The 57,671-nt window shown below is 60.3% G+C and carries 50 protein-coding genes, 1 tRNA gene and 2 pseudogenes (2 of these 53 cut by a window edge); 44 read left to right on the top strand and 9 right to left on the bottom strand.

Annotation, left to right across the window (positions count from 1 at the left end):
• The 3 genes from LRS06_RS21095 to LRS06_RS21085 form a co-directional block, all read left to right on the top strand.
• Window positions 1-822, top strand: partial view of a DNA topoisomerase IV subunit B gene (locus LRS06_RS21095; protein ID WP_257873331.1) — the 3' end only. 1,098 nt of this gene lie to the left of the window's left edge; the window shows 822 of its 1,920 coding nt (coding positions 1,099-1,920); the start codon falls outside the window, past its left edge; it ends in the stop codon at window positions 820-822.
• A 157-nt stretch (window positions 823-979) separates the two neighbouring features.
• Window positions 980-1,438: a BLUF domain-containing protein gene (locus tag LRS06_RS21090; protein WP_257873330.1), complete on the top strand. Its 459-nt coding sequence runs from the start codon at window positions 980-982 to the stop codon at window positions 1,436-1,438.
• Between the two features lie 101 nt (window positions 1,439-1,539).
• On the top strand, window positions 1,540-3,390 hold the full coding sequence (locus LRS06_RS21085) for a PAS domain-containing sensor histidine kinase (RefSeq protein ID WP_257873329.1): 1,851 nt from the start codon (window positions 1,540-1,542) through the stop codon (window positions 3,388-3,390).
• Between the two features lie 88 nt (window positions 3,391-3,478).
• Here LRS06_RS21085 and LRS06_RS21080 read toward each other — a convergent pair whose 3' ends face one another.
• Window positions 3,479-4,168 carry a hypothetical protein gene (locus LRS06_RS21080; protein ID WP_257873328.1) on the bottom strand — a complete coding sequence of 230 codons (690 nt, stop codon included), beginning with the start codon at window positions 4,166-4,168 and terminating at the stop codon, window positions 3,479-3,481.
• Window positions 4,169-4,577: 409 nt separating this feature from the next.
• On the opposite strand from LRS06_RS21080, the gene LRS06_RS21075 reads away from it, so the two are divergent.
• The 16 genes and pseudogenes from LRS06_RS21075 to rplT all read left to right on the top strand — a co-directional run bounded on the left by LRS06_RS21075 (window position 4,578) and on the right by rplT (window position 23,499).
• Window positions 4,578-5,747 carry an AAA family ATPase gene (locus tag LRS06_RS21075; protein WP_257873327.1) on the top strand — a complete coding sequence of 390 codons (1,170 nt, stop codon included), beginning with the start codon at window positions 4,578-4,580 and terminating at the stop codon, window positions 5,745-5,747.
• Complete coding sequence (locus tag LRS06_RS21070; RefSeq protein ID WP_257873326.1) at window positions 5,740-6,291, top strand: hypothetical protein; 552 nt, start codon at window positions 5,740-5,742, stop codon at window positions 6,289-6,291. Before LRS06_RS21075 ends, LRS06_RS21070 begins: the two co-directional genes overlap by 8 nt.
• 171 nt (window positions 6,292-6,462) lie before the next feature.
• Window positions 6,463-9,459, top strand: coding sequence for a PAS domain-containing sensor histidine kinase (locus tag LRS06_RS21065; protein WP_257873325.1), 2,997 nt, complete (start codon window positions 6,463-6,465; stop codon window positions 9,457-9,459).
• A gap of 63 nt (window positions 9,460-9,522) precedes the next feature.
• Entirely contained in the window at window positions 9,523-9,873 is a 351-nt protein-coding gene (locus LRS06_RS21060; protein ID WP_257873324.1) for a response regulator, read from the top strand.
• Between the two features lie 281 nt (window positions 9,874-10,154).
• The gene (gene kaiC / locus LRS06_RS21055) at window positions 10,155-11,891 is read left to right on the top strand and encodes a circadian clock protein KaiC (protein WP_257873323.1); all 1,737 of its coding nucleotides are present in this window, start codon (window positions 10,155-10,157) and stop codon (window positions 11,889-11,891) included.
• Between the two features lie 8 nt (window positions 11,892-11,899).
• The gene (locus tag LRS06_RS21050; RefSeq protein ID WP_231403107.1) at window positions 11,900-12,223 is read left to right on the top strand and encodes a circadian clock KaiB family protein; all 324 of its coding nucleotides are present in this window, start codon (window positions 11,900-11,902) and stop codon (window positions 12,221-12,223) included.
• A 9-nt stretch (window positions 12,224-12,232) separates the two neighbouring features.
• Window positions 12,233-12,562 carry a circadian clock KaiB family protein gene (locus LRS06_RS21045; RefSeq protein WP_257873322.1) on the top strand — a complete coding sequence of 110 codons (330 nt, stop codon included), beginning with the start codon at window positions 12,233-12,235 and terminating at the stop codon, window positions 12,560-12,562.
• Complete coding sequence (locus tag LRS06_RS21040; protein ID WP_257873321.1) at window positions 12,555-13,427, top strand: PAS domain-containing protein; 873 nt, start codon at window positions 12,555-12,557, stop codon at window positions 13,425-13,427. The genes LRS06_RS21045 and LRS06_RS21040 overlap by 8 nt, the downstream gene beginning before the upstream one ends.
• A 10-nt stretch (window positions 13,428-13,437) precedes the next feature.
• On the top strand, window positions 13,438-14,271 hold the full coding sequence (locus tag LRS06_RS21035) for an ATP-binding protein (protein ID WP_257873320.1): 834 nt from the start codon (window positions 13,438-13,440) through the stop codon (window positions 14,269-14,271).
• A 618-nt stretch (window positions 14,272-14,889) separates the two neighbouring features.
• Window positions 14,890-17,544 (top strand): DNA gyrase/topoisomerase IV subunit A, encoded by a 2,655-nt coding sequence (locus tag LRS06_RS21030; RefSeq protein WP_374679453.1) that lies wholly within the window; start codon window positions 14,890-14,892, stop codon window positions 17,542-17,544.
• A 352-nt stretch (window positions 17,545-17,896) separates the two neighbouring features.
• The gene (locus LRS06_RS21025; RefSeq protein ID WP_257873319.1) at window positions 17,897-18,625 is read left to right on the top strand and encodes a hypothetical protein; all 729 of its coding nucleotides are present in this window, start codon (window positions 17,897-17,899) and stop codon (window positions 18,623-18,625) included.
• A 39-nt stretch (window positions 18,626-18,664) separates the two neighbouring features.
• The gene (locus LRS06_RS21020) at window positions 18,665-19,810 is read left to right on the top strand and encodes a lipopolysaccharide assembly protein LapB (protein WP_257873318.1); all 1,146 of its coding nucleotides are present in this window, start codon (window positions 18,665-18,667) and stop codon (window positions 19,808-19,810) included.
• Between the two features lie 160 nt (window positions 19,811-19,970).
• Entirely contained in the window at window positions 19,971-21,914 is a 1,944-nt protein-coding gene (gene thrS, locus LRS06_RS21015; protein WP_257873317.1) for a threonine--tRNA ligase, read from the top strand.
• A gap of 155 nt (window positions 21,915-22,069) precedes the next feature.
• A pseudogene (infC, locus tag LRS06_RS21010) lies at window positions 22,070-22,627 on the top strand (translation initiation factor IF-3); the annotation flags it as partial.
• Between the two features lie 186 nt (window positions 22,628-22,813).
• Window positions 22,814-23,008 (top strand): 50S ribosomal protein L35, encoded by a 195-nt coding sequence (rpmI, locus tag LRS06_RS21005; RefSeq protein WP_149072518.1) that lies wholly within the window; start codon window positions 22,814-22,816, stop codon window positions 23,006-23,008.
• A gap of 146 nt (window positions 23,009-23,154) precedes the next feature.
• Entirely contained in the window at window positions 23,155-23,499 is a 345-nt protein-coding gene (gene rplT / locus LRS06_RS21000; protein ID WP_257873316.1) for a 50S ribosomal protein L20, read from the top strand.
• A 99-nt stretch (window positions 23,500-23,598) separates the two neighbouring features.
• Here rplT and LRS06_RS20995 read toward each other — a convergent pair whose 3' ends face one another.
• Together LRS06_RS20995 and LRS06_RS20990 are read right to left on the bottom strand one after the other, a co-directional pair.
• Window positions 23,599-24,021 carry a hypothetical protein gene (locus LRS06_RS20995; RefSeq protein WP_257873315.1) on the bottom strand — a complete coding sequence of 141 codons (423 nt, stop codon included), beginning with the start codon at window positions 24,019-24,021 and terminating at the stop codon, window positions 23,599-23,601.
• A gap of 87 nt (window positions 24,022-24,108) precedes the next feature.
• Window positions 24,109-24,182 (bottom strand) — tRNA-Met (locus LRS06_RS20990).
• Between the two features lie 136 nt (window positions 24,183-24,318).
• Here LRS06_RS20990 and LRS06_RS20985 point away from each other — a divergent pair.
• From LRS06_RS20985 to LRS06_RS20935, 11 genes are all read left to right on the top strand, one after another.
• Window positions 24,319-24,732: an START-like domain-containing protein gene (locus LRS06_RS20985; protein ID WP_257873314.1), complete on the top strand. Its 414-nt coding sequence runs from the start codon at window positions 24,319-24,321 to the stop codon at window positions 24,730-24,732.
• A gap of 110 nt (window positions 24,733-24,842) precedes the next feature.
• Window positions 24,843-26,279, top strand: a complete 1,437-nt coding sequence (locus LRS06_RS20980; RefSeq protein ID WP_257873313.1) for an LptF/LptG family permease — start codon at window positions 24,843-24,845, stop codon at window positions 26,277-26,279.
• Window positions 26,280-26,506: 227 nt separating this feature from the next.
• Window positions 26,507-26,782: a 30S ribosomal protein S15 gene (gene rpsO, locus LRS06_RS20975; RefSeq protein ID WP_149072523.1), complete on the top strand. Its 276-nt coding sequence runs from the start codon at window positions 26,507-26,509 to the stop codon at window positions 26,780-26,782.
• A 190-nt stretch (window positions 26,783-26,972) separates the two neighbouring features.
• Window positions 26,973-29,132, top strand: a complete 2,160-nt coding sequence (gene pnp, locus LRS06_RS20970; protein ID WP_257873312.1) for a polyribonucleotide nucleotidyltransferase — start codon at window positions 26,973-26,975, stop codon at window positions 29,130-29,132.
• Between the two features lie 135 nt (window positions 29,133-29,267).
• Window positions 29,268-30,131 (top strand): RNA polymerase sigma factor RpoD/SigA, encoded by an 864-nt coding sequence (locus tag LRS06_RS20965; protein ID WP_044513580.1) that lies wholly within the window; start codon window positions 29,268-29,270, stop codon window positions 30,129-30,131.
• A gap of 166 nt (window positions 30,132-30,297) precedes the next feature.
• A complete protein-coding gene (trxB, locus tag LRS06_RS20960; RefSeq protein ID WP_196955703.1) occupies window positions 30,298-31,245 on the top strand; it encodes a thioredoxin-disulfide reductase in 948 nt (315 codons plus the stop codon).
• 154 nt (window positions 31,246-31,399) lie between these two features.
• A complete protein-coding gene (locus LRS06_RS20955) occupies window positions 31,400-32,509 on the top strand; it encodes a M23 family metallopeptidase (protein ID WP_257873311.1) in 1,110 nt (369 codons plus the stop codon).
• A gap of 154 nt (window positions 32,510-32,663) precedes the next feature.
• Complete coding sequence (gene bshB1, locus LRS06_RS20950) at window positions 32,664-33,383, top strand: bacillithiol biosynthesis deacetylase BshB1 (RefSeq protein ID WP_257873310.1); 720 nt, start codon at window positions 32,664-32,666, stop codon at window positions 33,381-33,383.
• Window positions 33,384-33,836: 453 nt separating this feature from the next.
• On the top strand, window positions 33,837-34,496 hold the full coding sequence (locus LRS06_RS20945; protein WP_257873309.1) for a membrane-associated protein: 660 nt from the start codon (window positions 33,837-33,839) through the stop codon (window positions 34,494-34,496).
• A gap of 77 nt (window positions 34,497-34,573) precedes the next feature.
• Window positions 34,574-35,011 carry a hypothetical protein gene (locus LRS06_RS20940; RefSeq protein WP_257873308.1) on the top strand — a complete coding sequence of 146 codons (438 nt, stop codon included), beginning with the start codon at window positions 34,574-34,576 and terminating at the stop codon, window positions 35,009-35,011.
• An 84-nt stretch (window positions 35,012-35,095) separates the two neighbouring features.
• Window positions 35,096-35,533 carry a hypothetical protein gene (locus tag LRS06_RS20935; RefSeq protein ID WP_257873307.1) on the top strand — a complete coding sequence of 146 codons (438 nt, stop codon included), beginning with the start codon at window positions 35,096-35,098 and terminating at the stop codon, window positions 35,531-35,533.
• A 67-nt stretch (window positions 35,534-35,600) separates the two neighbouring features.
• Here the strand turns inward: LRS06_RS20935 and accC are convergent, their stop codons facing one another.
• Window positions 35,601-37,112, bottom strand: coding sequence for an acetyl-CoA carboxylase biotin carboxylase subunit (gene accC, locus LRS06_RS20930; protein WP_257873306.1), 1,512 nt, complete (start codon window positions 37,110-37,112; stop codon window positions 35,601-35,603).
• Window positions 37,113-37,384: 272 nt separating this feature from the next.
• On the opposite strand from accC, the gene LRS06_RS20925 reads away from it, so the two are divergent.
• Entirely contained in the window at window positions 37,385-38,635 is a 1,251-nt protein-coding gene (locus LRS06_RS20925) for an aminotransferase class I/II-fold pyridoxal phosphate-dependent enzyme (RefSeq protein ID WP_257873305.1), read from the top strand.
• 240 nt (window positions 38,636-38,875) lie between these two features.
• Window positions 38,876-39,046 (top strand): annotated as a pseudogene (locus LRS06_RS25470) (histone H1); the annotation flags it as partial.
• 275 nt (window positions 39,047-39,321) lie between these two features.
• On the opposite strand, the gene tyrS reads toward LRS06_RS25470, so the two are convergent.
• Window positions 39,322-40,620 carry a tyrosine--tRNA ligase gene (gene tyrS, locus LRS06_RS20915; RefSeq protein ID WP_257873304.1) on the bottom strand — a complete coding sequence of 433 codons (1,299 nt, stop codon included), beginning with the start codon at window positions 40,618-40,620 and terminating at the stop codon, window positions 39,322-39,324.
• 178 nt (window positions 40,621-40,798) lie between these two features.
• Between tyrS and holA the strand changes: the two genes are divergently transcribed.
• The 6 genes from holA (at window position 40,799) to LRS06_RS20885 (ending at window position 44,613) form a co-directional block, all read left to right on the top strand.
• A complete protein-coding gene (holA, locus tag LRS06_RS20910) occupies window positions 40,799-41,875 on the top strand; it encodes a DNA polymerase III subunit delta (protein ID WP_257873303.1) in 1,077 nt (358 codons plus the stop codon).
• A 26-nt stretch (window positions 41,876-41,901) separates the two neighbouring features.
• Window positions 41,902-42,408, top strand: a complete 507-nt coding sequence (locus LRS06_RS20905; RefSeq protein WP_257873302.1) for a GyrI-like domain-containing protein — start codon at window positions 41,902-41,904, stop codon at window positions 42,406-42,408.
• A gap of 226 nt (window positions 42,409-42,634) precedes the next feature.
• On the top strand, window positions 42,635-43,093 hold the full coding sequence (locus LRS06_RS20900; RefSeq protein WP_257873301.1) for an MbcA/ParS/Xre antitoxin family protein: 459 nt from the start codon (window positions 42,635-42,637) through the stop codon (window positions 43,091-43,093).
• A 3-nt stretch (window positions 43,094-43,096) separates the two neighbouring features.
• The gene (locus LRS06_RS20895; protein ID WP_257873300.1) at window positions 43,097-43,558 is read left to right on the top strand and encodes an RES family NAD+ phosphorylase; all 462 of its coding nucleotides are present in this window, start codon (window positions 43,097-43,099) and stop codon (window positions 43,556-43,558) included.
• A 57-nt stretch (window positions 43,559-43,615) separates the two neighbouring features.
• Window positions 43,616-44,329: an energy transducer TonB gene (locus tag LRS06_RS20890; protein WP_257873299.1), complete on the top strand. Its 714-nt coding sequence runs from the start codon at window positions 43,616-43,618 to the stop codon at window positions 44,327-44,329.
• Between the two features lie 20 nt (window positions 44,330-44,349).
• Window positions 44,350-44,613 (top strand): hypothetical protein, encoded by a 264-nt coding sequence (locus LRS06_RS20885; RefSeq protein ID WP_257873298.1) that lies wholly within the window; start codon window positions 44,350-44,352, stop codon window positions 44,611-44,613.
• Between the two features lie 13 nt (window positions 44,614-44,626).
• On the opposite strand, the gene LRS06_RS20880 is transcribed toward LRS06_RS20885, so the two are convergent.
• The 4 genes from LRS06_RS20880 to LRS06_RS20865 all read right to left on the bottom strand — a co-directional run bounded on the left by LRS06_RS20880 (window position 44,627) and on the right by LRS06_RS20865 (window position 49,336).
• Complete coding sequence (locus tag LRS06_RS20880) at window positions 44,627-46,339, bottom strand: alpha/beta fold hydrolase (RefSeq protein WP_257873297.1); 1,713 nt, start codon at window positions 46,337-46,339, stop codon at window positions 44,627-44,629.
• Window positions 46,340-46,807: 468 nt separating this feature from the next.
• Window positions 46,808-47,638: an acyl-CoA thioester hydrolase/BAAT C-terminal domain-containing protein gene (locus LRS06_RS20875; RefSeq protein ID WP_257873296.1), complete on the bottom strand. Its 831-nt coding sequence runs from the start codon at window positions 47,636-47,638 to the stop codon at window positions 46,808-46,810.
• A 72-nt stretch (window positions 47,639-47,710) separates the two neighbouring features.
• Entirely contained in the window at window positions 47,711-48,307 is a 597-nt protein-coding gene (locus LRS06_RS20870) for a Crp/Fnr family transcriptional regulator (protein WP_257873295.1), read from the bottom strand.
• A gap of 204 nt (window positions 48,308-48,511) precedes the next feature.
• Window positions 48,512-49,336, bottom strand: coding sequence for a hypothetical protein (locus LRS06_RS20865; RefSeq protein WP_257873294.1), 825 nt, complete (start codon window positions 49,334-49,336; stop codon window positions 48,512-48,514).
• Between the two features lie 958 nt (window positions 49,337-50,294).
• Here LRS06_RS20865 and LRS06_RS20855 point away from each other — a divergent pair.
• The 6 genes from LRS06_RS20855 to LRS06_RS20830 all read left to right on the top strand — a co-directional run.
• Window positions 50,295-52,736, top strand: a complete 2,442-nt coding sequence (locus LRS06_RS20855; RefSeq protein WP_374679437.1) for a tetratricopeptide repeat protein — start codon at window positions 50,295-50,297, stop codon at window positions 52,734-52,736.
• 100 nt (window positions 52,737-52,836) lie between these two features.
• Window positions 52,837-54,546 (top strand): hypothetical protein, encoded by a 1,710-nt coding sequence (locus tag LRS06_RS20850; protein WP_257873292.1) that lies wholly within the window; start codon window positions 52,837-52,839, stop codon window positions 54,544-54,546.
• Between the two features lie 113 nt (window positions 54,547-54,659).
• Entirely contained in the window at window positions 54,660-55,778 is a 1,119-nt protein-coding gene (locus LRS06_RS20845; RefSeq protein WP_257873291.1) for an SPOR domain-containing protein, read from the top strand.
• 1 nt (window position 55,779) lies between these two features.
• Window positions 55,780-56,487, top strand: a complete 708-nt coding sequence (locus LRS06_RS20840) for a MotA/TolQ/ExbB proton channel family protein (RefSeq protein WP_257873290.1) — start codon at window positions 55,780-55,782, stop codon at window positions 56,485-56,487.
• Between the two features lie 106 nt (window positions 56,488-56,593).
• Complete coding sequence (locus LRS06_RS20835) at window positions 56,594-56,995, top strand: biopolymer transporter ExbD (protein WP_257873289.1); 402 nt, start codon at window positions 56,594-56,596, stop codon at window positions 56,993-56,995.
• A 158-nt stretch (window positions 56,996-57,153) separates the two neighbouring features.
• On the top strand, window positions 57,154-57,671 hold the 5' portion of the coding sequence (locus LRS06_RS20830; RefSeq protein ID WP_257873288.1) for a hypothetical protein. It continues 358 nt past the right edge of the window; the window shows 518 of its 876 coding nt (coding positions 1-518); the start codon lies at window positions 57,154-57,156; the stop codon falls past the right edge of the window.

The following is a 57,671-nucleotide window of genomic DNA, read 5'->3' as shown; positions in this document are numbered from 1 at the left end:
AGCGAGCGGGAGCGGAAGGACATGGCCGGGGTGAAAAAACTGGCCAACCAGCGCGCCAAGAAAGCCAACCTGCACAACCGCAAGCTGCGGGACTGCCGCTTCCACCTGGGCGAAACCAAAGAGCCCGAAAAGGCCCTGCTCACCACCCTGTTCATCACGGAGGGGGACTCGGCTTCCGGCTCCATCACCAAGAGCCGCAACGTGGAAACGGAAGCTGTGTTCAGTTTGCGCGGCAAGCCTCTCAACTGCTTCGGGCTCAAGAAGAAGATAGTGTACGAAAATGAGGAGCTGAACCTGCTGCAGCACGCCCTCAACATTGAGGAAGGTATTGAGCACCTGCGCTACAACCGCGTGGTTATTGCCACCGACGCCGATGTGGACGGCATGCACATCCGCCTGCTGCTGCTGACCTTCTTCCTGCAGTTCTTCCCCGATTTGGTGCGCAACGGCCACGTGTTCATTCTGGAAACCCCGCTGTTCCGCGTCCGCAACAAGAAAACGACCATCTACTGCTACAACGAGCAGGAAAAGCAGGCCGCCATGCGCCAGCTGGGCCGCAATCCCGAGGTGACCCGCTTCAAGGGCCTGGGCGAAATCAGCCCCGACGAGTTCGGCAAGTTCATCGGCGACAACATCAAGCTGGAGCCCGTTATCCTGCAGTCGGACCGCAGCATTCAGCAGGTGCTCACGTACTACATGGGCAAGAATACGCCCGCCCGCCAGGAATTCATCATCGACAACCTGCGCCAGGAAAAAGACCTCATCACCTCCGACGTGCTGCCCGTGAGCGAAGTGGCCGAGGAAGATATGGCCTTTGCGTAACCATACTACCGAGCCATAAAATCAAAAAGCCTCACCTGGCTCCGGCCCGGTGGGGCTTTTTGATTTTAGTGGCAACAGGCGCATAAATACCCGGAAAGCCCGGAACGGGAGGCGCAGCAGCGGGGCCTAGTTAGCAAATGCGTTGTATTTTGGCAGCATGAAGCATATAGTGTATCTAAGTCGGGCTGTACATGCGTTGACCGACCACGACCTGCAGCACCTGCTCGACCAGAGCCGCCACAATAATGAGCAGCATGGTATTACCGGGGTGTTATTTTACAGTCACGGCAACATTGCCCAGCTGTTTGAGGGAGAGGACGCAACGGCCGACGCCTTGTTTGCGCGCATTGCCCAGGACGGCCGGCACTCCCACGTGCGCAAGCTCGTAGACAAACCCATTGCGGCCCGCAGCTTTTCCGACTGGTCCATGGCCTTCCACCCGCTGGTAGCGGAGGGCTTCGAGGCCTTGCAGGGGTTTCTGCTCCCGCATCATATACCGCCCGCCCCGGATTCACTGCCCATTGCCGATGCCCTGGTAGTCGAGCTGGTACGGCTGGCCGTCTTTGGTTCCGACCCCTCGCAGCCTTACCACCACGTGTTGCCCCTGGCACCCTGACAGGCGGCAGCCGTTTTAGCGGCTGTTGCCGGACCGCCCCGCTTTATTTCTTATGAGTCTGCACCAGCCCGGGCGCTGTCGTGGGCATTTACTACCAGTCCGTGAAACCTTCTTCTCCTTTTGAGCAGATGCTGCGCCAGCTGCAGGCCGGCGTGGCCACCCTGGAAGGCCCCGACCTGCGCTATGGCTTCATCAACGACCGGATGCGCGAGCTGGTGGGCGAAGGGCAGCCGGGTCAGCGGGTAACTGAGTTTCCGGGAAACCTGCCCTCAGTTTTCCTGGAGATGCTGCCGCGCATCTACGCCGACGGCAGCGACCATACGGCCAAGGCCTGCGCCTGCGGCCCCCGCCACTGCTACGACCTCTCGGTGCAGCCTTACCACGACGAGCAAGGGCAGGTATCCGGCTTGCTTTTGCTGGCGGTAGATGTTAGCGAGCAGGAAGCGGCCCGGCAGCGGGCCCACGAGCTGGCCCTCACCACGCGCCACCTCGATGCCCGCCTGCGGGTGCTCACCGAAACCGCGCCGCTGATGACTTACACCGTGGACGCGGCCGGGGCCGTTACCTACGTGAGTCCGCAGTGGTACCGCTTTACCGGCCAGCCGCCCACGGCCGACCTGACCGCCATCTGGCCTCTGCTGGTGCACCCCGACGACCGGCTGCGGGTGCTCTACGAATCCGCAGCCGGTCGTCGCACGGGCACGGGTTGGAACTTCGAGTATCGTTTGCGCCGCTACGATGGCGTGTACCGCTGGATGCTGAGCCGTGCCCTGCCCGAAGTGCATCCGCCCGAAGCGCCTTTTTTCTGGCACGGGGCGCTAACGGAGGTACACCTGGAGCGGGAGCTGAGCGAGGCCCGCCGTCGGGGAGAAGCCGAGCTGCGGTTCCTGGCCGACAGCATTCCCGAGCTGGTGTGGACCGCCTCTGCCGAAGGCTTGGTGGACTACTACAACCGGTTCACCATGGAGTATACCGGCCTGACCAAGGAAGAGCTGGGGCCCACGGGCTGGGTGGGCCTGCTGTACCTGCAGGAGCAGGCGGCTGCCGCCCGCCGCTGGGTGCAGAGCGTAGCCAGTGGGGAGGCGTTTGAGGGCGAATACCGGCTGCGGCGCCACGATGGGGTGTACCGCTGGCACACCATCCGGGCCCGGCAGCTAAGCGACGAAAGCGGCCCACGCTGGTTTGGCACCTGCTCCGATATCGAAGAGCAGTACCGGCTGCGGCAGGTGCTGCAAACGCAGTACGATGAGCTTTCCCGGGCTCACCACAACCTGGATACGTTCGTGTACGCGGCCTCGCACGACCTGCGGCAGCCCACCAACAACCTGCGCGGCCTGTTCGAGGAGCTGCGCCGCTCCGCTTCTTTTGCCGACCCCGAGCAGGCCGTGATGCTGGGCATGGTGGATACCGCCCTGGCGGAGCTGGATAGCACCCTCATCGACCTGGCCACCACCGTGCGCACGCAGCGGCAGCAGCAGGAGCCCGTGGAGGTGCTGGATATGAGCCTGGTGCTGGAAGAAATCCTGCTGGGTTTGCGCCCCGAGATTATGCAGCGCGGGGCGCGCATCGACGTGCAGGTAGGCGAGGCCCCGGGCCTGCGCTACAGCCGGGCCAACCTGCGCTCCGTGGTGCATAACCTGGTGAGCAACGCGCTGAAGTTCAGCCACCCCAACCGCCCGCCGCTCATCGTCTTGCGCAGCTACCTCACCCCGGATGGGCAGCCCGTGCTGGAAGTGCGCGACAACGGCCTGGGCATGCACATCGACGATCCGGCCCACCCGATATTCCAGCTTTTCGCCCGCCAGCACACCCACGTAGATGGCACGGGCGTGGGCTTGTACCTGGTGCAGCGCATCGTGAGCAGCCAGGGCGGGCACCTGGCCGTCACCAGCATTATCGGAGAGGGAACCACCTTCACCATCCACTGGAACACGCCCAGCAGTAGCAGCTAACGTCCCACGGAGCCTCACGTGGCCCAACGCCCCACCTGGCCGGAGCCAGGTGGGGCGTTGGGTTGGTCAGCGCACCGGGACAGAAGCGTCAGGCCGAAGCTGCGGGCGTGGTGGGCGCGGGCGCCGGCGCGTCGTAAATCACGTAGTCTTCGTGCTTGCTCACATCGGTCTGCACGAAGGCGGCTTTGCCGGCCTCACACAGCTCTACCAGCTCCTCGTAGAGGGCATTACCGGCCGTCAGGCGCTGCTGGGTAGCCGCCGCTGCCCCCGATTCCGCGTCGTGCTGCTCGCCTATGGCGGCCAGCAGGGCCGCGTTCTGGGTTTCGAGCAGGGTGAGGTCGGCGGCTTTCAGACCTTTGGACGCGTAGGCCGCCAGGTTGGCGCGGCCCACGCGCACGGCGCGTACCAACCCCAGGTACAGGTCACCTTCGGAAGCCGAGTTCAGGCCGCTGGTGCCAAAGGCCTTGTACTGCGGGGTACGGTTGTCGTGCACCAGGCCCACCATACCCATCACGCGCTGCATAGTGCCCAGGGCGGCGGTGCGGGCGGCTTCTTTGGCCTGGGTGGCAGTAGCGGCGGCCTGCACGCCCTCGCCCTCGGTGGGCAGGGCCACGAAGGCGGTGAGCAGGGCTTGCAACTCGGTGATGCGGGCCGACGTGACGCCGTACCCGGCCAGGGCCGCCTGGTCGCGGCGCAGGTAGCCAAGCTTCTCGGTGGTGGTGGTCACCAGAGCGGCCTGGGACATGCTGTACTGGGGGATTTCGGGTTTCTTTTTCATAGATAGAGGAAGGAAGTATTGGAATAGCTGCCAGCCCGGTGCGCTCCGCCAGCGGCTCGATAAGCTGCACAATTTCAATGGCTTTTGCAAGCCTGCTACCTCTGCGGCCGGCGGCCGGTCAGGAACTTCTGCGCGGGCCTCCTATGGGTGTGGCCGCTCACCCAGGAAGTGGGCGCGCGCCTCCCGGGGCTTGCCGCACTCGTCCTGAGCTACCGCCGCTGCTTTCGATACGCCGACGCGGGCGTCCTACACCTCAGCGCGAGCGTCCTAGACGTCAGCGCGAGCAATGGCAGGTGCCCAAAAGGCCGTTTGGAAGGCGTAGGAGGGGATTAGGCGAAAACAGGAGGGAAGCCCGCCCGCTTTCCGGGCACTTGCGCTGAACCCCTATCTTTGGGCACACGCCTCCGCCATGCAAAACGACATCAAGACCCTGCGCATTCAGAATTTCAAGTCCATCAAGGACGTGACGATGACGCCCCGCCGCGTCAACCTCATCATCGGTCCGCCCAACGTAGGCAAGTCGAATATTCTGGAGGCTATGAGTTTGTTGGGAAGTATCGTCTATGAACAAACAGAAAAGTTCATGGGGAGCTTTATTCGGTATGAGGAGCCGCGACAACTATTTTATGATAATCTTGTTTCAAGTACTATTTCAGTGGAGACAGAAAAAGATTTATGCATAATAGGAAAATCCAGTGATGATAAATTAGGTTATGTTTTTATGGATAAAGATATTTTTGAAAAAGTAATATTTGAAAAATATAAAAAGCCATATCAGAAAAATTTTAGAAATTCCATTAAAAATAAAATAATTCGTGATATATATGGTTTTATAAAAGAAAATCAAAATATGTCTAGTTCGAGAATAAATGCTTTATATACTGATATAGATATTAGAGGGGGATTTTCTGCTGGTGATAAAAAAATATCTACAGGACATTATGACGAAGATGATGTAATCATCAGGAGCTATGTTTTTGCAAAGAATGCACAAATTATGAAGGAACACTTTGATGATTATCTCTATCCGTCTACCGGTGATAATCTTGCGCAAATAATAAGAGTCAATCATATTTTAAGAAGAGAAATATCGAAGATGTTTGATGTATATGGATTGAAACTCTTGTTACGTGTAGACGAACGTCGTCTTGAAGTAGTTAAAGATCTTGAAGGTATTATCTATTCTTACCCTTACTCCAGCATTGCCGATACCCTACAACGTATCATTTTTTACCTCGCTGCTATCGAAAGTAACAAAGACTCAGTAATCCTGTTTGAGGAGCCGGAGGCGCATTCGTACCCGCAATACGTGTCGATGCTCGGCAAACGCATTGCCCAGAGCCGTAACAACCAGTTCTTCGTGGCAACACACAGCCCGTACCTGCTGACGGAAATTCTGGAACAGATGCTGCCCGATGAGGAGCAGGCCCGGGAGCTGGCTATTTTCGTGGCGTACTACGAGGACTACCAAACCAAGGTAAAACAGCTCAGCGACGAGGAAGTGCGCGCCATCCGGGGCGACTCGGTGGATGTGTTCTACAACATGGCCCGCTACATTCCGCGCCCCGCCAATGGCTGAGTACGCGCTGTTCGTGCCCGAGTGCAACGTAGATACCTCCCTCACCTTGTCGTTGGTAGCCTATCGTTACCCGTTTGTCAGCCACCGGCAGGGCATTGGGCAGGTGGCCCGCGTGCTGGTGCAGCAGCAGGCTGCCTGCCGGGCCGGGCGCGTGGTAGTGGGCATGGTAGACCGCGACAAGAAGTTTGCCGAGGCCCCCGAGCTGGCGAAGTTCCGGCCCCTGACCCGGCCCCGGCGCGGGCAGGAGCAGTTTCACGAGATTCTGAAGCACCCCGAGGTGCCCAACCAGTACCTTATCGTGCTGAACCCGGCCTGTGACTCCTGGCTGTACCGGGCCGCCGAGGCAGCCAGCGTCAACCTGCCCGCGCTGGGTTTGCCCACCGCGCTGCCGGCTTTCATTGACTTCTGTAAGCAGGAAAACGTGGAAGAAAACCCGCAGATGCAGCGGCTGCTACGCGACATTCAGCGTGCCCAGCCCATTGCCTACCGCGACCTGGCCGACTTTGTAGCCGAGGTAATGCACCTGCCGGGTGCGCACCCGTAGCGCGGGTAGGAGTACAAGCCGATTGGGGCCAACAGCGTTTGAGGCATAACTAGGGGTAGATACGATGCAGCAACGGACAACCTTAAAAGGGCATGATTATGCCGAATCCGGCAAGTCCGCCGGCCTAAGTGCGGCTGCCCGTCGTATATTTCCGAACCCAACCGTGCCCGTATGCCCGCCTTCCCGGCCTCCCTGCCTCCGCCCGACGACCTGACCCTGACGCTGCTCAACGTGTCGTTGACGGGCGTAATCCTGTTCCGGCCGGTGCTGGCAGGGGCTGGCTCCCACGACATCGTGGACTTGGCCTACGAGTTTCTCAACCCCTCGGCCCGGCGGATGCTGCAGCTGCCCGAGCAGCCCGCCGAAACGTTTCTCACGCTCTATCCCAACGCCACCGTTACCGGCATCTTCGATTTCTACCGCAACACTTACAACTCGGGAGAGGCCGGCCGCTACGATGTAAACTACCAGCACGACGGCCTGGACAACTTTTTTCACCTCTCGGCCCAGCGCAGCGGGGAACTGCTGGTCGTAAGCTTTACCGATACGGCCGACCAGAACCGCACGGCCGCTGAGGAGGCCCTGCGCGAAAGCCAGGCCCGGGAGCAGGCCGCCCGCGCCACCGCCGAGCGGGAACGGAACCTGCTGAACGCCCTGCTCACGCAGGCGCCCGTGGCCATGGGCGTGTTGCAGGGAGATGAGCAGAAGATAGTGGCCGTAAATGAGCAGATGAGCGCCATCTGGGGCTATAGCGCCATTGAGCTGCTGGGCCGGCCCCTGCTGGAAGCCGTGCCCGAACTACAAGGGCAAGGCTTCACGGAGCTGATGGAGGAGGTAGCCCGCACGGGCGTACCCTTTGTAGGTACCGAGGTGGCCGCCCGGCTGCGGCAAGAAGGCCGCCTGGATACCCACTACTTCAACTTCGTGTATCAGCCCCTGTACGACGCGGACGGCGCGCTGCTGGGCGTACTCGATATTGCCGTGGACGTGACAGCGCAGGTGCTCAGCCGCCACGAGGCCCAGAACCTGAACGAAGAGCTGGCGGCCACCAACGAAGAGCTGCACGCCGCCAACGAGGAGTTTCTGCAAAACAATGCCGATCTGTTTCTGGCCCAGCAGGAGCTGCGCCTGCTAAACCAGGAGCTGGAAGCCCGCGTGCAGGACCGTACCGCCGAAGCCCGGCAGGCCCGCGCCACCGCCGAGGGGAACCGGGCCCGCCTGGAGCGCCTGTTTATGCAGGCCCCGGCCGCCATCTGTATTCTGGATGGCCCGGAGCTGGTGTATGAGCTGGTGAACCCCGGCTATCAGCAGCTGTTTCCGGGCCGGCAGCTGCAGGGCAAGCCCATCCTGGAAGCCCTACCCGAAATAGCCGGCCATGAGGTACATCGAACGTTTCGCTTGGTCTACGAAACCGGCATTACGCATACGGAGCCGGGCTTGCTGATTCCCTTTGCCCGCCCCGAGGACGGACAGCTGGAAAACCGGTACTTCAACTATATCCAGCAGCCGCGCTTCAACGAGCACGGCCACATCGACGGGGTGCTGGTGTTTGCCTTCGAAGTAACCCAGCAGGTAGAGGCCCGCCAGCACGCCGATAAGCTGCAGAAAGAGGTAGTGGCCGCCATGCAGCGGCAAGTACAGGAGCGCGAAACCTTCTACCAGGTGTTTGCCCAGACGCCGGCCGCTATCTGTATCCAGCGTGGCCCGGAGCACCGCTACGAATACGTAAACGAGGCGTATCAGCAGTTTTTCCCGGGCCGGCAGCTGCTGGGCCGTACCGTAGCCGAGGCTCTTCCCGAAACCGTGGACAGCGGCGTGGTGGACTTGCTTGATGCCGTTTACCAGACGGGGGAAACCTACTCGGGTACGGAACTCCCCCTGCTCATTGCCCAGCCCGACGGGCAGCCGCCCCGGCAGATGTACTTTACCTTCACCTACCAGGCGTACCGTGAAAACGGGGAAATTGTGGGCATCTCTACCTTTGCCTACGATGTGGCCGCCCAAGTGCTGGCCCGCCAGCAGCGCGAGGCCCAGCAGCAGCAGTTGCAGGTGCTGTTTGAGCAGGCCCCGGTAGCCATTGCCGTCTTTCGGGGGGCAGATTACGTGATTGAGGTTGCTAACCCTTCAGTGGCCAGCCTGTGGAGACGCACGCCGTCGGAGGTCATTGGCCGGCCCCTGCTGGAGGCCCTACCCGAGGTACGGGAGCAGGGCTTTAAGGAGCTGCTGGACGAAATTGCCGTTAGTGGTGAGGCCTTCGTGGCCCAGGAAGTGTCGGCCATGCTGGCGCGCGGCCCCGAGCCGGAAACCATCTACCTGAACTTCGTGTACCAGCCGCTGCGTGATACCCAAGGCACTATTACGAGCATTGCCGTCGTAGCTACCGAGGTAACCGAGCAGGTAGCCGCCCGGCGTTCGGCCGAGCAAAGCAAGCTGCAGGCGCAAACCCTGGCCGACGAGCTGGCCGCCCTCAACCAGCAGCTAACCCGCACCAACATCGACCTGGACAACTTCATCTACACCGCCTCCCACGACCTCAAAGCCCCCATCACCAACATCGAAGGCCTGCTGCACGTGCTGCAGAGTATGCTCACTACCTCCACCGCGGCCCCGGAAGTAGGGCCGGTGCTGGGCATGATGTACGAGTCGGTGGCTCGCTTCAAGCGCACCATCAACCACTTGGCCGACGTAACCAAGCTGCAGAAGGAGCACACCCAGCCCACCACCGAAGTAGCCCTGGCGCCCGTGCTGCGCGACGTGCAGCTGGACCTGGCCCCGCTGCTCTCCGAAACCGGTGGCCGGCTGACCATTGATGTAGATGCCTGCCCCAGCGTGCGGTTTTCGGTGAAAAACCTGCGCTCCGTGCTGTTCAACCTGCTTAGCAACGCCCTCAAATACCGCCGCCCAGACCGCCTGCCCGAAATCCGCGTGGCCTGCCACCCCGATGGTGACTATACGGTACTCACAGTGCAGGACAACGGCCTGGGCTTGGCCCCCGAGCAGCTGCCCGAGCTGTTTACCATGTTCCGGCGCCTGCACAGCCACGTAGAGGGCACGGGCCTGGGCCTCTACATGGTGAAGCGCAGCGTGGAAAACGCCGGGGGCCGCGTGTCCGTAACCAGCGAGCCGGGCGTAGGCTCCGTTTTCTCCGTGTATTTCCGTCGCTCCTAGCTGTCTTCTTCCCGTTCCGATACTCTCCTCCAGCCGCCCCGGCTGGCCGATGACGCTCTATTCATGAATCCGCTGCCGTCTGTTTTGCTGATCGATGATGACCCGATCAATAATTTCCTCAATAAAAGCCTGCTCACCCGCCTGGGTATAGCCCAGCACCTTACCGTGGTCGAAAGCGGCCACGCGGCCCTGGATTTCCTGCGCCAACACTGCCAGCAGCCTACGCCGGTCTGCCCGGTACTTATTCTGCTCGATATCAACATGCCCGGCATGAACGGGCTGCAGTTTCTGGAAGCTTACCAGCAGCTTCTGCCTGAGCAGCGGCAGGGCGTGGTCATCGTTATTCTCACCACTTCCCTGCACCCGCGCGACGTGCGCCAGGTGGAGCAGCTGGGCATCATCGACAGTTTCTGAGCAAGCCCCTGACGGCGGATAAAGTCAGCGCCCTGCTGCAGAAGTATTTTCCCCAGGGTTGACCGCGCCGCTGGCCTGCCGGGCTCGGCCCCGATTTGTCTGGCTGGGTGCCCGTTTCCCCGGCCTTTCCTGACGCCGATGGGCGAATCATAAAATAGTACGACCTTCGTTTTCCGGCACAGGCAAACGCCTGCGCAGGTCCGTGGCCACGATTTATGCTGGCCGAACGCAGGGTGGCGGCCGCTATCCGCCGGATTATTGCTGTTTCCTGCTGTGTTTCTATGACTGCTGCTGCCTCCCCTGTGCTGCCCCAATTGCCCAAGGCCCCCACGGGCATTGATGGCCTCGACGACGTAACCGAAGGCGGCCTGCCCCGCGGACGCCCCACCCTTATCTGCGGCTCGGCCGGCTGTGGCAAAACCCTGCTGAGCGTGGAGTTTCTGGTGCGCGGCATTCAGGAGTTTGACGAGCCCGGGGTGCTGATGGCCTTCGAGGAAACCGCCGACGAGCTGGCTGCCAACGTTACGTCTCTGGGCTTCGACCTCAAGCAGCTGCAGGCCGACAAGAAGCTGCGCGTAGACCATATTCACGTGGACCGCTCCGAGATTGAGGAAACCGGCGAGTATGACCTCGAAGGGCTGTTCATTCGCCTGGGCTACGCCATCGACAGCATCGGGGCCAAGCGCGTGGTGCTCGATACCATTGAAAGCCTGTTCTCGGGTTTCAGCAACCAGGCCATTCTGCGCTCGGAAATCCGCCGGCTGTTTCGCTGGCTCAAGGACAAGGGCGTTACCACCATCATCACCGCGGAGCGGGGCGAGGGAAACCTCACGCGCCAGGGTTTGGAAGAGTACGTGTCGGACTGCGTGATTCTGCTCGACAACCGCGTCATCAACCAGATTACCACCCGCCGCCTGCGCATTGTAAAGTACCGCGGCAGCACCCACGGCACCAACGAATACCCGTACCTGATAACGGAACAGGGAATTTCGGTGCTGCCCGTCACTTCCTTGAAGCTGGCCCACACCGTGTCCGACGAAATCGTGTCGACGGGCGTTTCGGGGCTGGACGAGATGTTCAAGCGACGGGGCCTGTACCGGGGCAGCAGCACGCTTATCACAGGTACGGCCGGCACGGCCAAGACCACCCTGGGCGTGGCTTTTGCGCTGGAAGCCTGCCGCCGGGGCGAGCAGTGCCTGTACTTCGCCTTCGAGGAGTCGCCGCAGCAGCTGATCCGCAACATGCGCTCTGTGGGCATGGACCTGGGGCCTTATGTAGAACAAGGGTTGCTAAGGATTGAAGCCTCACGGCCCACGCTCAATGGCCTGGAGCAGCACCTGGTCACTATTCACAAGCTCATTGGCGAGTTTAAGCCGGCGTGCGTGGTCATCGACCCCATTAGCAACCTGGTGTCGGTGGGCAGCATCACGGAAGTGCGCGGCATGCTCACCCGCCTTATCGACTACCTGAAGGTGCAGGGCATCACGGCCTTGTTCACGGCCCTGATGAGCGGCAGCAAAGCCAACCAGGAAATGACCGAGGAAGGCATATCGTCGTTGGTGGATACCTGGCTGCACGTGCGGGACCTGGAAGGCATTGGCGAGCGGAACCGGGGCATCAGCATCCTCAAAGCCCGGGGCATGGCCCACTCCAACCAGGTGCGCGAGTTCCTGGTAACCGACGAGGGCATCCGCCTGCTGGACGTGGTTATCGGGCCGGCGGGCATTGTGACGGGGGCGGGGCGCCACACGCAGTTTCTGCAGGAGCAGGCCCTGGCCCTGGCCGCGCAGCAGGAGGTGGAGCGCCGCGAGCGGGAAGTGGAGCGCAAGCGCCGTGTGCTGGAAGCCACCATTGCCAACCTGCGCACCGAGTTCGAGTCGGTGGAGGAGGAGCTGCGCCACGTGGGCCAGGATGAGCAGCAGCGCCAACAGGACCAGCGCCAGGCGCGCCGGCAGATTGCCCAGGGCCTGACGCCCCGCCCAAGCGGCACTTCAGCCGCCGAGCCTACTAATTCGTAATACCCGGCATGGAAACGTCGTTAGCTTCGGCACCCTTACTTATGGACGAGGAAATCTGGGAACTGCGCCTGTACGTAGCCGGGCATACCGTCAAGTCCGTCACGGCCCTGGCCAACCTGAAAAAGTACTGCGAGGAGCACCTGGCCGGTCGCTACCGCCTGGAAGTCATTGACCTGCTGCAGAACCCGCAGCTGGCCGAGGGCGACCAGATTCTGGCTATTCCCACGCTGGTGCGCAAAGTGCCCTCGCCCATCCGCAAAATCATTGGTGACCTCTCCAACCAGGAGCGGGTGCTGGTGGGGCTGGATATCCGGCCCCTCGACCCTAAGTAGCCCTGCAGTATGGAATCAGAGGAGGGCCAGGCCGCGGCCGGAGCCGAGTACGTATTGCACCTGTACATCACTGGCGCTACGCCCAACTCGGCGCGGGCCGTGCAGAACATCAAGGAAATCTGTGAGCGGTACCTGGCGGGCCGCTATGAGCTTCAGATCGTGGACATCTATCAGCAGCCGGAGCTGGCCCGGGAAGCCCGCATTATTGCGGCGCCTACGCTGGTGAAGCGCAGCCCTGGCCTCACCCGCTGGCTCGTAGGCGACCTGTCGGAGCGGCGCCGGGTACTTACCCTGCTTGGCATCGCGCCCGACCCCAACGACCCGTACCTGCATGGCTGAGCGCGCACTTTCCCCGGCTGAGGCGCTGGCGCTGGAAAATGAGCTGCTGCGCCAGCAGCTGCAAGAGGCCGAAGACCTGCTCACGGCCATCCGGACCGGCACCATTGATGCGCTGGCCGTGCAGGCGCCCGACGGGCCCCGCATCTTCACCCTGGCCGGCGCCGACCAGAGCTACCGCACCCTCATTGAGCAGATGAACGAGGGGGCCCTGCTGCTGAGTGAAACCGGTACAGTGCTGTACTGCAACGCCTGCCTGGCCGGGTGGCTGCGGCTGCCGCTGGCAGAAGTTATGGGCAGCACTTTCGCCGATTTTGTGCCGCTGGGCTTCTGGCAGGCGTGGGAGACGCTGCTAACTCAGGGCTGGCAGGGCAAAGCCAAGGGCGAAATCCCGCTGGAAGCCACCGACGGGCTGCTGTTGCCGTTTGCCTTGTCGATGAACGTGCTGCAGTTCGGCGAAACGCCGGTGCTGGCCGTTATTGTGACTGACCTGGCCGCCGAGCGCGAAATCAGCGGTATCCGGGCCCGGGTAACGGAGCAGAACGCCTTGCTCAGTCGCCAGCACGAAGAGCTCAAAAGTCAGGAAACAGCGCGCCAGGCGGTGGAAAAGGCCGCTGCCGAAGCCCACCGCATGCTGGAAGGAATTCCGCAGATTGCCTGGACGGCCAATGTGCGGGGCGAAAACACTTTTCTGAATCAGCGCTGGTTTGATTACGCCGGCCCGCAGGCCGGCCAGCCGCTGGCCGAGTGGCTGACGGATAGCTTGCACCCCGAGGATATCCGCGCTGCCGAAACCCAGTGGGAGCAGAGCCTGCGCACCGAGCAGCCGCTGGAAGCTGGAGTGCCGCATCCGCAACGCCGCCGGTGAATACCGCTGGATGCTGGGCCGGGCGCTGCCTTCCCGCAACGAGCGGGGCGAGATTATCCAGTGGATTGGCACCTACACCGATATTCACGAACACAAGCTGGCTCAGCAACGCATTGCCCAGGCCCAGCAGCAGCTGCACCGCAACAACGAGCAGCTGGTGCGCGCCAACGTGGACCTGGACAACTTCATCTACACCGCCTCCCACGACCTCAAGCAGCCCATCAACAACATTGAAGGCCTGCTGCAGGCCCTGTTGACGGAGCTGCCCGCCGGGGTAGGGAGCAGCCCGGAGGTGGAGCCGCTGTTGAGCATGATGCAGACTTCCGTGGACCGCTTCAAGCGTACCATCGAGTACCTGACGGAAGTTACCAAGCTGCAGAAGGAGCACGAGCCCCAGCCGGCTTTTGTGCAGCTGGCGCCCGTGGTGGAAGAAGTGCTGCTGGACCTGGGGCCGCTGCTGCAGGCCGCCGATGCCAGGCTGGATGTAGAGGTAGCCAACTGCCCCAGCATCCCGTTCTCCGAAAAAAACCTGCGAAGCGTGGTGTACAATCTGCTTAGCAACGCCGTGAAATATCGGTCCCCGGAGCGGCCCCTGCACATCCGGGTGCAGTACCGGGCCGAGGGTGGCTACTTGGTGCTCACAGTGCAGGACAATGGCCTGGGCTTTCCGATGGCCAGTTCCCATAAGCTCTTCGGTATGTTTCAGCGCTTTCACGGCCACGTCGATGGTTCGGGTATCGGCCTCTACATGGTCAAGCGCATTCTGGACAATGCTGGTGGGCGCATTGAAGTGGACAGCACGGTAGGCGAGGGGTCCACGTTTTCGGTCTGGTTTCCCTACTAGCCAGCCTAACCCAAACCGTCGCAATGGCTGTTACTGCCGGGGTTCCGAAATAGGACCGCGCCCGTTTCACCCTGCCAAAATCCCGGCTCATTAGGGTGGCTGAAAATGCTGGGATTAGCTATTGAATTTAGCTTGATTTTTTCGGGTAAAATGCCGTAATTTGGGCTTAATGTCATTTTATAACTGAAATGACGAATGCTTCATGGCAGGGTGTTGGCTAAATATTTTGGGAACTTTGCCAGTCACCTTTGCCTTGAAGCGTATTGCGTTCTGCGCAGCTAACGGTACTTTTGATGACAACCCGCATTCCCTTTGCCGACCAACCCCCTGTTTCGATGGTCAACCCCGACTCTCCGATGGATGATGCCGCGCAGCCCCCTGCTTTTCGGGGCCGGCGACACGATGAGCTTTGAACCCACGGCTGCCGCGCCCGCCGCGGCCGAAATGGCCCTCGACGGAGAGCAGCCCGAAACACCCGCCGAAACCGAACAGCTGCTGCAGGAAATGGCTTCCGCCGAAGACGAGGCCTCGGTAGAAGAAGCCCCGGAGCCTGTAACGGAGGAGGAGCCCAAGTTTGCCCCCGGCGAAACCATTCACGACGTGGCCACCGTGAACGGCATGTACCAGAACTGGTTTCTGGACTATGCCTCCTACGTGATTCTGGAGCGCGCCGTGCCCGCCATTGAAGATGGCCTCAAGCCCGTGCAGCGCCGCATTCTGCACGCCATGAAGGAAATGGACGATGGCCGCTTCAACAAAGTAGCCAACGTCATCGGGCAAACCATGCAGTACCATCCCCACGGCGACGCCTCCATCGGCGACGCTATGGTGAACCTGGGCCAGAAGGATTTGCTCATCGAAACCCAGGGCAACTGGGGAGACATCCGCACCGGCGACGGCGCGGCCGCCCCACGCTACATTGAGGCCCGCTTAAGCAAGTTTGCCCTGGATGTGGTATTCAACCCCGACATCACGGAGTGGCAGATGAGCTACGACGGCCGCAAGCGCGAGCCGACCACGCTGCCCGTAAAGTTTCCGCTGCTGCTGGCTCAGGGCGTGGAAGGCATTGCCGTGGGGTTGAGCACCAAGATCATGCCCCACAACTTTCGCGAGCTGTGCAAGGCCAGCATCGACGTGCTGCGGGGCCGGGAAATCCAGCTTTTTCCGGATTTCCCGACCGGCGGCCTGTGCGACGTGACCAACTACAATGGCGGCCTGCGCGGGGCCAAAATCCGCCTGCGCGCCACCATCGAGAAGGCCGACAAGACCATGCTCGTTATTCGCGACATTCCGTACGGCACCACCACCACGGCGCTGATGGAAAGCATTGTGAAGGCCTCGGAAGCCAACAAAATCAAGATCAAGAAAGTCGTGGACAACACGGCCGCCGAAGTCGAAATTCAGGTGCACCTGCCGACGGGTATTTCGCCTGACCTGACGATGGACGCGCTGTACGCCTTCACCGACTGCGAAATCAGCATCTCGCCCAACACCTGCGTCATCATCGAAGACAAGCCGCGCTTCGTAGGGGTGGAGGACATGCTGCGGCTGAGCACCCAGAAAACGGTGCGCCTGCTGGAGCGGGAACTGGAGATCCGCCAGGACGAGCTGAACGAGAAGTGGCATTCAGCTTCGCTGGAAAAGATTTTCATTGAAAACCGCATCTACCGCAAGATTGAGGAGTGCGAAACCTGGCAGGACATTCTCGACACCATTGAGAAAGGCCTGAACAAGTTTGTGCGCGTGCAGGGCTCCAAAGCCAAGGCCGACGACCAGCGCATTGTGCTGCGCCGCCCCATCACGGAGGACGACCTTACGCGCCTGACCGAAATCCGCATCAAGCGCATCAGCAAGTTCGACGGCTTCAAGGCCGACGAGTACATCCAGAAGCTGGAAACCGAACTGGCCGAAGTAGCCGACCACCTGGCCAACCTCACGCGCTACGCCATTCACTACTTCGAGGGGCTGCTGAAAAAGTACGGCGCTGGCCGGGAGCGGAAAACCCAGCTGCGCACCTTTGATGTGGTAACGGCCCAGAAAGTGGCCGTGGCCAACCAGAAGCTCTACGTGAACCGCAAAGACGGTTTTGTGGGCTACGGCCTGAAAAAGGACGAAAGCGTGGACTACCTCTGCGACTGCTCGGACCTGGACGACATCATTGCCATCAAGCGCGACGGCACGTTTGTGGTGACCCGCATTGCCGAAAAAACCTTCGTGGGCAAGGACATCCTGCACGCCGGCGTCTACAACAAGAACGACGACCGGCTGGTGTACAACATGGTATACCAGGACGGCGCCTCGGGCATCGCCTTTGCCAAGCGTTTCCTCGTTTCGGGCATCACCCGCGACAAAGCCTACGACCTCACGAAGGGTACCAAGGGCACCAAAACGCTCTACCTCACGGCCAACCCCAACTCCGAGTCGGAGGTGGTGAGCGTGCAGCTTTCCGATAAAGCCCCGGCCCGCGTCAAGCAGTTTGACTTCGATTTTGCCGAGTTGGCAATTAAGGGTAAAGGCTCGATGGGTAACATCGTGACCAAGCAGCCCATCAAGAAAATCACCCAGAAAAGCCTCGGCGACTCCACCCTGGGCGGGCGCGAAATGTTCTTCGACAGCGTAGTAGGCCGCCTCAACACGGCCGGACACGGCCGCTACCTGGGCACCTTCGATACCGACAACACTATTCTGGTGGTGTACAAGGATGGCTCCTACGAGCTGAAGTCGCCCAACCCGACCTATCACTTCGATGTACCCAACATCGTGCTGCTGCGCAAGCTGGAGCCCGATACGGTCATTAGTGCCGTGTACCTGGATGCGGAGACGAAAACGCACTACGTCAAGCGCTTTAAGATTGAAACCAGCACGCTCGAAAAGCGCTTTGTCTTCATTTCCGAAGCGTCGGGCTCCAAGCTGCTGTGCGCTACCTGCTTTGCCGAGCCGCAGGTGGAAGTGAAGCTGCAGCGCGACAAGAAAGCCGACAAGGAAACCGAAAAAATCCAGCTCCACGAGTTCATTGACGTGAAAGGCTGGAAGGCGCTGGGCAACAAGCTCAACTACTTCAAAGTCCACGCCGTGACCCTGCTCACCGACGAAGGCCCCGAGCCGGAGCGCCGGGCGGCCAAAAAGAAAGCTGCGCCGTCGCCCCAAGCCCAGACTGCCGCCGATACCCCGGCGCCGGCCGAGACGCACAGCCACGTGGATATATCGGCCGCCGAGGTAGCCCAGGCCCAGGCCGTACTCAAAACGCCCAAGTCGCAGCTCAAGCTGTTTTAGCCGCCGCATTCGTATAACTCCCCGAAAGCCTCGCCTACCAGCGGGGCTTTTTTCTGTCCAATAAGTAGAGGTAGAGCGGCCGAATAACTGCTGTGCGAACGGCCAATGACCGGTAGCAGCCTGCAAGGCAAATCGGTTTCGACTATTCGGTTAAGAGTAAAAAACGCCAGCTGCTTTCCGCTAACCCCGATAAAAACCGCAGCTTTGCGGAAAATGCAGTTCAGTGGCAGGCAACGCGCAATGGCAACTTCGATGGATAAGCTTGGTGCTGCTGGCATTGCTCAGTGTAGGCCCGGGGCCCGCCGTTGCCCAGGAAAAAGCACCTGCTAACGCCGTCGTTCCCAAACCTCCCGTGCGCAAGCTGCTGGCCGAGGCCCGGGCCCTGCAGCGCCAGTACCGCGACTCCGAAGCCCTGGACAAGTACGAGCAGGTATTGCGCCAGGACGACAAAAACTACGAGGCGCTGTGGCAGGCCGCCTTGCTCAACCTCAGCATCGGGCGGCGCTACACCGATGAAACCCGCAAAAGTGCCTATTACACCATGGCCCGCGGCTACGCCGAACGTAGCTGGGCGCTCAGGCAGGAGGGACCCGAATCGAACTACGCCGTGGCCCTCACGCTCTACAACCAGGCTACGCTGCTGCGCGCCAAGGACCGCCTGCGGGCCTACCGCGACATGAAGGCCTACGTGTTTATGGCTGTGGCCCGTCGCCCCGACTGGTCGGAAGCCTGGCAGCTGCTGGGCCGCTGGCACTACCGCGTCGACCACTACAACCTGCTGGAGCGGGCCTTTAGCGGCTTGTTTCTGGGCGGCCGGCCCGACGGGGCCAGCTCCCGCAAAGCCATTGACGCTCTGCAGCGGGCCCAGGAGCTGAATCCGCAGCGCATCGAAGTGTACTACGATCTGGCCCGGGTGTTCGAAAACCAGGACCGCCGCGCCCAGGCCCTGGACATCCTGCGCCGAGCTGCCACGCTCACGCCTTTCACCACGGAGGAGTTGGAAATCAGCCGCCGCTGCCGCAACCTGCGCGAAAAGCTGGAGCGCAAAGTCGGCCGCCAGACCTCGGGCAAACAGTCCTAGAGCCCGCATAAGCCCGGTCGGACTTCCTATCTTTGTAGAATGAAACCACGGCGCAGGACGACGTTTTTGCGGGTAACGAGCATTGTTGGGGTCTGGCTGTCTGCCCTGCAGCTCCTGGCGGGCTGCAGCTCCGGGGCCAGTGAGGTGCCCGAGCTGATGGTGCCGCTCAGTACGGTGCAGAGCGGGCCCGCCATCCAGGCCGAAGAGCTGAACGGCGCCATTGCCCGCCAGCCCCGCAATGCCAGCCTGTACGCGCACCGGGCCGAGTTTCGGCTGGCCGCCGGCCAGGTAGAGGCTGCCCTGCGCGACCTGAACCAGGCGCTGGAGCTGGATGATGCCCCCGGCGAATTCTACTACCTGAAGGCCCGTGCCCTGCGTGCCCAGGGCCAGCTGGCGGGCACGCTGGCAGCAGCGGCCGAGGCTTCCCGGCACGGCTACGCTTCGCCGGCTCTCAGTCTGCTGGTGGGAGAGGCCCACCTGGCCGCCCGCCACTACTCCGACGCCCTCGACCACCTCGACCGCGCCCTGCGTCAGGAGCCCGCCAACGCCGGCGCCCTGTTCTACAAGGGCCTGGCCTACTCGGGCCTGCGCGACACAGCCCAGGCACTCGCCATGCTGCAAGCCAGCGTGAGGCTGGATCCGCGCCAGCCGGAAAGCCTGCACCAACTGGCCTTTCTGGCCAACGCCAACCATCAGCCCTTGCTGGCCGCGCCCTACGCCGCCCGGGGCCTGCGCCTGGCGCCAACCTACGGCCCGCTGCACTACGATTATGGCCGGCAGTTCGATCTGCAGGGTTTGTCCGACAGCGCCCAGCGGCACTTCCGGCGGGCCCTGCGCTACGATACCACCCTCTACCGCGCCGATTACCGCGTAGCCCTGGCCTTGTTTCGGCAGCGGCAGTACCAGGCGGCTATTCCCCACCTGCGGCGGGCGCTGCGCCGCTCCGTGCTGCTACCCAACGCCCGCCAGATGCTGGCCGAAAGCCATGAGGCCCAGGGCCAGCACGACCTGGCATTGGTAGAGTTTCAGCGGCTGGTACAGGAAAACCCCGGCAACCGGCACTGGACCTACAAAGTATGGAAGGGCCGGGCCCGGGCCCAGGGCCAGCCCACGGAAACGCCGCGCCGCGCCGCCGTAGAGCCAGTGGCCCCGCTCAACATTTCGCGTCCGTCTTCGGGGCTCTAAAATGGTGAGGTGGTGAAATAGTGAGTTTGATGTTCTAACCGCACATTCTGCGCGGCATTAATAGAACGTCAACTCACCATTTCACCACTTCACAATTTCACCACTTGTGTAACTTGCGGGCTCACGGCTGTTTGTATAGCCATTAGCCAACCTCATTTTTATGCTCAACATCACCCTCCCCGACGGCTCGGTGCGCCAGTTTGTAGATGGCGCCACGGGCTACGACGTAGCCGCCAGCATCAGCGAAGGCCTGGCCCGCAATGCATTGGGCGTGCGCGTCAACGGCGAAGTGCGCGACCTGCACCGCCCCATCAACCAGGATGCCAACGTGGCCATTCTTACCTGGAACGACCCCGAAGGAAAGTCGACCTTCTGGCATTCCTCGGCTCACCTGATGGCCGAAGCCCTCGAAGCGCTGTATCCCGGCGTAAAGCTTGGCATCGGCCCCAGCATCGAGAACGGATTCTACTACGACATTGACCTGGGCGAAGGCCGCACGATTTCAACCGACGATTTGCCGGAAGTAGAAAAGAAGATGCTGGAGCTGGCCAAGAAGAAAAGCCAGTTTGAGCGCCGCGAGGTAAGCAAAGCCGATGCTATTGCCTTTTTCACCGAAAAGCAGGACCCCTACAAGCTGGACTTGCTGGAACGCCTCGAAGATGGCACCATCACCTTCTACCAGCAGGGCGACTTCACCGACCTCTGCCGCGGCCCGCACATCCCCGATACTTCGCCCATCAAGGCTGTGAAGCTGCTCAACGTGGCCGGGGCCTACTGGCGCGGCGACGAGAAAAACAAGCAGCTCACGCGCATCTACGGCATCACGTTTCCCAAAGCCAAGGAGCTGACGGAGTACCTGGAGCGGCTGGAAGAAGCCAAGCGCCGCGACCACCGCAAGCTGGGCAAGGAGCTGGAGCTGTTTACGTTCTCGGAGAAAGTAGGTGCCGGGCTGCCGCTGTGGCTGCCCAAAGGCACGGCCCTGCGCGAGCGGCTGGAGCAGTTTCTGCGCAAAGCCCAAATGAAGGCCGGCTACTCGCCCGTGGTAACGCCGCACATCGGGTCGAAGGAGCTGTACGTGACCAGCGGCCACTACGAAAAGTACGGGGCCGACTCGTTTCAGCCAATCAAAACGCCAAACCCGGGTGAGGAATTTTTCCTCAAGCCCATGAACTGCCCCCACCACTGCGAAATCTACAAGAGCAAGCCCCGCTCGTACCGCGACCTGCCGGTACGTTTGGCTGAGTTCGGCACGGTGTACCGCTACGAGCAGAGCGGGGAACTGCACGGCCTCACGCGGGTGCGCGGCTTCACCCAGGACGACGCGCACATCTTCTGCCGCCCCGACCAGGTGAAGGAGGAATTTCTCAAGGTAATTGACATTGTGCTCTACGTGCTGCGGGCGCTGGACTTTCCGGAATTCACGGCCCAGATTTCGTTGCGCGACCCGGAAAACAAAACCAAGTACATCGGCTCCGACGAGAACTGGGCCCGCGCCGAGCAGGCCATCATCGAAGCGGCCGCGGAAAAAGGCCTGACGACGGTGACGGAGCTGGGCGAGGCGGCCTTCTATGGCCCCAAGCTCGACTTTATGGTGCGCGACGCGCTGGGCCGCAAGTGGCAGCTGGGTACCATCCAGGTCGACTACAACCTGCCCGAGCGGTTTGAGCTGGAATACGTGGCCTCCGACAACTCCCGCCAGCGGCCGGTAATGATTCACCGCGCCCCATTTGGCTCCCTGGAGCGCTTCGTGGCCGTGCTGATTGAGCACTGCGGCGGCAATTTTCCGCTGTGGCTTTCGCCCGAGCAGTTTGCCATTCTGCCCATTTCGGAGAAATACCAGGAGTACGCCCAGCAGGTGTACGACCGCCTCACGCAGGCCGACCTGCGCGGAACGATTGATGCGCGCGACGAGAAAATCGGCCGCAAAATCCGGGATGCTGAAATTTCCAAAGTGCCCTACATGCTCATTGTAGGGGAGAAGGAGCAGGAAAACGGCATCGTATCGGTGCGCCGCCACGGCGAGGGCGACCTGGGCTCCATGCCCATCGAGGCGTTCGTGCGCAACTTCGAAGAGCAGGTGGCCGAGCTGATGCGCGGGGCCTAACCCGGCAGTATTCTTCGGCGTATTTGCGGCCGCAGGTTGTTGCAATTGAAAAAAAAGCGGATATTTGCCCACTGATACGCCCGCCCGGCTTGCCGTGACGGGCGTATCAGTGCCAGATAGCCATATCTCTCACCTTTCAGTAGGAGGACTTTCCCATAGCTACCCCGAATCGTCGTTACGTACCCCGCCAGCAGGTGGAGGAGCCGTTCAAGATCAACCAGAAAATCACCGCCCGCGAAATTCGTCTTGTTGGCGAAAACGTGCAGGTGGGTATTTACCCCGTTGAGCAGGCCCGCCGCATGGCCCAGGAGCAAAACCTGGACCTGGTGGAAATTTCGCCCACGGCGGTTCCGCCCGTGTGCCGCATCATCGACTACTCGAAATTCAAGTACGAGCAGAAGAAGCGTACCCGCGAGCTGAAAGCCAAGGCCACGAAGGTGGTAGTTAAGGAAATCCGCTTCGGCCCCAACACCGACGACCACGATTTCGCCTTTAAGCTCAAGCACGCCCAGGAATTCCTGAAGGAAGGTGCCAAGATCAAGGCGTACGTGCACTTTGTGGGCCGTAGCATCGTCTTCAAGGAGCGGGGCGAAATCTTGCTACTCAAGTTTGCCCAGGCTCTGGAAGAGCTGGCCAAAGTGGAGCAGCTGCCCAAACTCGAAGGCAAGCGTATGTTCCTGTACCTGGCACCCAAAGTGGTGGTGAAGGCCAAGCCCGCTGCTCCGGCTCCGGCCGCTAAGCCCGCTGGCGGCAAAGAAGGAGCCCCGGCTTCCAAAGCTGCTCCCGCCGAGGCGGCCGAGTCGGAGGACTAGCCCGGCGCTTAACGCCCGTTTTTTCCAGGCGAACCGGCCCTAGGCAGCCGGCCGCCGCAGTTGTTTTACCCATTTACTTTTTTCACAATGCCGAAAATGAAAACCAAGTCCGGCGCCAAGAAGCGTTTCTCGCTCACCGGCACCGGCAAGATCAAGCGTAAGCACGCCTTCAAGTCGCACATCCTGACCAAGAAGTCCATCAAGCAGAAGCGTAACCTGACGCATGCTACGCTGGTGAGCTCGGCCGATATGAACCGCGTAAAAGACATGCTGAACCTGTAATAAATGGTTGATTGTGGTATGGCTATCTGGTCGGTTTTCAGCCAGTTATCCACCCAGCCATTTTAAACAGTTTTTTTCTCAACCAGGCGCCCGGCTGAAATACAAGACGCACCATTGCGCCGCCGGCCGCCAAAAACAAGTAGGTTATGCCAAGAAGTGTAAACCACGTGGCCTCCCGCCACCGTCGGAAAAAATTGATGAAACTTGCGAAGGGCTATTATGGCCGTCGCAAGAATGTATGGACCGTAGCAAAGAACGCCGTAGAGAAAGGCTTGCTCTACGCTTTCCGCGACCGTCGCGTCAAGAAGCGCGAATTCCGCGCCCTCTGGATTCAACGTATCAACGCTGGTGCCCGTCAGCACGGTTTGTCTTACTCGCAGTTCATGGGCGGCCTGAAGAAGGCTGGCATTGAGCTCAACCGCAAAGTACTGGCCGACCTGGCTCTGAACCATCCCGAAGCCTTCAAAGGCATTATCGAGAAGATCAAGTAAGCTGGTCAGCCCACTTGCCTGCAAAAAGGCCCAGTCTCTTCCGGAGGCTGGGCCTTTTTTATGCTATTCCAACGGCTCTACCTACTGCGTACGAAAGTATTAAGCTACTTGTACTTGTACCTGAGCGAGCTGCAGCCAGTTCTGAGCGGCTTCAATGTCCTGAAACAGGCGCATTTCAAAGCGGTTGCCCACGCGCTGGTGCATGGCTTCGGCCGAGGCCTGGCCAAAGATGCCTGGGGCTACCACGTGCGCAAACCGGGTGAGGCCGGCTGCCAGGGCCTGGGGCATCCACTGCTGCTCAATCCAGTCGTTGGCCTGGTTCCAGGAGCCGATAACGGCCCGGTTGTCGTTGAGCATATAGGGGCACTTGGTGGCATGCAGCACCTGCAGCACTCCCTGGCAGCCCTGAATGACGGCATCCGTAGAGAGCAGCCCCTGCCAGTTGTTATAAATCCACTGGTTGGCGGCATCGTGCTGCACGGTCAGGTACACGTTGCCAAAGGAGTTGGTATACTGCGTCATAGGGGAGAGGCCAGGGCCGGGAAGGTAGGGGAAATGCCCGGAAATAAAAAACCGCATAGAACGGTGGTTCTATGCGGTTTTTTGTTGTAGCGGGGACGAGAGTTGAACTCGTGACCTCAGGGTTATGAATCCTGTGCTCTAACCAACTGAGCTACCCCGCCGGGTTTTTGGTGGCGCAAAGGTAGCTACAAGATTTGTAGCGGCGCAAGCGTTGACGCAAAAAAAACCCATTATCTTGCCGCAAACCAACAGTACCGCCTGGTGCTGACGGCGCTCTGCTTTGTTTCCCTTTTGCCTATGCCGCTCTCCGCTACACGTTCCAAACACCGGTTTACGGTGGAGTACCCTATCAACGCTTCGCCTAAGATTCTGTATCCGTATCTGGCAACTGCTTCGGGCCTGAGCCACTGGTTTTGTCAGAAAGTACGCACCGACGCGCCGCACCATTTCATCTTTACCTGGGATAGGCAGGACCATCATGCCGAACTGACCTCGCAGCGCACTAACCGCTCGGCCCGCTTTGTGTTTCTCGATAAAAACCACCGCCACGTGCCCGATGCCAACTACCTGGACTTTACCATTGAGTCGTCGGAGCTCACGCAGGAAGTGTTTCTGCGCGTGATTGACTACTCTGAGGAGACGGACGATATTGAGCTGCAGGAAATGTGGGATAATCTGGTACAAAATCTGCGGGAGCAGGTGGGCGGCTAGTCCCCGCCGCCGTGTTCCGGTGCCGAGCGTAAGTTAAACGAGCCGTACTTTCGTTTTGCTTACGCTTTGTTGTTGATGCCCGGGACGCATTTTATTCCCCGGCCGTACTCATGAAAAAACTCGATAAACTTATTCTGAAGGCCTTTGCCGGCCCGTTCGTCCTCACGTTTGCGGTGGTGCAGTTCATTCTGCTCACCCAGTACATGCTCAAGTACATGGACGACATCATCGGCAAGGACCTGGGCGCCGGCGTGCTGGTGCAGCTGCTGGGCTTTTTCAGCGTGCTCATCGTGCCCGTGTCGCTGCCGCTGGCCGTGCTGCTATCTTCCCTGATGACTTACGGCACGCTGGGCGAGCACCAGGAGCTGACGGCCATTAAAACCTCCGGCATTTCGCTGCCGCGCATTCTGCGGCCGGTGCTGCTGGTAAGCACCGTGCTGGCTGTGGGCGCCTTCTGGTTCAACAACACCATCGTGCCCAAAGCCAACCTGAAAGCCTACAGCCTGCTCTGGGACGTGCGCCAGCAAAAGCTGGCCCTGGATATCCGGGAAGGCATTTTCTACAATGGCATTCCCGGCTACACCATCAAAGTCGAGAAAAAGCTGGGCGAAAACGGCGACCGGCTGCACGGCGTGATGATCTACGACCACTCGCGCAGCACCGGCAACTCGGCCGTGATTCTGGCCGATTCGGGCCGCATGTTCACGCGCTTCGGCGGGCAATACCTAAGCCTGGAGTTGTTCAGCGGTACCAGCTACGTGGAGCAGCCCGAAGGAAATAACCGCACCGAAACCGGCTTCTGGCGGCAGAACTTCAAGCGCAACCTCATCACCTTCTCCCTGGCTTCCTTTAGCCTCGACCGCACCAAGGAAGAGCTGTTCTCGGAAAACAAGATGATGAAAAACCTCAGCCAGCTCCAGCGGTATACCGACTCGCTGCAGCGGCAGCTGGGCAAGGAGCGGCAGCGCACCAGCCTCGAGCTGAACTCCTACTACACGCATATGCGCGTGGACACCCTGGGGCAGGCCCAGCGCCGCCGCCTCGTGCACTGGCAGCGCATTCCGCTGAGCCGTCTCGCTCCGCTTTCCGAAAGTCTGGTGCAGAATGCCGCCGACCGCGCCCGCAATGTGCGCGCCTCCATTACCAGCGCCCAGGTACGCCTGACCGAGCTTTCCCGCGACACGAACAACTACCGCATCGAAATTTTCCGCAAGTACACGCAGTCGGCGGCCATTCTCATCATGTTTTTTATTGGAGCCCCGCTGGGCGCCATCATCAAAAAGGGTGGCCTGGGCGTGCCGGTGCTGATTTCTATTCTGTTCTTTATCGTGTTCTACGTGCTTAGCATCATCGGCGAGAAGTATGGGCGCGAAGGGGTAATGCCCGTGGGCCTGGGTATGTGGATGGCCAACCTGATTCTGCTGCCCATCGGCCTGTTCTTCCTCAACCAGGCCCGACGCGACTCCGGCCTGCTCGACTGGGACCTGAGCCGGTTGTTTCCCGCCGGGCTGCGCTGGCCCTTCCGGGGCTATAAGAAGGCCGCTTAATGCGAGGTGAATGTGTTAATATGAAGATTTTGCTGATGTGCTAATAGTAAGGAATAGGCACCGGGAAAGGATGTATCATTGTATTAGCACATCAGCACATTCTCCTCCATTAGCAAATTGACCCCTGGCATTTCTCACATTAAGTAGCTACCTTTGCGGCCACCCCGAAATGCGGGGTGGCTCTTTTTTTTTCATTTTTAATCCAGGACGGGGAAACCTATCTGCCGATGAAACTCACTACCGAAGCAAAACAGGCTATTTTCGAGAAAAGCAGCCTGCAGAAGTCCACCACCGATACCGGTTCGGCCGAATCGCAAATTGCGCTGTTCACGCACCGCATCAACCACCTGACGGAGCACCTGAAGGTAAACAAGAAGGACTTCTCAACCCGCCTGGGTCTGCTGAAGCTCGTAGGTAAGCGTCGTCGTCTGCTGGATTACCTGCAGCACCGCGAAATCAACCGCTACCGCGCCATCATTAAAGAGCTGGGTATCCGCAAGTAACCCGCCTCGCCGGAGCAGGGAGCCTTTTCACGAAGGTTCCCTGCTCTTTTTTGTGCTAAGCCGGCACGCCTTCCTGGCGTCGGCGGCGGCCTCTTCCCAGAACGAATTTCCTCAGAGCAAAACGTGGCTTTTCCCGGCGCGTTTTTTCGGCTGCTCGCCCGCTGCACGCTTTCCCAAGCAACCCTCTCAGATGCCCAACTACAACGCGGTTACCAAACACATTACGCTGCCCGACGGGCGGCAGATTTCCATCGAAACCGGCAAGCTGGCCAAGTTTGCCGACGGCGCCGTAGTGGTGCGCCTCGGCGACGCCATGCTGCTGGCCACCGTCGTGTCGCAGCCCAGCTCGCGCGGCGACGTGGATTTCCTGCCCCTGTCGGTTGATTACCAGGAGAAATTCGGTGGCGCCGGCAACATTCCCGGCTCTTTCCAGCGCCGCGAAGGCCGCCTGTCCGACTACGAAATCCTGGTGTGCCGCATCGTAGACCGTATCCTGCGCCCGATGTTCCCCAAGGACTATCACTACGAGGTGCAGGTAATGATTACCCTGATTTCGGCCGATAAGACCGTGCAGCCCGACGCCCTGGCTGCCCTGGCCGCCTCGGCTGCTCTGTCTATTTCCGATATTCCCTTCGCCGGACCCATCTCGGAGGTTCGCGTGGCCCGCATCGACGGCAAGCTGCAGATCAACCCCCTCACCGCTGATATTGCCCGCGCCGACATCGACCTGATTGTAGGCGCTACGGCCGACTCAGTGGCCATGGTGGAAGGCGAGATGAACGAAGTAAGCGAAGAGGAAATGGTAGAAGCCATTGCCTTCGCCCACGAAGCCATCAAGGAGCAGGTGCGCGTGCAGCTGGAACTGGCGGCCGAAGTGGAGAAATCCCACACCAAGCGCGAATATCCCAAGTACGAGGAGAACGAAGACCTGAAAAAGCGCATTCAGGAAGGTGTGTATGAGCAGGCATATAAAGTCGCGCACTCGGGCAACCCCAGCAAAGCCGGCCGCAAGGAAGGTTTCGGTGCCATCAAGAAGTCGCTGACCGAGAAACTGCTGGAAGAGCAGCCCGAGCTGGACATGAAAATGTTCGGCCGCTACTACTCTTCGGCCGAGAAGAAGGCCATCCGCGACATGATGATTAAGGAGCGTACCCGCCTCGATGGTCGTCAGCTCACGGAAATCCGACCCATCTGGAGCGAAGTAAACTACCTGCCCGGTGCCCACGGCTCGGCCCTGTTCACCCGCGGCGAAACCCAGTCCCTGACTACGGTCGCCCTCGGCACCAAGCTCGATGAGCAGATCATCGACACGGCCATGACCTCGGGCTACAGCAAGTTCATGCTGCACTACAACTTCCCGGCCTTCTCGACCGGCGAGGTGAAGCCTAACCGCGGCCCTGGCCGCCGCGAAATCGGCCACGGCAACCTGGCCCAACGCTCCCTGAAGAAGGTAATGCCTTCCGACGACGAGAACCCCTACACCGTGCGCATTGTGTCGGACATCCTGGAGTCGAACGGCTCTTCGTCGATGGCTACAGTATGCGCTGGCTCGATGGCGCTGATGGACGCTGGCATTCCGGTGCGCGCTGCCGTTTCGGGCATTGCCATGGGCCTCGTGCAGGACAAGGAAACCGGCGAATATGCCGTGCTGTCCGATATCCTGGGCGATGAGGACCACCTCGGCGACATGGACTTCAAAGTAACCGGCACCGAGAAAGGTATCGTGGCTTGCCAGATGGATATCAAAATCCAGGGCCTGAGCGCCGAAATCATGACGGCCGCCCTGCACCAGGCCCGCGAAGGTCGCCTGCACATCCTGCGCGAAATGGCCAAGACCATTGCTGCGCCGGCTGCCGAGCTGAAGCCTCATACGCCCCGCTCGCACAAAATGCTCATCGACAAAGAGTTTATTGGTGCCATCATCGGGCCCGGCGGTAAAGTCATTCAGCAAATCCAGAAAGACACCAACGCCACGGTTATCATCGAGGAGAAAGAAGAGAAAGGCCACGTAAGCATCTACGCTTCCAACCAGGAAGATATGCAGGCCGCCATCGACCGGATCCGCGCCATTGCAGCCGTACCCGAGATTGGTGAAACCTACAAAGGCAAAGTGCGCAGCATCCAGCCCTACGGCGCCTTCGTGGAAATCATGCCGGGCAAAGATGGCTTGTTGCACATTTCCGAGGTAGCCCATGAGCGCCTGGCCACGCTGGAAGGCGTACTGGAAGTAGGGCAGGAGATTGACGTGAAACTGCTGGATATCGACAAGAAAACGGGCAAGTACCGTCTCTCGCGCAAAGTGCTGCTTGCCAAACCCGAGCGCACCGCCGACTCCAACGGCGCCGCTTAACTGCCGCCGGCCGAACTTTCGCGGGTACCAGGGTGTTGCACACAGTCAAGCCCGGTACCCGCGTTTGGGTACTTTCCGTATACCGGATCAACACGACGTCATCCGCATCAATAACTCAACTCTCTCGCGCCCGCAATGAGACAGCTAAAAATCAGCAAGCAGATCACCAACCGCGAAAGCCAGTCGCTGGATAAATACCTCCAGGAGATTGGCAAGGTGGATCTGCTAACCCCCGACGAGGAGGTAACGCTGGCGCAACGCATCAAAGAAGGTGACCAGCAAGCGCTGGAAAAACTCACCAAGGCCAACCTGCGCTTCGTGGTGTCGGTGGCCAAGCAGTACCAGAACCAGGGCCTGAGCCTGGGCGATTTGATCAACGAGGGCAACCTCGGTCTGATTAAAGCCGCCAAGCGCTTCGACGAAACCCGGGGCTTCAAGTTCATTTCCTACGCCGTTTGGTGGATTCGCCAGTCGATTCTGCAGGCTCTGGCCGAGCAGTCGCGCATCGTGCGTCTGCCCCTAAACCGGGTGGGCTCGCTCAATAAAATCAGCAAGTCTTTCTCGGAGTTGGAGCAGAAGTTTGAGCGCGAGCCTTCGCCCGAAGAAATTGCCGAAGTACTGGAGCTGACGACCTCGGAAGTGGTAGACACGCTCAAGATTTCGGGCCGCCACGTGTCGGTGGATGCTCCGTTTGTGCAGGGCGAGGAAAACCGTCTGCTCGACGTGCTCGAAAACGAGGACGAGGAAAGCCCCGACATGGGGCTGATGAACGACTCGCTCCGCAAGGAAGTGCAGCGCGCCCTGAGCACGCTCACCAAGCGCGAAGCCGACGTTATCACGCTCTACTTCGGCCTGAACGGGGAACACTCGCTCACGCTGGAGGAAATAGGGGAGAAGTTCAACCTTACCCGCGAGCGGGTGCGCCAGATCAAGGAAAAAGCTATTCGCCGCCTGCGTCATACCTCGCGCAGCAAAGCCCTTAAGCCCTACCTGGGGTAAGTTTTTCTACCCCTGTAACAAAAAACCCCGGCCTGATAGTTGGGGTTTTTTGTTGTAGTCAGGGGCAGCTTGGCGCCGCTCGGAACAAGCCCGTCGGTACTGTTACCTTTGCATTTCTCCCCTTCACGCTACACGCCGCCTGGCGCAGGCCCGGCGCTTCTTTCTCATGGAAAATACCACCCCGGAACACGTAAAGTGTCTGATTATCGGTTCGGGCCCAGCGGGCTATACCGCAGCCATTTATGCGGCCCGTGCCAACATGCAACCCGTGATGTACCAGGGGCTGCAGCCCGGCGGGCAGCTCACCATCACCAACGACGTAGAGAACTTTCCCGGCTACCCCGATGGCATCATGGGGCCAGAAATGATGGAAGACTTGAAAAAGCAGGCTGCCCGTTTCGGTACCGATATCCGCTACGGACTGGCTACCAGCGTTGACTTCTCAGGCCAGCCGCACCGCGTCACGATTGACGAGAAGATTGAGCTGACGGCCGATGCCGTGATTCTGGCTACCGGAGCCTCGGCCAAGTGGCTGGGCATTCCGTCGGAGCAGCGCCTGAACGGCTCGGGCGTATCGGCCTGCGCCGTGTGCGACGGGTTCTTTTACCGGGGCAAGGACGTGGCCATTGTGGGCGCCGGCGATACGGCCGCCGAGGAAGCCACTTACTTGGCCAACCTGTGCAACAAGGTGTACATGCTGGTGCGGAAAGGGGAGATGCGTGCGTCCCGCATCATGCAGAAGCGCGTGGAGGACAACCCCAAGATTGAAATCCTCTGGAATACGGTAACAGACGAAATCCTGGGTGAGCACGCCGTGGAAGGCGTGCGCGTGAAAAACGTGCTGACCCACGAAACCCGCGAAATTGCCATTCATGGTTTCTTCGTGGCCATCGGGCACGAGCCGAACTCCAAGATTTTCCAGCCCTACCTGCACCACGACGAGCAGGGCTACCTGAAGACTATTCCCGGCACCAGCAAAACCAACGTGGACGGCGTGTTTGCCTGCGGCGACGTGCAGGACTACACCTACCGCCAGGCCGTGACGGCCGCCGGCACCGGCTGCATGGCCGCCCTGGACGCGGAGCGCTACCTGGCTGCCAAGGACCTGCACTAAGCGTAGCTTCTAGCCGTTAGCGGTTGGCTGTTAGCTTTGCCGGATGAAAAATGGCTCAGAGCAAACCATTAGGGGTTGATAGGAATTGTCTTGCCCGGAAAAAGGCTGGCTCGTTGCTATTAGCTCATAGCTCAATCTTTAAATCCTGTTGCATTTGCCGACTAAAGTAATTTCCTGGCTCGGGCTGCTTGTGTGCCTGCTGCTGCTCGTGGCCCGCCCCGAAGAGGCGCAGGCCCAGCGCCGCCGCACCACGCAGCCCCGTGCCAAGGGCAGCTCCTCCGGGAAGCGCAAGGACTTCTTCAAGTTCAAGTCGCCCACCATTCGCTACGTGCGCCCCGACACCACCGTGCTCATCAAGACCGAAGATCTGCCCGATGATGATTCGGAGGCATCGAAGTCTATTTACTTTAATCCGGCCAAGAAGCTGTCCATCGTGAGCGAGGACACGACTACGCTGGACGAGGGTGAGCAGCAGATTGTGGAAGTGTCGGATGAGGTGCTGATTGATTCTTCCTGGATTAAGGTGGCCGGCTACTATGCCATCTGGGACACGCGCAACATCAACCCCTATCGGGTAGATGGCCGCCGTATCAAGGACACGCTGAACCTGCGGCTGGTGGAGCCCGAAAAGCAGCGCTTCAGCAAAATGCCCCTGACGGAAACGCCCCTGACGTCCGACTTCGGCTTCCGGGGCTACCGCTGGCACTACGGCGTGGATCTGGACCTGGAAACCGGCGACTCGGTGAAGGCCGTATTCGACGGGGTGGTGCGCATTGTGAAGTGGGACGGCTCGGGCTACGGCAACTACATCCTGGTGCGCCACTACAACGGCGTGGAAACCCTCTACGGCCATCTGCAGAAGTCCCTGGTCACGCCGGGCACCTTTGTGAAGGCCGGGCAGCTGATTGGGCGCGGGGGCAGCACTGGCCGCAGCACCGGCTCGCACCTGCACTTTGAGGTGCGCTACGAGGGCAACCCCATCGACCCGGAGCAGATGTATAACTTCCCCGACTACAAGCTGCGCGGCGACAATTTCCAGATTACCTCGGCCCTGTTCAATTACTACAACAAGGCCCTACGGGCCCGCGCCGCCGCCAAGCGGCACGCGCCCGTAGCGGCCCGCCGTACCGTCACGCACCGCATCCGCTCCGGCGACACGGTGTCGGGCATTGCTCAGAAGTACGGCGTGTCGCAGGCCCAGATTCGCCGCCTTAACAGCGGCCTCGGCACCCTGCGCATTGGCCGCACCATTCGAATAAAATAGAGCCCTGGGGACTTAGGGCCTTGGTTTCCGTGCAACGACGTCAGTAGGGACTTGGGGACTTAGGACCTTAGTTGATATTCCTGAAAGCAATGTTTCGTTGAACATCAACCAAGCCCCCAAGACCCTAAGCCCCCAAGACCCAACTTCCCACCCAATGAAACTCGATATACTGGTACTGGCCTCGCACCCCGACGACGCCGAGCTGTGCTGCGGAGGCACTATTGCGGCCGCGGTTGCGCAAGGCAAAAAGGTAGGCATCGTGGACCTCACGCGCGGGGAGCTGGGTACCCGCGGCTCGGCCGCTACCCGGGCCCAGGAAGCCGCCGACGCGGCCCTCGTGCTCGGTATTCAGGCCCGCGAAAACCTGGGCCTGCCCGACGGGTTTTTCCGCAACGACCGGGAACACCAGTTGCCCATCGTGGCCGCCGTGCGCCGCTACCAGCCCGATATCGTGCTCTGCAACGCCGTGCACGACCGACACCCCGACCATGGCCGGGGCTCCCAGCTGGCCTCCGACGCCTGCTTTCTGGCCGGCCTGAAGATGATTGAAACCCTCGGCGACGACGGCCAGCCCCAGGAAGCCTGGCGCCCGAAGCAGGTGTACCACTTCATCCAGGACCGCTATATCAAGCCCGATTTCGTAGTGGATATTTCCGCGCACTGGCAAACGAAGCGTGACTCGGTGGCCGCCTATGCCTCCCAGTTCAACGTAGCCGCCGACGGGCAGCCGCACACCCATATTTCTTCCCCGGAGTTCTGGCACTTCATGGAAGGCCGGGCCCGCGAGTTCGGCCACGCCGTGGGCGTGGAGTTTGGCGAAGGCTTCACCGTGGAGCGCCCCATCGGCGTTCGGGATATAACGCAGTTATTTTAGCCTACGTACCCACTTGCACACTGGCAGCCCGGCCCCAGGTCGGGCTGCTGGTATTTTAGGGGTTACCAGTAGGAGTGTGCAAGCACCCCCTGGATTCACTGCCATGCGCCTGCAATCGGTCTGGGTAGCGGGCGGCTTAAGCAACTTCATTATCTCAGCCACACCAGGTACTTAGTAGTAAAGCAGGGGTTTCGGCTGCGCACTGGAGAGGAATACTGACTCAACGCTGCCAAGTGGGGTATATTTAAAAGTCTGATAGAAACAGTATGAAATGAGTTTCCAAAGGCCTATGGGCGATTTATAATCAAACTAAAAGTCTGATTTTTAGACAAACTGAACTGGTGGAGTGCTTATCGATGCGCTATTTCGGGCATCCTCTTCGGGAAACGGCCCCAACGGGCTACCGGCCGAGGAGAAGCTGTCTGATAATCGTCTCACGTGTTTTCTACCTCTATGAAACCTGCTGCTCGCTTGCCATTCCTCTTAAAACTGGCATTTTCTGCGTTTTTGCTGATCATGGTGCCCGTGTACTGGTTCAACTACGGCCCCACCAACTTCCTGTATTTCTGCGACGTGTCGCTGCTGCTGTGTCTGATTAGTATCTGGACGGAGCGCCGCTTGCTTGCCTCGATGGCGGCCGTGGGGATACTGCTGCCCCAGGTACTGTGGTGCATCGATTTTGTGGGGGAGCTCACGGGGCACCACCTGCTGGGCATGACGTCGTACATGTTCGATGCCAACCGCTCGTTGTTTTTGCGCGGCCTCTCGTTTTTTCACGGCTGGCTGCCCTTTCTGCTGGTGTTCTTGGTGAAGCGTCTGGGCTACGACCGGCGCGCCCTGCCCGCCTGGACGCTGCTGGCCTGGGCCCTGTGCCTGATAGCTTACTTCTGGCTGCCGCCAGCCGGAGCCGCGGTGCCCGACCCCAAGATTCCCGTCAATATCAACTACGTGTTCGGTTTTGATGATGCTCACCCCCAAACGTGGCTGCCCGCGCCGCTTTACCTGGTAGGCTGGATGCTGACGCTATTAGTGGTGGTTTACTTACCTACGCACTGGGCGCTGCGCCGCTGGCTGACCTCACCGCCTGCGGTGCTTGTCAACGGGTACCGGTAATGTCGTTTGTATAGGAGCAAGCGTCATCACTTTACCACTCACTAACTACTTACCTTAGGCTTAAAATTACGCGCCTCATGTTTTCCGTAACCCGGTTTATGTCGTCGTCTATACCTGCTGCAGAGTCAGAATCAACCCATCCAGCTGCTGTTCCCAACCCCGGCCGCCGTCAGCGTCTGGTAGGGACGGCCGCTACCACCGCCACCCAGCTGCTGCCCCTGCTCAAGCTCCTAGATGCCATCCAGCCCCAGGTGTGCAGCGACTCGGTGTTTCATCTGCGGCGCCTGAAAATCCAGGCCCACTTTGCGGAGGTGCGCCAGGAAATCCGGGCTGAGCGGCCCCGGCGGCAGAAGCTGCAATTTGCCTTTCAAGCCCTCTCGGAGCTGGTGCGCGAAGAAGCCCGCGACCTCAGCCGCGACGAGCTGCAGCAAGCCGCCAAGGAAGTAGTGCTGGCCACCCTCAAAAACGCCCCAGCCTTGATTAACGCCGCCCACCAGGCGCGGCTGCTAGCGTGATGATTTGTTCACTGTGTTACGGAAAATCTGTTAAAGTATTTTGAAAATTTCCTGCTTTTTTGTGTGGTATTAACTTGAATGAATATGTCTAGCGGCTACGAGATAATATGTCGAAGATTTTCGCTTTGTATGATTATAATAATTATTGCAATTAGTGGATGCACTAGGGTTGTTCATTGTGCTAATTTTATGTATCGTAATAATTATAATAAAGTTGTTGTGCCTATGAATAATATGATTACTGCTTCTCGCAATAGTGTAGTTATAGACTCGCTAGCTGCTGTGAGAAAAATTATTAACAAGGTTAAAAACGATAATAAAAATATTAGAATCGTTTTGTATTACAACGGTTCTATGCATAGTGAGTTCAGATTAGTCAATTTTGTAGCACATAGAATCAGGGATAAGATAATTGAAGAAGGGTTTCATGAATCGAAAATATCCTGCGATGTAAAATGGTATCAACCCGAATCAATTGTTGATAGATATACTTTTAGAAAAATGGATTTTATAATTTATTAGGTGTAAACCAATGAAAACGCCCGACCAATCAGTCGGGCGTTTTTCTGTTTTCTCAAAAACTATTCCCTTAACGCACGCCCAGCCGGTTCTGCTTCCAGGCCGAGGCGGTAGCAACCGGAGCATCGGCAGGGGCGGGAGTGGCGTTGGGTTTCTTTTCCGCGAGCAGCATGGCCGTGAGCACGGCGGCGAGCTTGGCGGTGGTTTCGTCGGGGGCAGCGGGCTGAAGGCTCTCGGGGGTGAAGTGGTCCTTGATGAAGTTCGTGTCGAAGTTGCCGCTCACGAAGGCCGGGTGCTGGAGCACGTAGCGGCCAAAGTCCAGCGTGGTTTGGATGCCCGTAATCTGGTACTCGTCGATGGCACGCAGCATCCGGGCAATGGCCTCCTCGCGGGTAGCCCCGAAGGTAACGAGCTTGGCAATCATAGGGTCGTAGTGAATCGGAATTTCCATGCCCTGCTCAAAGCCGTCATCCACGCGTACGCCGGGGCCCTGAGGGCGCACGTAGGTCGTGAGCGTACCGATGTCGGGCAGGAAGTTGTTCTGCGGGTCCTCGGCGTACACGCGCAGCTCCAGGGCGTGCCCATTGATGCTAAGGTCTTCCTGGCGGAAGGCGAGGGGCAGGCCCTGGGCCACCTTGATCTGCTCCTTCACCAGGTCAAGGCCGGTAATCTGCTCCGTGACGGGGTGCTCCACCTGCAGGCGGGTATTCATCTCCAGGAAGTAGAAGTTGCGCTGGTCGTCGAGCAGGAACTCCACGGTGCCGGCGCCGGTGTAGTTGCAGGCCCGGGCCACATCCACGGCGCAGCGGCCCATTTCGGCGCGCAGCTCGGGCGTGAGTACCGCCGACGGGGCTTCCTCAATTACCTTCTGGTGGCGGCGCTGGATGCTGCACTCGCGCTCAAACAAGTGCACGATGTTGCCGTGCTCGTCGCCCAGCACCTGAATTTCGATGTGGCGCGGCCCGGTTACAAACTTCTCGATGAACACCGAGCCGTCGCCGAAGGCTGAGGTAGCCTCGTTGATGGCCAGCTGCATCTGCTCCTCAAACTCACTTTCGGCGTTGACGATGCGCATACCCTTGCCGCCGCCCCCGGCCGAGGCCTTGATCAGGATGGGGAAGCCCACCGTGGCGGCAATACGCTTGGCTTCCTCCACGTCCGAAATGGCTTCGTCGGTGCCCGGCACCAGCGGAATGTTGTAGGCTTTCACGGCCTGCTTGGCCGAGAGCTTATCGCCCATCACGTTCATGGCCTCCGGCGAAGGACCCACGAAGATGATACCAGCTTCCTTCACCATGCGGGCAAACTCGGCGTTTTCGCTCAGGAAGCCGTAGCCCGGGTGAATAGCGTCGACGCCCAGCTGGCGGCAGACCTCCAGAATCTTGTCGCCGCGCAGGTAGCTGTCTTTGCTGGCGGGCGGGCCCACGCACACGGCCTCATCGGCGTAGCGCACGTGCAGGGCGTTGCGGTCGGCCTCGGAGTAGATGGCCACGGTCTGCAGGCCCATTTCTTTGGCCGAGCGCAGCACGCGCAACGCAATTTCGCCGCGGTTGGCCACGAGCAGCTTGGTAATTTTCTTCATGTATCGTTGTCAGTTGTCGGTTTCTCGTTGTCAGAAGTGCCAGTATCTAGGGTGGGTATCGACCTGACAACTGACAACGTAGAACTGACAACTACGGACAAAGAAACGCCATTCCAACGGCACCTTCAACCCCGCCGGGCAAAATCCCGGAAGGTTGGAAGCCTGCCGGGCAACGGTTACCTTTGCGGATTGCCATAACTTTGCACATTCCCCGGCGGTTGGGGTTTCGGTCGTAGCCGCTCGTTTTCGTTTCACATTCAACCCGTTCCTTCGTGGATCTATTTGAGAAGATTGCCGCCAACCGCGGCCCGCTGGGCAGCCACTCGCACTACGCGCACGGCTATTTTACCTTCCCCAAGCTGGAAGGCGAGATTAAGCCCCGCATGATTTTCCGCGGCAAAGAGGTGCTCACCTGGAGCCTGAACAACTACCTGGGCCTGGCCAACCACCCTGAGGTGCGCAAAGCCGACGCCGACGCGGCTGCCGAGTACGGCATGGCCCTGCCCATGGGCGCCCGCATGATGAGCGGCAACTCCAACCTGCACGAGCAGCTGGAAAGCGAGCTGGCTGAGTTTGTGATGAAGCCCGACTGCATGCTCCTCAACTTCGGCTACCAGGGCGTGGTGAGCATCATCGACGCTATGGTAAACCGCCACGACGTGATTGTGTACGACGCCGAGTCGCACGCCTGCATCATCGATGGCGTACGCCTGCACGCGGGCAAGCGCTTCGTGTACGTGCACAACGACATGCAGAGCCTGGAAAAGCAGCTGGAGCGCGCCCAGCGCATCATCGATGAAACCGGCGGCGGCATTCTGGTGATTACCGAGGGCGTATTCGGCATGTCGGGCAACCAGGGCAACCTGCGCGGCGTGGTGGCGCTGAAGGAAAAATACCAGTTCCGTTTGTTTGTAGATGATGCCCACGGCTTCGGTACACAGGGCACCACGGGTGCCGGCACGGGCGAAGAACAGGGCGTACAGGACGGTATCGACCTTTATTTTTCGACGTTTGCCAAGTCCATGGCCAGCATTGGCGCCTTCGTAGCGGGCCCCGAGAACGTAATTGAATATTTGCGCTACAACATGCGCAGCCAGATTTTCGCCAAAAGCCTGCCCATGCCGCTCGTAGTGGGGGCTTTGAAGCGCCTGGAGCTGCTGCGCACCCGCCCCGAGCTCAAAGAAAACCTCTGGACCATCGTACGGGCCCTGCAAAGCGGCCTGCGCGAAAAGGGCTTCAACATCGGTACTACCACTTCGTGCGTGACGCCGGTGCTGTTAAGCGCACAAATAACCGATGCGGCCCAGATTACCTTCGATCTGCGTGAGAATCACGGTATTTTCTGCTCTATCGTGGTGTATCCGGTGGTTCCTAAGGGCGTTATTATGCTGCGCCTTATCCCCACCGCCTCGCATAGCTTAGATGACGTAGCCGTGACCATAAAGGCCTTCGAGGCCGTGCAGGACAAGCTTTCCAAAGGGCTGTATTCGAAAGCCGAAATTCCGGCGGGTCTGCAGGACTAACCTGAACGTTATTACGTGCAAAGCCGGCCGCTACCCAGCGGTCGGCTTTTGTGTTTTGTATTATTCTGCTATCCGTGACAGTAGTTGAGTTGATTGCAATGCGTAATTTACCCGCAAAAACGGCCCTATATGGCTCCTAATGGGGTTTAATAAAAAAAGTTGACAACTTGCTTGTATTTGAAATCCCTGTATATTAGGGCCGATTAACCACTTTCTCCACACCCACTAACCCCCTCTCCAATGAGCAATTTTGGCCAACTGAAAGACCTCGTGATGTCCCTGGAAGGCGACTTCGAGAAGTTCTACGACAAGGGCAACTCGGCCGCCGGTACCCGCGTGCGCAAAGGCATGCAGGAGCTGAAGAACATGGCACAAACCATCCGCACCGAGGTACAGAACGCTAAGAACACCGCTGCTGCTCCCGCTGCTGGTGCTGCCAAAGCGGCTCCCGCTGCTAAAAAGGCCGCTCCCGCCGCCAAGAAAGCTGCTCCTGCTAAGAAGAAGTAGTCGGAACCACGGATTCGCGCGGATTTATCGTTTTCGCGGATTTTGTGGACGATTAAAAAAGGGCTTGCCAGAAGGCAAGCCCTTTTGTTTTCTGCTTCAGGCGGAACGGTGCCGGCTACAAAAGCCGTGCAAACCGATAAATCCGCGCGAAACCGAGTCTGACGTAGCCAATCCGGGGTTTAGACGAGCTTGATGAGGAAGTAGTTCTTTTTGCCTTTCTGGGCGACGAAGTACTTATCCAGCAGCAGCGGTATATCCAGGGCTACTTGCTCGGGCTGCACTTTCACGCGGTTCAGGCTCACGCCGCCGCTTTGCATCATTTTGCGCGCCTCGCCGCGGGAAGAAAAGATGGCGCCGTTGGTGGCGTCGCTCAGCAGGTTCACCACGTTCATTTCCGACAGCAGCGCGTGCGAAACCTCCAGACGGGGCACGCCGGCAAACACATCCAGCAGCGTGGCTTCATCAAGGCTGCTTAGCTCGCCGCCACCGAAGAGTACCTCCGAAGCCGACAGGGCCCCGTTAAACGCCGCCTCGCCGTGCACGCGGATGGTTACGTCTTTGGCCAGGGCCTTCTGCAGCACCCGCAGGTGCGGGGCCCGGGCGTGCTCGGCTTCCAGGGCTTCAATTTCCTCCTGACTCAGCAGCGTAAACACCCGGATCAGGCGCAGTGCGTCGGCGTCTTCGGCCCGCAGGAAGAACTGGTAGAACTGGTAGGGGGAGGTCATGGAGGCATCAAGCCACACGGTGCCGGTTTCGCTCTTGCCGTACTTGGTGCCATCGGCCTTGGTGATGAGCTGGCCGGTGAGGGCGTAGGCTTTGCCCTCGCCGCCACTCATGCGCCGGATCAGCTCCGTGCCGGTGGTGATGTTGCCCCACTGGTCGGAGGCGCCCATTTGTAGGGTGGTGCCAAGTTCCTTATAGAGGTGAAAGAAGTCGTAGCCCTGCAGCAGCTGGTAGCTGAACTCGGTGTAGCTCAGGCCCTCGGCGCCGGAGTCCTCATTGCCGCTGATGCGGCGCTTTACCGAGTCCTTGGCCATCATGTAGTTCACCGTCAGGTGCTTGCCTACTTCGCGCAGGAACTGCAGAAAGCCAAACTCCTTGAACCAGTCGTAGTTGTTGACCACGCGGGCGCCGGTGGGCGAGTCGTCGAACACCAGAAACTTTTCCAGCTGCGCCCGGATGCCGGCCTGGTTGCGGCGCAGGGCCTCCTCATCCAGCAGGTTCCGCTCGGCCGACTTGCCCGATGGGTCGCCAATCATGCCGGTAGCGCCGCCTACCAGCGCCAGGGGGCGGTGGCCGGCGCGCTGCAGGTGCACCAGCAGCATGATGGTGGCCAGGTTGCCGATGTGCAGGGAAGGCGCCGTGGGGTCGAAGCCGATGTAGCCGGTGATGGGCGCGTTCTTCAGCAGGTGCTCCTCGGTGCCGGGCATCATGTCGTGAAACATGCCCCGCCAGCGCAGTTCGTCTATTAAGTTCAAGGGTGAAGTGGTGAAGTTGTGAAGTTGTGAGCCGGGTAGTAGTCAAGGACACGACCAACTCACGCAAGTAAGAAGCGCAAAGGTAGAAAGGCCCGTGGTACATTTGCAGCCCAAGCGGAAGCAGCAGCGGAATAGCGCCGCGGGACCTTCACAACCTCACCACTTCACCACTTCACCCTTGACGCTCACGCCCGACGAAATCCTGAAGCAGCTCCAGCAGCGGCAGTTTGCGCCCGTGTATTTCCTGCAGGGGGAGGAGCCGTATTACATTGATCTGGTGGCTGACCTGCTGGAAAAAACCGTGCTGCCGGAGCACGAGAAAGGCTTCAACCAAGTTGTCATCTACGGCAAGGATACCGACGTGACGGGCATTCTGGGCCAGGCCAAGCGCTTCCCCATGATGGCCGAGCGTTCCGTCGTGCTTGTGAAGGAAGCCCAGGCCGTGGCCGATCTGGAAGCCGAAAAGTCGTGGCCGTTTCTGGAGGCGTATCTGAAGAACCCGCTGCAAAGTACCGTGCTGGTGTTCTGCTACAAGCACAAAACCCTGGATGCGCGCCGCAAGCTGGGCAAGCTGCTGACCGGCGATAAAAAGGAGCCCGCGCCGGCCGGCACGGTGCTCATGACCAGCAAAAAGCTCTACGACAACCAGGTGGCGCCCTGGCTAAGCCAGTACGTGCGCTCCAAAAACCAGCAGATTACGCCCCAGGCCACCGTCATGCTCTCCGAGTACATCGGAGCCGAGCTGGGCCGCCTCACGAATGAGGTCGACAAGATGCTGCTCAACCTGCTGCCCGGCCAGGCCATCGACGAGGACCTGGTGCAGCGGATGGTGGGCATCAGCAAGGAGTACAACATCTTCGAGCTGCAGAGCGCCCTGGTGCGCCGCGACGTGCTCAAGGCTAACCGCATCCTGCTGTACTTCGAAGCCAACCCCAAAAACAACCCGCTCATCCCCAACCTCACGCTGCTGTTCAACTTCTTCTCCCGCCTGCTGGCGCTGCACCAGAGCCCCAACCCCTCGGAGGCCGACTGGCTGAAGATGGGCTTGCGCTTCCCAATTCAGCGTAAGGATTACCAGACCGGCCTGAAGGTGTTCGACTTCCACCGCACCCGCGACATCGTGCACCTTATCCGCCGCGCCGACGCCCAAAGCAAAGGCATCGACTCGGGCTCCATGACCGACGGGGAAATCCTGCGCGAGTTGATCTGGCTGATCCTGCACCCGGTGCCGCTGCACGCGGTGTTGGGGGAGTAGCCCCGCCCATTTCCCCGGCGCTTTCTATGGATTCGTTTCCCGCTTTGCAGCCCCGCCTGCTGGAAGCCCCCGCCCGGCAGTTGCTGGGCTGCAGTCTGGCTATGTCGCGGGCCGAAGACCAAACAGCCCTGCTCTGGCGCACCTTTATGCCGCGTCGGCGGGAAATTACCTCGCCCGCCAGCTCCGACCTGTTTTCGGTGACGCAGTACCCGCCCGGCTATTTCGCGGGGTATCATGCCTACGCTAGGTTCCGCAAATGGGCCGCCGTAGCCGTGGACGGCGACGCGCCCGTGCCGCGGGGCCTGGATGCCTTAACCGTGCCAGCGGGCCTGTACGCGGTGTTCGATTACTGCGGGTCGAGCCTGGATACGCGGGTGTTTCAGTATATCCTGCTGGAGTGGCTGCCAGCCTCCGGATTTGTCCTCGACGACCGGCCTCACCTGGAAATCCTGGGCCCCGGCTACCGCAACGCCGACCCTGCGTCCGAGGAAGAAATCTGGCTACCCGTGCGGCCCCGGCCGGTGGGCAACTGAGCGTTGTCCCCTATGCCGTAGGGGCGGGGCTTGCCCCCGCCCGTTGGTCGTTGCCCGACAAATACCGGGTTCGTTTAACGTAGGGCGGGGCAAACCCCGCGCCCTACAGCGTTTTCGTAATTTTCCTTACAAGGAGTGTAATCGTGTTGACTGGTAAACTAAAAGAAAAATTTCCTCGTTAACTGGAAAAATTTCCCTAAGTTCGATCCGTCGAAACCAAACTACCATGGCCATTACTGCAACTCAACCCAAACTCACCGAAATGCCGGCGGCCTTACGCAAGAAGTGGGCGGCCTGGGGCCGCGCCGGGCAGGATTCCTTTGCTCTGGTGATGGAGGCCCGCAAGGGTGTGCCCGCCGCCACGGCCTTCGAGGTGGGCGAGGCCTTTCATTTGCAGGCCAATGAGTTGGAGGCCATCTACGAGCTGTCGACCAAGACGCTACGCACCTACTCCCAGGAAAAAAAGCCCCTGAGCCCTGCCAGCAGCGAAAAGACGCTGAAAATCATCAGCCTCTACAACCTGGGCGTAGAAGTTTTCGGCGAGGCTGGCGCCTTTCTGCGCTGGCTCGATAAGCCCGCCCACGGCCTCGACGGCGAGGTGCCCCTGAAGCTGCTGGAAACCAGCGGCGGCATCGACCTGGTGAGCGAGGAGCTGGCCCGCATAGCCTACGGCGACCTGTCGTAGCCCATGCTGGTTTACCGCATCTGCCTGGCCAAGTACGCCGACGACCTGTTTGCCTCGGGCTACCGGGCGCGCTGGAATTTCAAGGACCAGTTCGTTATCTACACCGCCGCCAGCCGGGCCCTGGCCTGCCTCGAAAACGTGGTGCACCGCAGCGGCGAAGGCCTCAACGACCAGTTCCGCGTGCTCGTCATAGAGGTGCCGGATGAGTTGCTGGTCGAAGAAATACCGCTGGCCGAGCTGCCGCCGGAGTGGGAGCGTGCCAGCCGCTACGCCCTGTGCCAGCCTCTCGGCGACGCCTGGTACCGCCGCCGCTCCTCGGCCGTGTTGCGCGTGCCCTCGTCCATCGTGCCTCAGGAGTTCAACTACGTCCTGCACAGCCGCCACCCTGACTTTAAGCGCATCCAGATTATGGCCCGGGAGGAGTTTCGGTTCGATTCGCGGATTAAGGCTGGGGAGGTGCTATAAGATTCAGTTATACTAGTGGTTGATTAACAGTTAATACGGTCCTAAAATATACGCCAAATGCGCATATCTGGCTTTACTTTGTTACTCATAAGCCTGTTAGCTTGTAAGGACAACGCGGATAAACGAACTGCCCAACCCGCCGAAGAGCCAACATCTCAATCGAATCAGGCGTCCGGCCGCTGCTCGCGGGCAGTAAATGATGCAGGCGAGGATTACCGAAAAGGCAACTATACATTTCACTCACTGGAATTTTTACCCACTGAGAACAGCTATCTAGATGTACTACAACAGCGGTATCACATTCACTGGCAGTTTGTGGCCGATATGGTGGCTGGTGGGTATTATAGCTGCTATGATTCGGCTATGGTGATATTGCTAAAGCAGAAGTACGGCCATGCTTTCCTGAAGAAAGCGCATCAACAGGCCGACAGCTTAGACGAAACGGGTACTTGGAATGGCGGTGCTCACTTTGCGGGTGGCGACGAGAAGATGCAGCAGTTTCTTTATCAACAAGTCAACTGGGAGAAAGCACCACCAATTAAGAGCGGCAGCAGCAGGGTTTTTATTTCCTTCCAGATAGACTCAACGGGTTTGCTCCGGGAAGTAAAAGTCAATCGGGGAATTGCGGACGCATATGACAAAGAGGCCCTGCGAGTAGTGCAGCACATGCCTCGTTGGACTCCTGCGTATCGGCAAGGGCATCCAAACGCTACTGCGTGGGTAATGCCAGTAGATTTCAGTGAAGAGCGTTTTCGAAAATATAAACGGTAATAGCAGCCAAATTCAACCGCATGCGCGTCCTCGACATCATTCAGATCAGCCCCCAGGAAGTATTCATCGTGGGGTACCCGGACGGGCCGGTGGTGCCAGGGCCGTGGGAGTTGCGGCTGAATGGCGAAACCGTAGCGGTACTCGAAGCTACCGGCGAGGCCCAGCTGGAAGCCCAGACCAAAGGCAAGCTGGCCCTGCCCCGGGCTGTGGTGTGCCGCGGGCAGGTAGAGCGCAAACGCTTCGACTTCACCCGGGACGAGGTAACACTTGAGCCGGCCAGCTGAAGCCGTCCCGGTTTCAGGGCCGCCGCAGAAACGTCAGCACGGCCTCGTTGAAGGGCCCCGGTACTTCCTGGGGCGCGTAGTGCGTGGCCCCGGGGAAAATGCGCAGCTGGCCCTGGGGCAGGCTGCGGGCCAGGGCGCGGGTATGCTTTTCCAGCACCAGGTCTTTCTCTCCGGCCATGACGAGCACCGGCACTTTCACGGCCGCCATAGCCTGAAAGGAAAGCTGCGGCTCCTGCAGCAGCAACCTAATCAGCCGCGCCCGGTGGGGCTGCCCGGCTTCGGGGTGTTGCTCGGCTTCGCGGAGCTGGCGGCGGAGCAAGGCCAGGAAATCGGGTTCGATGGCCTCGGCCGTGGGAAACAGGTTGGCGCCCATAACGGCCAAGCGCCGGATGCGGGCGGGGTAGGCCAAAGCCAGCTTCAGAGCCGTGTTGCCCCCGTCGCTCCAGCCCAGCACGTCCACCTGAGGCAGGTGCAGGGAGTCGAGCAGCTGATGTACATCTTCGGCAAACAGGTCGTAGGTGAGGGGGGCGGTGGTGTGGTCCGGGCTGCGGCCGTGGGCGCGGGTATCCACCGCAATAACCTCAAAGTGCCGGGCCAGCTCGCTTATCTGCTTTTGGAAAGCCGCTATGGATTGGCCGTTGCCGTGCAGCAGCAAAAGCGGGGTGCCCTGCCCGTACCGCTCGTAGTAAAGCTGCCCGCCCGACACTGCTACTGTATGACCAGTGGTGGCGTTGCTGCCGTAGTGTTCAGGGTTATCCAGCTCAGCCAGCACCGGGCCCTGCAGCTGCTGCAGGTAGCGCAGGGAGTCGGGCAGCACGTAGTCGGCCGGGGCGGGCTGGGCGGCTTGGTCGGTTTTGGCGGGGCGGTACACGTCGGCGGTGAGGTAGAGACTAAGGTAGCCGGGCTTGGTTTCCTGCCATTGGGCCTGGCTTTTGTCGCGGGTGAGGATGCTGTGGCCGGGCTGGGGCACGGCGGCAATACCAAAGGCTTTGGCCTGGCCTTCGGCCGCTTCGCTGTGCAGCCATTGCACCGTCACGGCCACTTCGCGGTGGCCCCGCAGGTAGAGCTGGTAGGGCTCCAAATCAACTTTCACCCAGCCGCGCGGCTGCTGCACGGTAAAGCGCACGTCCTGGGTGAGCAGGGGCTGGTCGGGCAGGTTGTTTTTCACAGAGTACAGGTTCAGCCGAAACGTGACGCTCCTGAACCGGTTGAAAGCCACCAGCAGGTTGAAGTCGCGCAGGTGGCAGTCCGCAGCTAGGGGCACGATGGTGCCTTGCTCTTTGGCCAGCTCGTCGCTCACCAGGCCGGGCTCGGTGTAGAGGCGGGACGTCATGAAGGTGGAGCCGGCCATGCGCCCGAACGTTTGCACTCGCTGCTTGCCGGCCCGCACCGTCACGGCCGCCAGCTGTCGGGCCAGGGGTGCCAGCCGCACCACCGCTGTAGCCGCCTGCAAGGCGCTCAGCGGCAAGTCCGCCGTTTGGTACCCCACGCACGATACCAGCACCCGCGGCGCCCGGGCCGCCACCGAATCGGACACGCGAAACTGGAAGCGCCCTTCGGCATCGGCCACGGTACCCAGCGCCTGCCGGGGCACGCCCACGGACGCAAAAGGCACCGGGGCGTTGGTTTGCCCGTCGAGCACGGCGCCGCGCAGCAGGGTGGTTTGGGCACTCGTGTGCAAAGCCAGCAGCAGCCCGGCCAGCACCAGCGGTAAGCGAAGAAACATCAGGAAGAATAGGGGAGAGAACAGCCCAAGGAGGCAAGGCGGGCGGCAAAGGTTGCCAGAGAAGGGCAATTTATGCTTATGCGGTAGGGTGCGAAGCTTGTTCCCGCCCGTTGTTGACCGATGACCAAGGGTACGGTTGAACACTGACGGCCGAGTGGCGCGGTCGGCGGGCGAGGGCAAACCCCGCACCCTACCCTAATACCGCTCCTCTTTCCGCACCGAGCTTATACTCGTCGCGAAGTGAGCTGCGCATGGGGGTAGAGACGCGACCCTTCGCGTCTCGTCGTTGCACGAAGGGAAACGCGCCGGATACTCAACGTCAGCAACCGAAGGTCAGCGGAGCTAACGACGAGACGCAACCTAGTTGCGTCGCTGCACGCCCTGGTATTTTTCGGACGGCACTTCGTGATGGGTATAGAAGGAAGGCTGTTTCCGGTGTGTACCCGGTGTCCGGCCGGGCCGTGGGCGCTAGCCTGGCGGGAAGTTTTTTTCCAGAAAAGCAAACACCAGGTCAAAATGCTTCAGGGGCTCGGCGTGGCTGCCGACGAGGGCGTGGTGCTCGTGGGGAAAACGATGCTGCCGCAGGCGCTCCATCAGCTTGGCGCACATTGGCGCACTGGGACTGATTTCGTCGGCCGTGGCCGAGAGCAGCAGGACGGCCCCTTTGATGTTTTCTACCCGGATAGCTGCTTTTTTCTCCGCCGCCGTATCCTGCAGCATCGCCGTGAAAGCCCCCCGCAAATCCCGCTTCATTAGGTAAGGCACTGCGGCTTCGTTTACCGGCACAAAGGGCAACTCCCGACCCTGGTACGTCCACAGGGAGGTGCTGAAGTGCGCGGTGTGGCCCGGAAACACCACGTGGCTGGGCACCAGCGCAATTACGCAGTCGATGTCGGGGTAATAACTGCCCAGCAGCAGGGCCAGGTCGCCGCCCCGGGAACCGCCGATAAGCGCAATTCGGTGGGCGGCGACGGCCGGATTTTTCGTTGCGGCTTTGATGGCCTGGTATACGGCTTCGACCGCAATTTTATTGAGCGTATCTGGCGTGCCGGGGGCCCCAAAATACCCGATGGCCAGAAAGGCGTATCCCTTGGCCAGCAACTGGTTCCGGGTGGTGGCCCAATGGCTGCTGGCCCAGGCGTTGCCGCCTTCCGAACCACCGAGGCCCACCACCAGGGGCTGGTGGCGGCCGCTGCCCAGGTAGAGCTGGCTTTCGACGTGGGGCGTGTGAAGGCGGACCTGGGCGCGCACGGTAGCCGCCAGGCACAGGTGAAGCAGGAGCAGGACAAGGAGTTTCATAGGAGCTGGTTTGGTTTCTGCAAAGTTGAGAACCGCGGCAGCCCCGGCATTTGACCTACATCAAATAAGGTGTCAGCTTCTGGCCCGGATGCGGCTCAGCGTTTCCTGGGTGATGCCGAGGTAAGAGGCCACCATGCTCAGCGGGATGCGGTGGTGGAGGCCGGCGTAGGCCTGGCAGAAATGGGTGTATTTCTCGGCGGCCGTGGTGAAGCGCAGCGAGGTGATGCGCTCAATTAAATGCCCGAACAGGCTGCCCATCGACAAGCGGGCGTATCGTTCCATTTCCGGGTAGTGGTCGAATAAATACAGCAGGTCGGCCACTTTTAAGCGGTAGGCTTCGGTGTCTTCCAGGGCATCAATGGAATAAATGTCGAGCTGCTGTTGCATGAAGCTGCGGGGCGAGTTCACCCACTCTTCTTCGGCGCAGAAGTACTCGCTGATTTCCTTGCCGTCTTTCAGGTAATAGGTGCGCAGCAGCCCTTGCCGGATGAAAAAGCTTTCCTTGCACACCCGGCCCATGTCGTGCACCGTGGCGCCCTTCCGAAAGTGAACGACGGCGACCTTATCCACCAAATCGGCCTGCAGGGCCGGGCTTAAGCGGATGTAGTAGCTGAAATGGCTGAGCAGCGTGTTGTCAGAAGGGGAGCGTTCCGGCTCTGGCATGGGCATGGATGGGGCCGGTGAGGCGGCTGGGCCGCAAAGTAGGCCCCGGCGCACGGGGCAGCAAATCAAATGGGTCAGGACTTGCGCACTCGGCCGTCGCTCGGCTATGCGGAGTGGCTCCTACGATTGAGGGGCTATGCCCCGCCCGCCGTCCGCGCCGCGTGGCCCGAGTGGCGCGGACGGCGGCGAGGCATAGCCCCGCACCCTATCCTAATACCGCTCCTCTTTCCGAACCGAGCTTAACTCAATCAGGTATTCGCAGGCTTTACGGAAGCCATCCGTCTCATCGGGGCTATGGCGAAAAACTACGTGGTAGCCGCTGGCCTGGTGGGCTTCCAGCAGCCAGTAGGCTCCGTCGAGTACCTCGTTTATTTCACAAGAAGCCAGGTTTTGGAAGCGGCACCGCGCGAGAAGCACCTGAAAGTGCTGCCATTGCTCAAGGGACACTGACAGGCTGGTTTCCTCTTGCCTGACTTGGATAGGCGGTTTTTTGCTCTCAGCTAGAAAATTTTGAAATTCGACGTCGGCCAACAGCTGCTCCTGCTGCTTGCGCACCTGTTCCTTGCTTTGCGGAGCGGTAAAATCAATAGCGCTAATGGTAGGCGCAGGCATGGCAGATTTAGTAAGCAATTGAGTATGCAAAACAGCTTTGCCCTGACGAAGCCGCAGAGTGAGTAAAACCGGCCGATGAAAAGAGCGTAGCCACGTAAAACGGTAGATAGGGGCGCCCAAATAGTAGTTAGAAAGTACTGGGGCCTGGAAGAAAGTTAACGTGTGGGAGGCAAAGCGCAACTCACCAGTGCAACTTTCCAGCGGTTCACCTGAAGCCTGTACTTCCACAGATTCTCCTGCTGGTCTACTAGCAGTCAGCGAGTCCGCAGCCGGGAAGTAGAACGTGGTGGAATCCCGCGGGTACCCCTGGGCGTCCGAAATAGCCGGGTTTTGCGGATAAGGGCCAGTTGAAGCAGCAGGAGCAGAGCAGCCGAAAGCCAGGCTCGTCAGCAGGCCTGGAAAGAGTAAACGCGGGAATAGCATACGAGAAGCGGAAATAGAAAAAAGCCAAACCCTAACGCACCAACGCCCGCAAGGTATACACCAAGCACCCGCATTTGACGTTAGTAACACCCAAAAGCCGCCAAGGCCGCAACCCAACGGCATTTTTAACTACTTTTGGCCGTATCCGCCCTCTCGTGGGGCTGTTTCCCGTAACGCCGAGCAATGAAGTTATTTCCCCGGATTGCCCTGGCCGCGGCCCTGGGCGCCACGGCTCCTCTCGCCGCCCAGGCCCAGCAGACGCAGGTGTTTGCCAACGATGAACGGTTTTTTCAGGAAGGGCTGGAGCTCTTCGACCGCGCCAAGTACGGGGCGGCCCAGCAGGCGTTTCAGCAGTACCTGGAGCTCACCCAGCGCCGTACCGGCGACCTGCAGGACCGCACCACCGACGCCGAGTACTACTACGCCGTGGCGGGCCTGTACCTGCAGCACCCCGACGCCGAAGGGCGCATCCTGGCCTTCGCGGCCCATAACCCGGCCCACCCCAAGGCCGCCGTGGCGTTTTTTGAGCTGGGCAAGTCCTACTTTGACCGGAAAAGCTACCCCAAGGCCATTGAGTACCTGCAGCGCGTGGCCCCCGACAACCTCTCGGCCGAGCAGCGCGCCGAGTCGGAGTTCAAGCTCGGCTACAGCTACTTTGCCCAGAAGGATTTCGACAAGGCCCGTCTGCAGTTCGACCGCAACAAGCAGGGCCAGCACCAGTACCGCTACGCCAGCTCCTACTACGCCGGCTACCTGGCGTACCTGAGCGGCGACTTCGCCGGGGCCCGCAAGGACCTGGCCGTGGCCGAGCAGAACGACGCCTACCGCCCCGTGGTGCCGGCCGTGATGACGCAGATCTACTACAAGGAAGGCGACCTGGACGGGCTCATCAGCTACGGCACCAAGGCCCTGGCCCAGACCCCGCCCCCCGCAGTCGGCCGACGAGATACAGCTGCTGGTGGGCGACGCCTTCTACCAGAAGCAGGACTACAAGCAAGCCACCGTGTACTTCGACAAGTACGCCAACGGCCGCAAGAAAATCGACCCCTCGGTGCAGTACAAGGTGGGCTATGCCAACTACAAGATGGGCGACTACAAGGGCGCCATCGGCAGCCTGAAGGGCGTGGCCGCCCGCCGCGACTCCCTGGGCCAGAACGCAGCCTATCACCTGGGCCTCAGTTATCTGCAAACCCAGCAGAAGCAGCTGGCCCTGAATGCCTTCGACGCGGCCCGCAAGCTTACGTTTGACAAGAACGTCACCGAACACGCCACCGTCAAGTACGCCCAGATCAACTACGAGCAGGGCAACACCCAGGAAGTCATTGCCGCCCTGCGCGACTTCGACCGCAAGTATCCGCGCTCCAAGAACGCGGCCGTGGTGGACGATATCCTGAGCGAGAGTTTCCTGAACTCGGCCGACTACGCCCAGGCCCTGAACTACCTCGAGGGCCTCGAAAACCGCAGCGCCAAGCTCAACGCCACCTACCAGCGCGTGGCCTATTACCAGGCCGCCACGCTCTACAACGCCAGCCGCTTCCAGGAGGCCCTACCGGTAGTGGAGAAGTCGTTGAAATACCCGCAGGACGACGCCCTGCAGGCCGCCGCCGAAGTGCTGCGCGGCGACGTGTACAGCCAGGGTCAGCAGTACCAGCCGGCCATTACGAGCTACACCGCCGCCCTGCGCACCGCCGCCAGCGGCCCGGCCGCCCAAACCAACTTCGACCAACAGGCCCGCTACGGCCTGGGCTACGCCTACTACAACACCCAGCAGTATGAGAAGGCCCGGCCCCAGTTTCAGGCTTACCTGAAAGACGCCCAGGCCGCCAAAGACCCCAACTACTACGACGTCACCCTGCGCCTGGCCGACATCAACTACGTGGCCAAAAGCTACCAGACCGCGCTGGAAGGCTACAACCGCGTGATTGAGGCCAACGCCGCCGACAAGGACTACGCCTACTACCAGAAAAGCGTAGTGCTGGGCCTCCTGGGCCGCCGCGACGAAGCCGCCAGCACCTTGGCCACTCTGCTCAAAACCGCACCATCCTCGCGCTACGCCGATGATGCCGTGTACCAGCAGGCCCAGCTGGAGTTTGAGGGTGGCAACTACGAAGCGGCCGTGGCCGGCTTCTCGCGCCTGCTCGACAACCGGCCCAACTCCCCGCTGGCACCCACGGCCCTGCAGAAGCGCGGCGTAGCCTATGCCAACCTGGGGCAGCACGACAAAGCCGCCACCGACTTCAAGCGCGTGCTCGACCAGTACCCGCGCAGCAAGGCCGCCAGCTCCTCCATCTACTCCCTGCAACAGTCGCTCACGGCCCTGGGGCAGACGGATGAGTTTGATGCCTACCTGGCCCGCTTCAAGCAGCAGAACCCCAACGACGCGGCCGTGGAAAGCGTGGAGTTCGAGGCCGCCAAGTCGCTGTACGCGGCCGAGAAGTACGAGCAGGCCATTCCGCGCCTCGAAGCTTACCTCAAGCAGTATCCCAACAACGCCCTGGCCGTGGATGGCCGCTACCTGCTGGCCGACGCCTACCTGAAAACCGGCAAGAAGGCCGAGGCCCTCACGCGCATGAAGGCGGTGGTGGCCGAGGGCAAGTCGGAGTTTGTGAACCGCGCCGTGGGCCGGGTGGCTGATCTGGAGTTCGAGAACAAGAACTACGCTGAGGCCATCAAGTACTACGGCCGCCTGCAAAGCTCCTCCCAGAACCGCCGCGAAATTGCCAACGCCGGGGTGGGGCTGATGAAAAGCTACTACGAAAGCGGCGACTACCCGGCTACCCGCCGCGTGGCCGAAGAAGTGAAAAACCTGGGTAGTTCTTCCCTGAGTGCGGCCAACCAGGCCCTGCTTTATCTGGGCAAGGCCAGCTACCGCGCCGGTAACCTCGACCAGGCCGTGCCCGAGCTGACAGGCGCCGCGGCTGCGGCCCAGGATGAATCGGGAGCGGAGGCGCAGTACCTGCTGGCCGAGGTCCTCTTCAAGCAGCAGAAGTACGAAGCGGCGCTGGATGCGGCCTACAAGAGCAACTCCAGCTTCAGCAGCTACGAACTGTGGCTGGGCCGGGCATTCCTGCTGATTGCCGACATCTACACGGCCCAGGGCGAAGCCTTCCAGGCCAAGGCCACGCTGAACTCCATCATCGACAACAAATTCCCGGTGCCGGAAGTGGTGGAAGGCGCCAAGCAGCGCCTCGCCAACCTCGACAGCGGCACGCCGGCCCCGGCCAAACCCGCGCCCACCAAAGCCGGCACGACCACCAAGCCGGCTACCGGCAAAGCGCCCGCCAAGCCCGCCCCCAAAGGCCGCACAGTGCCACGCGCTTCCCTGCAGGCCGCTCCCACGGACAGCACGGCGGCCCCGGCTGAAAGTCCGGCCGAAGCTCCGGCTGAGGGTGAGCAATAGGAGCAAGCTGTAAAATACAAAAGAAAATAACCTTCTGATTAATAGGCCAAAGGTTCAGCTTGTGTAAAGCATCAACTGAACAAAGCCCTTTCCTGCTAGTATGACGCTTCGTTCCTCCCATACCGCCGCGGCTCTGGTGCTGCTGGCTGCCAGCGCGGCCCCGCAGCTGGCTCAGGCCCAGCGCACCCGCGGCAAGATTGAAGACGCCGAAATTGAGATTGTGAAGGAGCGCGTAAACCAGCTGCCCGAGGCCACGCGCAACTACGAGAAGGTGCAGATTGCGCCTCCGACCAAGACGGCCAAGCCGCTGCAGTATACCTTCCCCGACTTCCGCCTGCCTTCCGATAACCTGAATCCCTCGGTGCGGGTGCTCACCATCAAGCAGGAAGAGCTGGCCCCGCTGCTGGGCAACTACGTGAAGGCGGGCCTGGGCAACTACGGCACCGTCTACGGCAAGGCGTACCTGCACAACACGCGCGACAACGCGGCTTCCTATGGCGTCAACCTTAGCCACATTTCCTCGGCCAAGGGCCCCGTGGACGGCAAAAACTCCGGCGTAGCTCAAAGCAGCCTGGGCTTGCACGGCGAAACCTACAGTGGGCCGATGACGCTGGGCGCACGCCTCGACCTGGGCCGTGAGCGGTACAACTTTTACGGCTACGCCCCGCGGGAGCCGCGCCCCGACGCCGACACGCTCAAGCAGGTATTCAACCGCGCCGCCGCCAAGGTGTACCTGCGCAACCGGGCCGCTGGCGCCCAGTTCCAGTACGACCTGAGCGCGGGCTTCCGCTACTGGAAAGACAACTTCGCGGCCCGGGAAAGTGACTTCCAGCTGGGCCTGCAGTCGAAATACTACCTCACGGAGAAAACCCGCGTGGCCATCAACGGCGAGGCTTCGTTTATCTCACACAAGGATTCGGTGAGCGTGAGCCGGCCGTTTGTGCAGGTGACGCCCGCCCTGGAAGTGGATTTCGACCGCCTCGACGTGTCCATTGGGGCCACGCTAGGCTACACCGGCGACACAATAGGAACGGCCAAGCAGTTCAACGTGTACCCGGCCGTGCGCCTGGGCTACACCGTGGCCGAAGACCGGTTTGTGGTGTACGGGGGCCTGGGTGGCGGCCTGCAGCGCACTACCATGTACGACCTGACCACCGAAAACCCCTGGCTCGGTCCTAACCAGCGTGTGGCCGACACCCACCGCGGCCCCACGGTGTTCTTTGGCTTCTCGGCCACGCCGGTACGCGCCCTGGAGCTGAACGCCAAAGTGACGCTGGCCAACGACCAGAACCTGTACTTCTATAACAACAGCCGGCGCGACTCTACCCGCTTCGATTTGGTGTATGACCGCAAAACCACCCAGTTCATGAACGTGCACGGCGAGGCGCTCTACAACGCTGCCGAGCGGTTCCGCCTGGGCGTCAAGGCCGACTACAACGCCTACAAAACCAAAACCCTGGCCGAAGCCTTCCACCGACCTACTTTCCAGGGTACGTTCTTCGGCTCCTACAACTTCATGGATAAGCTGCTGGTAGGCGCTGAGCTCTACACCTTGTCATCGAGCTACGGGGCCGTAACCCGCTTTGTGCCCGACACTAGCGTGCCGCCGACCACCTCCGGCACCTACGTGCAGACCGTGCGTCCCACCGACAGCGTGGTGGACCTGAACCTGCGGGCTGATTATCGATTCTCGGATAATCTGTCCATCTTTGCTATGGGTAATAACCTGCTGGGCCGTAAATACGAGCGTTTTCTTCTCTACCCGGTGAAGGGCGTAAACGTGCTGGCCGGCGTTACTTACCAGTTCTAACTGGTGAGGTGATGAGGTGACACGTAACATGTAAAAGGGCAGCGGATATGTTGTCCTGTTGCCTGTTACCTGTTACGTGTCACCTTATCACCTGTCACCTCAAACCATCTGGAATGCAGCTTTCCGACCATATCAGCGCCCTGCTCCGCGACCATGACTGCGTGATTATTCCCGACTTTGGGGGGCTTATTGCTGATTACTCCCCGGCGCATATTCACCCGGTGCGCCATACGCTGGCGCCGCCCACGAAGCGCGTGGCCTTCAACCAGGCCCTGACGCGCAACGACGGTCTGCTGGTAGACGCGCTGAGCCGGACGCTGAACATGCCGGCGGCCCAGGCCCGCCAGCTGGTGCGCGAGGCCGTAGCGCGGATGCAAAGCGAGCTGACGGCTGCCCAGCGCACGGAACTGCCCGGCATCGGCATCTTCCGCCACGCCGCCGGCCGCGGGCTAGACTTTGAATATACCGGCACTCACAACCTGCTCACGGCTTCCTTCGGCCTGCCCGAACTCCTGTCGCGCCCCGTGCGCGCCACCGATGCTATGCAGGCCCGGGAGCGGGGCACGGAACTGCCGGAGCCCGTTTTGCGGGCCTCACGCAGCCGTTTGGGCCGCCGCGTACTCAACGGCGTAGCGGCCGCGCTGATTGGTGGTTTGGTGCTGTCGGCCAATTACATGTTTGCCCTGCGCATGGGCTACCTGCCCGATAACCTGCGCGGCGCCACGGAATGGGTAGCCAGCTCAGACACGCCGGAGCCCGCCGCCCAGGTAGCCGAGCGCCAGCAGGCCGCCCTGGCCCAGCCGGGCTGGCACGAGCCTGCCGTAGCCAAGCCTGAGCCCGCCGCTACGGTAGCAGAGCCGGTGGCAGCAACCGTAGCCGCCCCCGAAAAGAAAGCGGTGGCTGCAACCTCAGCTCCGGCTGCGGCGTCGGTAGCAGCAAAGGTGGCCGCCCCTAAAACGGGCAGCGCTACAATTTCCGGTATTACCAATCGTTGGTACGTGGCGGTGGTTGCCGTCAACAACGAGGCTTCGGCCCGGAAGCTGCAGCAAGCCTACGCCAGCAAGGGCAAAGCCACTCAACTGCTGCTGCCGCGCCGGGGAAACCGCTTCATCAAGGGGACCCGATTCTACCGCCTTTCCGCCGCTGATTTCGCTGACCAGGCTTCCGCCAAGCGCCACGAGGCTATCGTAAGAAAGCAGTTTGGCGTTCAAACCGAAGTCATTAACTATTAGCATGACGCCATTTCTGCTGCAGGTTTCTGCCGCCGCCCCCGACACTACGGCTGCTGCCGCCACCACCGCACCTACCGCCGACGTTGCTACCGACACCGGCCTTTCGCTGATTGACCTGGTTCTGGCCGGTGGCTGGATTATGGTGCCGCTGTTTCTGCTGCTGTTCGTTTCGATTTATATCATCTTCGAGCGGTATCTCACCATTCGCAAAGCCGGCGCCGTGCCCGACTCGTTCATGCCCGGCATCCGCAACCTGATGGTGAAGGGCGACCTACAGGGCGCCAAGATGCTCTGCGCCCAGAACGCCTCTCCGCTGGCCCGCATGATTGACAAGGGCATCCGCCGCATTGGGCAGCCGCTCAAAGACATTGAAACCAGCGTGGAGAACGTGGGCAAGATTGAAATTGCCCGCCTCGAAAAGAACATCAACGTGCTGGGCATCGTGGCCGGCATTGCGCCCATGCTGGGCTTCGTGGGTACCATCGTGGGGGTTATCAAGATCTTCTACGCCATCAGCTCCACCGGGGACTTTGGCATTGCCCAGATTTCGGGCGGTCTGTACACCAAGATGGTGACTTCGGCGGCCGGCCTCATCGTGGGCATCGTGGCGCACATCGGCTACCACTGGCTCAGCATTATGGTCGAGCGTATGGTCTTCCGCATGGAAAACTCGGCCATCGAGTTCATGGACATTCTGCAGGACAATTAGCGAATGTGGTGGAATGTGAAAATGTGGTAAATGTGCTTAGGCGTTTCAGTAGCACATCATTTCTCACATTTTCACATTCTACCACATTACTCACATTTCATAAGCAATGGATTTAAGCCGGCGCCGTAAAGTTTCTTCCCACGTCGAGACCAGCTCGATGAACGACATCATGTTCTTCCTGATGCTGTTCTTCCTGATTGTATCGACGATGGTGAACCCGAACGTTATCAAGCTGATGCTGCCCAATGCCCGCTCGGGCAAGCAGGCCGTGAAGCAGCCCATTACGATTTCGGTGGATGGGCAGGGCCAGTACTTTCTGGACCGCACGCCCGTAACGGCTGCCACCCTGGAAACAACTCTGGCTCAGCGCGTGGCTGGCCTGGAGCAGCCCACCGCCGTGCTGCGGGTAGATGCCTCCCTGAACGTGCAGAAGCTGGTAGATATCCTCGAAATCGGGAACCGGCTGAAAATAAAAATGGTCATGGCCACCCAGGCCCAGCAGAAATAGGGTACTGGTTTTTAGTTATTCGTTTTTGGTTGTTGGTAGCTAGGTGCAGCATGCGTACCCCTTAGGCTGGATGGACTGGTTTCATCTGGCTGCGTAAAAGCCCCTGATGCCAAAAACGAATGACTAAAAACCAACAACCAAAAACAAAAAACCACCCCATGGAATACCGCGAGGAACATAGGCGCGAGGCGCTGATTGGCACAGTGGTGTTTCACGTGCTGCTGGGGTTGCTGTTCTGGTTCACCGTCTTCAAAGGCCCCGATCCGCCGCTCCTGGAGCTGGGCGGGGGTGGGGTAGAGCTTAACTACGGCATTGACGAGGCTGGCTCCGGCGATGTGCAGAGCACGGCCCCGGCCAACGAGTCACCCAACCGCGAAGACTCGCGCCCACCGGCTTCGCAGCCCGACCCCGATCCGCAGCCCGCCCGCGAAGAGTCACAGCCCGACCCGCAGCCGGCTGAGGAAGCCAAAGTAGTTACCAGCGAAGCCGAGGAAAGCCCCATAACGGTGCCGCCCACGGAGAAGCCCGCCCCGCCCCGCGAGGAGCCCGTGCGCGAAGCGCCCAAGCCCAAAGTTGACCAGCGGGCCGTGTTTACGCCCCGCGGCAGTCAGAATGGCGGTGGCAATGGTGAAAACGGTACTAGTAACCGCCCCACCGGCAACAACAACGGCGACCG

It is taken from the genome of Hymenobacter sp. J193, assembly GCF_024700075.1.
Lineage (GTDB): Bacteria > Bacteroidota > Bacteroidia > Cytophagales > Hymenobacteraceae > Hymenobacter.
The sequence above is the reverse complement of the archived record's forward strand: the minus strand, read 5'-3'. Positions and strand labels throughout refer to the sequence as shown.

Excerpts from the sequence above, each read along its gene's own strand:
- LRS06_RS21090 (WP_257873330.1), top strand. The coding sequence starts at position 980 with ATGAAGCATATAGTGTATCTAAGTCGGGCTGTACATGCGTTGACCGAC.
- LRS06_RS21080 (WP_257873328.1), bottom strand. The coding sequence starts at position 4,168 with ATGAAAAAGAAACCCGAAATCCCCCAGTACAGCATGTCCCAGGCCGCT.
- LRS06_RS21075 (WP_257873327.1), top strand. The coding sequence starts at position 4,578 with ATGCAAAACGACATCAAGACCCTGCGCATTCAGAATTTCAAGTCCATC.
- LRS06_RS21070 (WP_257873326.1), top strand. The coding sequence starts at position 5,740 with ATGGCTGAGTACGCGCTGTTCGTGCCCGAGTGCAACGTAGATACCTCC.
- LRS06_RS21065 (WP_257873325.1), top strand. The coding sequence starts at position 6,463 with ATGCCCGCCTTCCCGGCCTCCCTGCCTCCGCCCGACGACCTGACCCTG.
- LRS06_RS21060 (WP_257873324.1), top strand. The coding sequence starts at position 9,523 with ATGAATCCGCTGCCGTCTGTTTTGCTGATCGATGATGACCCGATCAAT.
- kaiC (WP_257873323.1), top strand. The coding sequence starts at position 10,155 with ATGACTGCTGCTGCCTCCCCTGTGCTGCCCCAATTGCCCAAGGCCCCC.
- LRS06_RS21050 (WP_231403107.1), top strand. The coding sequence starts at position 11,900 with ATGGAAACGTCGTTAGCTTCGGCACCCTTACTTATGGACGAGGAAATC.
- LRS06_RS21045 (WP_257873322.1), top strand. The coding sequence starts at position 12,233 with ATGGAATCAGAGGAGGGCCAGGCCGCGGCCGGAGCCGAGTACGTATTG.
- LRS06_RS21040 (WP_257873321.1), top strand. The coding sequence starts at position 12,555 with ATGGCTGAGCGCGCACTTTCCCCGGCTGAGGCGCTGGCGCTGGAAAAT.
- LRS06_RS21035 (WP_257873320.1), top strand. The coding sequence starts at position 13,438 with ATGCTGGGCCGGGCGCTGCCTTCCCGCAACGAGCGGGGCGAGATTATC.
- LRS06_RS21030 (WP_374679453.1), top strand. The coding sequence starts at position 14,890 with ATGTACCAGAACTGGTTTCTGGACTATGCCTCCTACGTGATTCTGGAG.
- LRS06_RS21020 (WP_257873318.1), top strand. The coding sequence starts at position 18,665 with ATGAAACCACGGCGCAGGACGACGTTTTTGCGGGTAACGAGCATTGTT.
- thrS (WP_257873317.1), top strand. The coding sequence starts at position 19,971 with ATGCTCAACATCACCCTCCCCGACGGCTCGGTGCGCCAGTTTGTAGAT.
- rpmI (WP_149072518.1), top strand. The coding sequence starts at position 22,814 with ATGCCGAAAATGAAAACCAAGTCCGGCGCCAAGAAGCGTTTCTCGCTC.
- rplT (WP_257873316.1), top strand. The coding sequence starts at position 23,155 with ATGCCAAGAAGTGTAAACCACGTGGCCTCCCGCCACCGTCGGAAAAAA.
- LRS06_RS20995 (WP_257873315.1), bottom strand. The coding sequence starts at position 24,021 with ATGACGCAGTATACCAACTCCTTTGGCAACGTGTACCTGACCGTGCAG.
- LRS06_RS20985 (WP_257873314.1), top strand. The coding sequence starts at position 24,319 with ATGCCGCTCTCCGCTACACGTTCCAAACACCGGTTTACGGTGGAGTAC.
- LRS06_RS20980 (WP_257873313.1), top strand. The coding sequence starts at position 24,843 with ATGAAAAAACTCGATAAACTTATTCTGAAGGCCTTTGCCGGCCCGTTC.
- rpsO (WP_149072523.1), top strand. The coding sequence starts at position 26,507 with ATGAAACTCACTACCGAAGCAAAACAGGCTATTTTCGAGAAAAGCAGC.
- pnp (WP_257873312.1), top strand. The coding sequence starts at position 26,973 with ATGCCCAACTACAACGCGGTTACCAAACACATTACGCTGCCCGACGGG.
- LRS06_RS20965 (WP_044513580.1), top strand. The coding sequence starts at position 29,268 with ATGAGACAGCTAAAAATCAGCAAGCAGATCACCAACCGCGAAAGCCAG.
- trxB (WP_196955703.1), top strand. The coding sequence starts at position 30,298 with ATGGAAAATACCACCCCGGAACACGTAAAGTGTCTGATTATCGGTTCG.
- bshB1 (WP_257873310.1), top strand. The coding sequence starts at position 32,664 with ATGAAACTCGATATACTGGTACTGGCCTCGCACCCCGACGACGCCGAG.
- LRS06_RS20945 (WP_257873309.1), top strand. The coding sequence starts at position 33,837 with ATGAAACCTGCTGCTCGCTTGCCATTCCTCTTAAAACTGGCATTTTCT.
- LRS06_RS20940 (WP_257873308.1), top strand. The coding sequence starts at position 34,574 with ATGTTTTCCGTAACCCGGTTTATGTCGTCGTCTATACCTGCTGCAGAG.
- LRS06_RS20935 (WP_257873307.1), top strand. The coding sequence starts at position 35,096 with ATGTCTAGCGGCTACGAGATAATATGTCGAAGATTTTCGCTTTGTATG.
- accC (WP_257873306.1), bottom strand. The coding sequence starts at position 37,112 with ATGAAGAAAATTACCAAGCTGCTCGTGGCCAACCGCGGCGAAATTGCG.
- LRS06_RS20905 (WP_257873302.1), top strand. The coding sequence starts at position 41,902 with ATGGATTCGTTTCCCGCTTTGCAGCCCCGCCTGCTGGAAGCCCCCGCC.
- LRS06_RS20900 (WP_257873301.1), top strand. The coding sequence starts at position 42,635 with ATGGCCATTACTGCAACTCAACCCAAACTCACCGAAATGCCGGCGGCC.
- LRS06_RS20895 (WP_257873300.1), top strand. The coding sequence starts at position 43,097 with ATGCTGGTTTACCGCATCTGCCTGGCCAAGTACGCCGACGACCTGTTT.
- LRS06_RS20890 (WP_257873299.1), top strand. The coding sequence starts at position 43,616 with ATGCGCATATCTGGCTTTACTTTGTTACTCATAAGCCTGTTAGCTTGT.
- LRS06_RS20885 (WP_257873298.1), top strand. The coding sequence starts at position 44,350 with ATGCGCGTCCTCGACATCATTCAGATCAGCCCCCAGGAAGTATTCATC.
- LRS06_RS20880 (WP_257873297.1), bottom strand. The coding sequence starts at position 46,339 with ATGTTTCTTCGCTTACCGCTGGTGCTGGCCGGGCTGCTGCTGGCTTTG.
- LRS06_RS20875 (WP_257873296.1), bottom strand. The coding sequence starts at position 47,638 with ATGAAACTCCTTGTCCTGCTCCTGCTTCACCTGTGCCTGGCGGCTACC.
- LRS06_RS20870 (WP_257873295.1), bottom strand. The coding sequence starts at position 48,307 with ATGCCCATGCCAGAGCCGGAACGCTCCCCTTCTGACAACACGCTGCTC.
- LRS06_RS20865 (WP_257873294.1), bottom strand. The coding sequence starts at position 49,336 with ATGCTATTCCCGCGTTTACTCTTTCCAGGCCTGCTGACGAGCCTGGCT.
- LRS06_RS20850 (WP_257873292.1), top strand. The coding sequence starts at position 52,837 with ATGACGCTTCGTTCCTCCCATACCGCCGCGGCTCTGGTGCTGCTGGCT.
- LRS06_RS20845 (WP_257873291.1), top strand. The coding sequence starts at position 54,660 with ATGCAGCTTTCCGACCATATCAGCGCCCTGCTCCGCGACCATGACTGC.
- LRS06_RS20840 (WP_257873290.1), top strand. The coding sequence starts at position 55,780 with ATGACGCCATTTCTGCTGCAGGTTTCTGCCGCCGCCCCCGACACTACG.
- LRS06_RS20835 (WP_257873289.1), top strand. The coding sequence starts at position 56,594 with ATGGATTTAAGCCGGCGCCGTAAAGTTTCTTCCCACGTCGAGACCAGC.